General features: G+C 59.1%; 40 protein-coding genes and 2 pseudogenes. 25 read left to right on the top strand and 17 right to left on the bottom strand.

Annotated features, from left to right (window positions below):
* The 3 genes and pseudogenes from ACIPZE_RS15210 to yaaA all read right to left on the bottom strand — a co-directional run.
* Positions 1–1015: pseudogene (locus ACIPZE_RS15210) on the bottom strand (glycosyltransferase family 2 protein); the annotation flags it as partial.
* 241 nt (positions 1016–1256) lie between these two features.
* On the bottom strand, positions 1257–2573 hold the full coding sequence (locus tag ACIPZE_RS15215) for a nucleotide sugar dehydrogenase (RefSeq protein ID WP_283437604.1): 1317 nt from the start codon (positions 2571–2573) through the stop codon (positions 1257–1259).
* 809 nt (positions 2574–3382) lie between these two features.
* Positions 3383–4162, bottom strand: coding sequence for a peroxide stress protein YaaA (gene yaaA / locus ACIPZE_RS15220; RefSeq protein ID WP_283437603.1), 780 nt, complete (start codon positions 4160–4162; stop codon positions 3383–3385).
* A gap of 397 nt (positions 4163–4559) precedes the next feature.
* Here yaaA and ACIPZE_RS15225 point away from each other — a divergent pair, with 397 nt between their 5' ends.
* From ACIPZE_RS15225 to ACIPZE_RS15250, 6 genes are all read left to right on the top strand, one after another.
* On the top strand, positions 4560–5684 hold the full coding sequence (locus ACIPZE_RS15225) for a polysaccharide deacetylase family protein (RefSeq protein WP_283437602.1): 1125 nt from the start codon (positions 4560–4562) through the stop codon (positions 5682–5684).
* A gap of 337 nt (positions 5685–6021) precedes the next feature.
* The gene (locus tag ACIPZE_RS15230; RefSeq protein ID WP_283437601.1) at positions 6022–7416 is read left to right on the top strand and encodes a PhoH family protein; all 1395 of its coding nucleotides are present in this window, start codon (positions 6022–6024) and stop codon (positions 7414–7416) included.
* A 229-nt stretch (positions 7417–7645) separates the two neighbouring features.
* Positions 7646–8119, top strand: a complete 474-nt coding sequence (gene moaC / locus ACIPZE_RS15235) for a cyclic pyranopterin monophosphate synthase MoaC (RefSeq protein WP_093437022.1) — start codon at positions 7646–7648, stop codon at positions 8117–8119.
* Positions 8116–8358 carry a MoaD/ThiS family protein gene (locus tag ACIPZE_RS15240; protein WP_016985014.1) on the top strand — a complete coding sequence of 81 codons (243 nt, stop codon included), beginning with the start codon at positions 8116–8118 and terminating at the stop codon, positions 8356–8358. Before moaC ends, ACIPZE_RS15240 begins: the two co-directional genes overlap by 4 nt.
* A gap of 3 nt (positions 8359–8361) precedes the next feature.
* The gene (gene moaE / locus ACIPZE_RS15245) at positions 8362–8814 is read left to right on the top strand and encodes a molybdopterin synthase catalytic subunit MoaE (protein WP_038357637.1); all 453 of its coding nucleotides are present in this window, start codon (positions 8362–8364) and stop codon (positions 8812–8814) included.
* A 244-nt stretch (positions 8815–9058) separates the two neighbouring features.
* Complete coding sequence (locus ACIPZE_RS15250) at positions 9059–9835, top strand: ABC transporter substrate-binding protein (protein WP_283437600.1); 777 nt, start codon at positions 9059–9061, stop codon at positions 9833–9835.
* 84 nt (positions 9836–9919) lie between these two features.
* Here ACIPZE_RS15250 and ACIPZE_RS15255 read toward each other — a convergent pair whose 3' ends face one another.
* The 5 genes from ACIPZE_RS15255 to ACIPZE_RS15275 form a co-directional block, all read right to left on the bottom strand.
* Entirely contained in the window at positions 9920–10546 is a 627-nt protein-coding gene (locus tag ACIPZE_RS15255) for a transcriptional regulator (RefSeq protein WP_283437599.1), read from the bottom strand.
* 93 nt (positions 10547–10639) lie between these two features.
* Positions 10640–11767, bottom strand: coding sequence for an FAD-binding oxidoreductase (locus tag ACIPZE_RS15260; protein WP_283437598.1), 1128 nt, complete (start codon positions 11765–11767; stop codon positions 10640–10642).
* 170 nt (positions 11768–11937) lie between these two features.
* On the bottom strand, positions 11938–12882 hold the full coding sequence (locus ACIPZE_RS15265; protein ID WP_283437597.1) for an ornithine cyclodeaminase family protein: 945 nt from the start codon (positions 12880–12882) through the stop codon (positions 11938–11940).
* Positions 12883–13018: 136 nt separating this feature from the next.
* Positions 13019–14497, bottom strand: coding sequence for an ATP-dependent RNA helicase RhlB (gene rhlB, locus ACIPZE_RS15270; RefSeq protein ID WP_400773642.1), 1479 nt, complete (start codon positions 14495–14497; stop codon positions 13019–13021).
* A gap of 96 nt (positions 14498–14593) precedes the next feature.
* The gene (locus ACIPZE_RS15275; protein WP_122595050.1) at positions 14594–15250 is read right to left on the bottom strand and encodes an alpha/beta hydrolase; all 657 of its coding nucleotides are present in this window, start codon (positions 15248–15250) and stop codon (positions 14594–14596) included.
* 467 nt (positions 15251–15717) lie between these two features.
* Between ACIPZE_RS15275 and ACIPZE_RS15280 the strand changes: the two genes are divergently transcribed.
* The 4 genes from ACIPZE_RS15280 (at position 15718) to ACIPZE_RS15295 (ending at position 19877) form a co-directional block, all read left to right on the top strand.
* The gene (locus ACIPZE_RS15280; RefSeq protein ID WP_129389481.1) at positions 15718–16749 is read left to right on the top strand and encodes an amino acid ABC transporter substrate-binding protein; all 1032 of its coding nucleotides are present in this window, start codon (positions 15718–15720) and stop codon (positions 16747–16749) included.
* Between the two features lie 65 nt (positions 16750–16814).
* Positions 16815–17996 carry an amino acid ABC transporter permease gene (locus ACIPZE_RS15285; RefSeq protein WP_129389484.1) on the top strand — a complete coding sequence of 394 codons (1182 nt, stop codon included), beginning with the start codon at positions 16815–16817 and terminating at the stop codon, positions 17994–17996.
* A 10-nt stretch (positions 17997–18006) separates the two neighbouring features.
* Complete coding sequence (locus ACIPZE_RS15290) at positions 18007–19101, top strand: amino acid ABC transporter permease (RefSeq protein WP_400773645.1); 1095 nt, start codon at positions 18007–18009, stop codon at positions 19099–19101.
* Between the two features lie 11 nt (positions 19102–19112).
* On the top strand, positions 19113–19877 hold the full coding sequence (locus ACIPZE_RS15295) for an amino acid ABC transporter ATP-binding protein (RefSeq protein WP_008080191.1): 765 nt from the start codon (positions 19113–19115) through the stop codon (positions 19875–19877).
* Positions 19878–19930: 53 nt separating this feature from the next.
* On the opposite strand, the gene ACIPZE_RS15300 is transcribed toward ACIPZE_RS15295, so the two are convergent.
* Positions 19931–20422 (bottom strand): type II TA system antitoxin MqsA family protein, encoded by a 492-nt coding sequence (locus ACIPZE_RS15300; protein WP_283437595.1) that lies wholly within the window; start codon positions 20420–20422, stop codon positions 19931–19933.
* Complete coding sequence (locus tag ACIPZE_RS15305) at positions 20419–20730, bottom strand: type II toxin-antitoxin system MqsR family toxin (RefSeq protein WP_283437594.1); 312 nt, start codon at positions 20728–20730, stop codon at positions 20419–20421. Before ACIPZE_RS15305 ends, ACIPZE_RS15300 begins: the two co-directional genes overlap by 4 nt.
* 166 nt (positions 20731–20896) lie before the next feature.
* On the opposite strand from ACIPZE_RS15305, the gene ACIPZE_RS15310 reads away from it, so the two are divergent.
* The 5 genes from ACIPZE_RS15310 (at position 20897) to ACIPZE_RS15330 (ending at position 24873) form a co-directional block, all read left to right on the top strand.
* Positions 20897–21556, top strand: a complete 660-nt coding sequence (locus ACIPZE_RS15310) for a FadR/GntR family transcriptional regulator (protein WP_400773647.1) — start codon at positions 20897–20899, stop codon at positions 21554–21556.
* Positions 21546–22850 (top strand): CynX/NimT family MFS transporter, encoded by a 1305-nt coding sequence (locus ACIPZE_RS15315; protein ID WP_283437592.1) that lies wholly within the window; start codon positions 21546–21548, stop codon positions 22848–22850. The genes ACIPZE_RS15310 and ACIPZE_RS15315 overlap by 11 nt, the downstream gene beginning before the upstream one ends.
* Positions 22851–23040: 190 nt before the next feature.
* The gene (locus tag ACIPZE_RS15320; RefSeq protein ID WP_400773650.1) at positions 23041–23511 is read left to right on the top strand and encodes a nuclear transport factor 2 family protein; all 471 of its coding nucleotides are present in this window, start codon (positions 23041–23043) and stop codon (positions 23509–23511) included.
* Positions 23512–23550: 39 nt separating this feature from the next.
* Positions 23551–23853 (top strand): GIY-YIG nuclease family protein, encoded by a 303-nt coding sequence (locus ACIPZE_RS15325; RefSeq protein WP_283437590.1) that lies wholly within the window; start codon positions 23551–23553, stop codon positions 23851–23853.
* Positions 23854–23937: 84 nt separating this feature from the next.
* Positions 23938–24873 carry a glutathione S-transferase family protein gene (locus ACIPZE_RS15330; protein ID WP_283437589.1) on the top strand — a complete coding sequence of 312 codons (936 nt, stop codon included), beginning with the start codon at positions 23938–23940 and terminating at the stop codon, positions 24871–24873.
* 83 nt (positions 24874–24956) lie between these two features.
* On the opposite strand, the gene ACIPZE_RS15335 is transcribed toward ACIPZE_RS15330, so the two are convergent.
* Together ACIPZE_RS15335 and yejK are read right to left on the bottom strand one after the other, a co-directional pair.
* The gene (locus tag ACIPZE_RS15335) at positions 24957–25307 is read right to left on the bottom strand and encodes a glutaredoxin family protein (protein ID WP_129389513.1); all 351 of its coding nucleotides are present in this window, start codon (positions 25305–25307) and stop codon (positions 24957–24959) included.
* Positions 25307–26311, bottom strand: coding sequence for a nucleoid-associated protein YejK (gene yejK, locus ACIPZE_RS15340; protein WP_007909053.1), 1005 nt, complete (start codon positions 26309–26311; stop codon positions 25307–25309). Before yejK ends, ACIPZE_RS15335 begins: the two co-directional genes overlap by 1 nt.
* A 518-nt stretch (positions 26312–26829) precedes the next feature.
* Here yejK and ACIPZE_RS15345 point away from each other — a divergent pair.
* On the top strand, positions 26830–27111 hold the full coding sequence (locus tag ACIPZE_RS15345; RefSeq protein WP_400773654.1) for an HU family DNA-binding protein: 282 nt from the start codon (positions 26830–26832) through the stop codon (positions 27109–27111).
* A gap of 91 nt (positions 27112–27202) precedes the next feature.
* Here ACIPZE_RS15345 and rlmF read toward each other — a convergent pair whose 3' ends face one another.
* From rlmF to ACIPZE_RS15365, 4 genes and pseudogenes are all read right to left on the bottom strand, one after another.
* On the bottom strand, positions 27203–28222 hold the full coding sequence (rlmF, locus tag ACIPZE_RS15350) for a 23S rRNA (adenine(1618)-N(6))-methyltransferase RlmF (protein ID WP_283437587.1): 1020 nt from the start codon (positions 28220–28222) through the stop codon (positions 27203–27205).
* 239 nt (positions 28223–28461) lie between these two features.
* Positions 28462–30930, bottom strand: a pseudogene (locus ACIPZE_RS15355) (valine--tRNA ligase); the annotation flags it as partial.
* Between the two features lie 356 nt (positions 30931–31286).
* On the bottom strand, positions 31287–31715 hold the full coding sequence (locus ACIPZE_RS15360) for a DNA polymerase III subunit chi (RefSeq protein ID WP_064393280.1): 429 nt from the start codon (positions 31713–31715) through the stop codon (positions 31287–31289).
* A 60-nt stretch (positions 31716–31775) separates the two neighbouring features.
* Positions 31776–33266, bottom strand: coding sequence for a leucyl aminopeptidase (locus ACIPZE_RS15365; protein WP_129389531.1), 1491 nt, complete (start codon positions 33264–33266; stop codon positions 31776–31778).
* Positions 33267–33574: 308 nt separating this feature from the next.
* Between ACIPZE_RS15365 and lptF the strand changes: the two genes are divergently transcribed.
* The 8 genes from lptF (at position 33575) to pdxJ (ending at position 41944) form a co-directional block, all read left to right on the top strand.
* Positions 33575–34693 (top strand): LPS export ABC transporter permease LptF, encoded by a 1119-nt coding sequence (gene lptF / locus ACIPZE_RS15370; RefSeq protein ID WP_129389535.1) that lies wholly within the window; start codon positions 33575–33577, stop codon positions 34691–34693.
* Entirely contained in the window at positions 34686–35747 is a 1062-nt protein-coding gene (gene lptG, locus ACIPZE_RS15375) for an LPS export ABC transporter permease LptG (protein ID WP_129389537.1), read from the top strand. Before lptF ends, lptG begins: the two co-directional genes overlap by 8 nt.
* A 172-nt stretch (positions 35748–35919) precedes the next feature.
* Positions 35920–37719, top strand: a complete 1800-nt coding sequence (gene lepA, locus ACIPZE_RS15380; RefSeq protein WP_129389540.1) for a translation elongation factor 4 — start codon at positions 35920–35922, stop codon at positions 37717–37719.
* A 5-nt stretch (positions 37720–37724) separates the two neighbouring features.
* Entirely contained in the window at positions 37725–38579 is an 855-nt protein-coding gene (gene lepB / locus ACIPZE_RS15385; RefSeq protein ID WP_129389542.1) for a signal peptidase I, read from the top strand.
* 182 nt (positions 38580–38761) lie between these two features.
* A complete protein-coding gene (rnc, locus tag ACIPZE_RS15390) occupies positions 38762–39451 on the top strand; it encodes a ribonuclease III (RefSeq protein ID WP_400773661.1) in 690 nt (229 codons plus the stop codon).
* On the top strand, positions 39444–40346 hold the full coding sequence (gene era, locus ACIPZE_RS15395) for a GTPase Era (RefSeq protein ID WP_016771562.1): 903 nt from the start codon (positions 39444–39446) through the stop codon (positions 40344–40346). The genes rnc and era overlap by 8 nt, the downstream gene beginning before the upstream one ends.
* Before the next feature lie 114 nt (positions 40347–40460).
* On the top strand, positions 40461–41150 hold the full coding sequence (gene recO / locus ACIPZE_RS15400; RefSeq protein ID WP_129389549.1) for a DNA repair protein RecO: 690 nt from the start codon (positions 40461–40463) through the stop codon (positions 41148–41150).
* Positions 41151–41197: 47 nt separating this feature from the next.
* Entirely contained in the window at positions 41198–41944 is a 747-nt protein-coding gene (pdxJ, locus tag ACIPZE_RS15405) for a pyridoxine 5'-phosphate synthase (RefSeq protein WP_047292711.1), read from the top strand.
* A gap of 84 nt (positions 41945–42028) precedes the next feature.
* On the opposite strand, the gene mltF is transcribed toward pdxJ, so the two are convergent.
* Positions 42029–43489, bottom strand: a complete 1461-nt coding sequence (mltF, locus tag ACIPZE_RS15410) for a membrane-bound lytic murein transglycosylase MltF (protein WP_400773665.1) — start codon at positions 43487–43489, stop codon at positions 42029–42031.
* Positions 43490–43774: 285 nt separating this feature from the next.
* Here mltF and ACIPZE_RS15415 point away from each other — a divergent pair.
* On the top strand, positions 43775–43901 hold a 127-nt coding region (locus ACIPZE_RS15415; RefSeq protein ID WP_400773668.1), incomplete at its 3' end, for a hypothetical protein.

The following is a 43901-nucleotide window of genomic DNA, read 5'->3' on the forward strand; positions in this document are numbered from 1 at the left end:
AGCGGAACATCAATTTGCGGCTGGCCTTGATGAAGCTCTTTTCCGGCGGGTGTTCAACGGTGTTGATCGCCGCGTCAGGCACGTAGAAGGTGTCGTAGCCGAGGCGCATCAGGCTGAACCAGCTCGACTTGTCGTCGCCGGTCAAGAACTTGAAACGGCCCAGACGCCAGTGCTGCAGCGAGTCGCTTTCAACGTCGGCGATGAATTCCGGGTTGGTCACCACTGACGCTTTGAACACCGACATACGACCGGTCATGGTCAGTACGCGTTTGGACAGGGCCATCGAGCACATGTTGATGTGGCGCTGGGCGAAACGCAGCTTGTGCCATTCGCTCATGATGTAGCCGCCGCGCACTTCGCAGAACTCGTTGGTGGTCAGGCCGCCGACGTTGCCGAACAGCTGGAACCACGGCACGGTTTTACGCACGGTGCCTTCGCCGAGCACGGTGTCGCCATCGATCACGGCGACGACGGCGCGGTCGTCCGGCAGGTGACGAGAGATCGCGCGGAAACCGTAGGCCAGGCCATCACGTTTGCCGGTGCCGGGAATCCGCACGAAGTCGAGCTTCACACGCTCTGGCGGATTCATCCGCGCCCACAGCGCCTTGACCAACAGCTCATCGGACATTTCCACGATGGAGCAGACCACGGTGGTCGGCAGTTCGCAGTCAATGGCTTCGCGGATCACCGAGCTGTAGACCTGCGCGGTGGTGAGCGCGTCGATACGGAAACTGGTGACCATCAGAAACACATGCGACGGGTCTGCAGCCTTACCCAGCTTGCGCACTTTGCGGCGCAGGTGCGGGTAAACGATGTAGAGAAAAATCATGCCGCGCACAAAGTGCGTTGCACCCATCGAGTAGCGCCAGATACCCACGGCGCCAATCAGGAAAATGAAGTCCTTCGACTCGGAGTCGAATGTGGACGTGGGCAGCATCAAGGCCAGGCCCATCAACAAACTTAGGTAAAACAGCCAACCGGCGGCCTGAAGTAGGCCGTGTTTTAGCCTGTGCATAATCTGCATCCGTCTCTATCTCGGGGCGGGCCCGATGGGGTTAAGGCAGGCTTACAAAAAACTGCGTTGCCCCGCGCAATTCGGGTGATCCCTGTAGGAGCTGCCGAAGACTGCGATCTTTTGATCTTTGCCGGTTCACTCGGAACTCAAGTGTTTCCGGTAAAGATCGCAGCCTTCGGCAGCTCCTACATTTGGGGTCTGTTGCACGGCGTCGCGAGGGCGGCGCCGTGCAACGTCTGCTTTACCAGCAGATGCCTTCGGTACGCGTACCGGTGTCGGTGGCTTTGGCCATGAAGCCGACCAGGTCGATGACCTGTTTGCCGTGCGGCGCTTGTTGGGCCAGCGCGCGGAATTTCTCGTCGCGGTTACCGAGGATGATCACGTCGGAGTTGTCGATCACCGAATCGAAGTCCGCGTTGAGCAGGGACGACACGTGCGGGATTTTTGACTCGATGTAGTCCTTGTTCGCGCCGTGGACACGGGCGTACTCGACGTTGCTGTCGTAGATGCTCAGGTCGTAACCCTTGCCGATCAGCATCTCGGCCAGTTCGACCAGCGGGCTTTCGCGCAGGTCGTCGGTGCCGGCCTTGAAGCTCAAGCCGAGCAGGGCGACTTTGCGTTTGTCGTGGCTTTCAACGATGTCGAAGGCGTTTTGCACTTGCGATTCGTTGCTGCGCATCAGCGAGTTGAGCAGCGGCGCTTCGACGTCTAGCGAACCTGCGCGGTAGGTCAGGGCGCGCACGTCTTTCGGCAGGCACGAACCGCCGAAGGCGAAGCCCGGGCGCATGTAGTACTGGGACAGGTTGAGGGTCTTGTCCTGGCAGACCACGTCCATCACTTCACGGCCATCGACGCCGACCGCTTTGGCGATATTGCCGATCTCGTTGGCGAAGGTCACTTTGGTCGCGTGCCAGACGTTGCAGGTGTACTTGATCATCTCGGCAACGGCGATGTCCTTGCGGATGATCGGTGCGTCGAGTTCTTCGTACAGCGATTGCAGAACGTCGCCCGAAGCCTTGTCGAATTCGCCGATGACGGTCATCGGTGGCAGGTCGTAGTCGGCGATGGCGGTGGATTCACGCAGGAACTCGGGGTTGACCGCGACGCCGAAGTCGACACCGGCCTTCTTGCCCGAGCAATCTTCGAGAATCGGGATCACCACGTTGGCGACGGTGCCCGGCAACACGGTGCTGCGCACAACAATGGTGTGGCGGGTGGTTTTTTCACGCAGAACAAAACCGATCTCGCGGCACACCGCTTCGATGTAGTTCAGTTCGAGGTCGCCGTTCTTCTTGCTCGGCGTACCGACGCAGATCATCGACAGGTCAGTGTCACGAATCGCTTCGGCGAAGTTGGTCGTGCCACGCAGACGACCGGTTTGAATACCCTGTTGCAGAAGTTCGCCCAGGCCCGGTTCAACAATGGGGGATTTGCCAGCGTTGATCATGTCGATCTTGTCTTTGGCAACATCGACGCCAACCACGTCATGGCCCCGTGCAGACAGGCAACCGGCACATACTGCGCCAACGTAACCCAAACCAAATATGCTGATGCGCATCGCAATTACCTCTGTATATATCAGGCCTTAGAAGGCCGGAGTTAATGGTGTTCAGCGTTCACTAGTGCACTCGAAAGTGCGGCTTACAGGCGCCACAATGCCGTGTGCAGGCATACAAAGTTCCGAGTGTCTAAATAAGTGCACTCAAGATGTGCGCAACCAGGCCTTATAGTTATGACTTGCCCTGTTATGCAGCAGATCTTCTGTCGGGAAGACTCTCGTGCATTGGTCTTGCGCGCTCGATGTCAGGCGAGAGGCCCGTGGATCAAGCGGTCTGGTGCTCAGGCGAGCACGGTTATAGGGGCGCGGCCATGGCCTTGTAGGGGATATTAATGGTGCCTATCTCCTGTCCTTCGTTGTGTTTTGAGACTAGTTAGTCATCTAGGCAAGTTGCTGTGACAACTTGGTTACATGGCTATCTGCTCTGCGTAAGTTATCTCGTACAAACTCGGCGAGAATCGTTACCGGTGGTATGAGCTACGCATTTGGACATAGTTCCTGTCCACTCATCGTGCAATCTGAAATTTCTTGAAATATTGTTGAAGATGGCACTGGTCTCAATTTGATAGCACTTTCCATTTCGCCCTTTATAGATAGGGAGATAATCGCAGTAGATAGTTTTGTGCCACTACCGTGAAAAAATTTAGGTGCCACTACTGAAAAAAATGATCAGTGTCGAGTGAAACTAAAATTAGAAAGGACAGGGAATATTTTCTGGCGCCATAAAAATGGCGAAATAAGGCGAGGGTTTTTTGACATCGTGCGAGCTGCACGACTCTATATAGAAAGAGTCGTGCATTGAGCATGCTTTATTCGGGGGCGTGGTCGCGCAAAAACACCAGATTGTCGGGTTTCGACTGCTCGGCGCTGTAGCGATAACCCTGCACGTCGAACTGCTTGAGCAGGGCTGGATCGTTGATTTTTTCCTGGATCACGAAACGGCTCATCAAGCCGCGAGCCTTTTTCGCGTAGAAGCTGATGATCTTGTACTGGCCGTTCTTCTGATCCTTGAACTCGGTGTTGATGATGCGCGCGTTCAATGCGGTGCGCTTGACCGCCGAGAAGTATTCGTTGGACGCCAGGTTGAGCAGCACATCGTCACCCTGATCGGCCAGCGCTTCGTTCAGCCATTCGCTGATACGCGTGCCCCAGAAGGCATAAAGGTCTTTGCCACGGGCGTTGGCCAGCTTGGTGCCCATCTCCAGGCGATACGGCTGCATCAGGTCAAGCGGGCGCAGCAGGCCGTAGAGGCCGGAGAGCATGCGCAGGTGTTTTTGCGCGTAGTCGAAGTTGGCTTCGCTGAACGATTGCGCGTCGAGACCGGTGTAGACGTCGCCCTTGAACGCTAGTAGCGCCTGCTTGGCGTTTTCTACGGTGAACGCTGGCGTCCAGCTGCCGAAACGCGCGGCGTTGAGCCCGCCGATCTTGTCGGACACGTGCATCAGCTCGCTGATCTGCGCCGGCGTCAGGTCGCGCAATTGCTGGATCAGTTCCTGCGAGTGATCGAGGTATTGCGGCTGGGTGAAGCGCTGGGTTGCCGGCGGTGTTTCGTAATCGAGGGTCTTGGCGGGGGAAATCACCATCAGCATGAAGTCGTCTCCTTTAATCGTGGGGGCGATTCTAGGGGGTTGTCGGTGTTGACTCCAGCTATGAGCGTGATAGGTGATCGGTGGTGTCATGGAACAAGATCGCAGCCTCGCTGGAGCTCGACAGCTCCTACAGGTTGCGGTTGACATGAAATCGCAATGAATTCAATGGAGGCACAGGTAGGAGCTGCCGAAGGCTGCGATCTTTTGATCTTTCTTTGATCGTTCCCACGCTCTGCGTGGGAATGCCGCCCGTGACGCTCTGCGTCACCGTAGAATTGGACGCGGAGCGTCCGGGGAGGCGTTACCACGCAGAGCGTGGGAACGATCATCCGTGGCTAAGGGGAATCGTGTGGGATCAGCTATAGTGCCGCGCGGGTTTTGTTATGGAGACACCCCTTTGCGCATTGTTCTTTTATTCACCGCGTGGCTGTTGAGCTGCGGTGCCGTCGCGGCGCCGGGCGATATTGCGACGCTGGATCGCAGCACCTGGCCGGAAAAGCTGACCAGCCCGACCCTGTTCGACGTCGCGTCGCGGGCGGAAATCCTCATGTTCGCCCGGGGCCTGCTTGGCACCGAGTCGATGGACGAAGCGGCATTGGCCCAGCGTCTGGGCCTGCGCACGGTCAATATCGATGCGATCGACAACCTGCGCCAACGCCTCTGGCAGCGCCTGTTGGCCAACTACAACTACGCCCAGCAAAGCTGCGACCAGGACGCCTCCTTCTGCTTCCTCGTTGAAGACTTGCCGACCCTGCGTGAGCAGGCTGCCAAGTTCGTGGTCAGCGATGACAGCTATTACACCAAGTGGGCCGAGCCTAGCCGGATCTTCCATTTGCAGTATCTCGACGAATTGATGCGCAAGGCTGCGCTGTCGCCGCAGACCAGTAACGAATTCGATCGTTTCGGCGACTACGAGCGTAACGGCGACGAGATGCACGACCGGCTGTTTCTGCTGACGTTCGACAGCGCCGCCAACCTGCAACCGGACAACACCGGCTGGTTAAGCGAGTATCTGCGCAAGTCGAATTTGAGCGGCACGTTCTTTGTGCTGGGCAAGGATATTCAGGCGCGGTTGGCCGAGCGTTCGGTGAGCAGCCTGCAAGCAGCGTTCTCGCAAATGTGCGTCGGCGTGCAGGGTTGGGAGTTCCGGTCCCACAGCCATTGGCAGGACTGGCAGGATTCGGTGCGGCGCAGCGCTGATCTGGTCAGGAACAAGTTGCCGGAAAACTACGTGCCGCTGTTCCGTCCGCCGGATGGCCAGCGCCGCAGTGACGCGCAAGACTTCTTCAACAGTCAGGGCCTGCAAGTGGCGCTGTGGGACATCGATGCCCAGGACGGCGCCGGCAAGCTCAAGGGCGCAGCGAGCGCGCAACGGGTGCTGACCTTGATGTTGTTGTGGCGCCACGGGGTGATCAATTTCAACGTCAAGCAAGACGCGGTTAAGACCTCGATGCCGTGGCTGCTCACGCAAACGGCGCAAAGCGGTATCGGTTGGGAGGACTGTCAGGACGCGTTTCGCTGAGAAACGGCAGAAGCCCGGAAACATTGGGCTTGGGGCGAATTTTTTGAATAATTCGATGCAGGCGGACTTCCGACTTTAGCGGGGTCTGGGCAGTCCGCCAAGGGCTTTTCGTCACTCTGCAAAATAAACTTAAAAAAACCGTCAAAGTACTTTTTTATGTCATCGGTTTTGGAGTATTACGAAGACAGACCGCCGAAACCTGCAACACAGGTGGCGTCTTCCAAGACCCGTTTGTTTGCAGTCACTTGAATCTCCGCAGGTGAGATTTCGGCAGTCACTTCGAGGCGCAGCACCGCCCAGGTATTGCGTCTACTGGCTCTGACAAAGGTGACCGAGTATGGATGATCACGGACGTAGCCCTTCCTCCAACCAGCCAATCCTTTATGTACTCGATACCAACGTATTGATTCACGATCCAAACGCCCTGCTGAATTTCGAAGAACACCACGTCGCGATCCCGATGACCGTGCTTGAAGAGCTGGACAAGCTCAAGAGCGGGCATCACAGCGTGGCCGCCGAATGCCGTCAGGCCATCCGGCTGATCGACAAGACCTTGGGCGACGCTTCCCCGGAAGATGTCGAACTGGGTGTGCCGATCCAGCGCGGCAAGGGCGGTCCAAAGGGCTTGCTGTCAATTCTGATGAGCAAGCAGGCCGAATCGAACCTGATTCTGCCCGAGCACCTGAACGACAACAAAATCATCAACCAGTTGATTGATCTGCACGCCCGCGACCCGAAAAAACCGGTAGTGCTGGTGACCAAAGACATCAACATGCGCCTCAAGGCCCGCGCCTGCGGGATCGACGCCGAGGACTACAGCACCGACCAACTGGTCGACGACGTTTCGCTGCTGCCCAACGGCTACCACAACATGACCGGCTCCTTCTGGGACCGCGTGAGCAAGGTCGAAACCCGTCAGGACCATGGCCGCACCTGGCACCAGGTGCAACTGATCGACAACCTGCCGGCGGTGCACATCAACGAGTTCATCATTGATGAGCAGGGCTTCGTCGGCTGGATCAAGGAGATCGAAGAAGACCGTCTGCTGATTCTCGATCTGCATCAGGAACCGTTGCTGCACCAGGAAGCGTGGGGGCTCAAACCGCGCGATATCTATCAGAGTCTGGCGCTGTATGCGCTGCTGGATCCGGACATCCACCTGGTCAATCTGTCGGGTGCTGCAGGTTCCGGTAAAACCATCCTGGCGCTGGCTGCTGCCATCGAGCAAACCATGGTCAGCAAACGTTATCGGCGCATCATTGCCACGCGTAGCGTGCAGGGCCTGGATCAGGAGATCGGTTTCCTGCCCGGCACCGAAGCGGAAAAAATGGAGCCTTGGCTGGGCGCCATCACCGACAACCTCGAAGCCCTGCACATGGATGATGAAAACACCCATGGCAGCGTCGACTACATCCTCAGCAAAGTGCCGTTGCAGTTCAAATCGCTCAACTACATTCGCGGTCGCAGCTTCCAGCAGAGCCTGATCCTCATCGACGAATGCCAGAACCTCACGCCGCACCAGATGAAAACCATCATCACCCGTGCCGGCGCCGGTTCGAAAGTGGTGTGCCTGGGCAACCTCGCACAGATCGACACCCCTTACCTGTCCGCGACCAGCTCCGGGCTGACCTACCTGACTGAACGCTTCAAGGATTTCCCCAACGGTGTGCACATCACCCTGCAAGGGGTGCCTCGCTCGATCCTGGCCGAATACGCCGAAACCCATCTGTAACCGCATCGTCAACAAAACCGGGCGGCCCAAAAGCCGCCCGGTTTTTTCTGCCTGAACACAAAACCAAATGTAGGAGCTGCCGAAGGCTGCGATCTTTTGACTGTGCTGTATAAAGCCAGATCAAAAGATCGCAGCCTTCGGCAGCTCCTACACGGGTTGCGTGATAATCCGACTCGCAGAAATTTGACCCGCAGGTTTACAATCCCCGCTCCTGATCAGGAGTAATCCCGTGCTGACTCATCTCGATTCCCAAGGTCGCGCCAACATGGTCGACGTCACCGAAAAAGCCGTGACGTTCCGTGAAGCGACGGCCCAAGCGCTGGTGCGCATGCTCCCCGAAACCCTGCAGATGATCGTCAGCGGCGGCCACCCCAAGGGTGACGTGTTCGCCGTGGCGCGCATTGCCGGCATTCAGGCGGCGAAGAAAACCAGCGATCTGATTCCCCTGTGCCACCCGCTGATGCTCACTGGCGTCAAAGTCGAGCTCAGCGCTGATGGCGACGACACCGTGCGCATCGTTGCCCGCTGCAAACTGTCCGGGCAGACCGGCGTCGAAATGGAAGCGCTGACCGCTGCCAGCGTCGCCGCCCTGACCATCTACGACATGTGCAAAGCCGTCGATCGTGGCATGACCATCGAAAGCGTGCGCCTGCTGGAGAAGGTCGGTGGCAAGAGCGGGCATTTTCAAGCGGAGCAGCCATGAACCTGACCGTGAAGTTTTTTGCCCGTTACCGGGAAGCGCTGGGCGTCGATTCGGTGAAGGTTGAAGGCGATTTCGCCACCGTCGACGATGTGCGTGCATTGCTCGCGCAACGTGACGGCGCCGAGGTGCTGAGCGAGCAGAACCTGATGTGTGCGCGCAACGAAGACCTCTGCCAGCTCGACGAGCCAGTGGTCGATGGCGACGAAGTGGCGTTCTTTCCTACCGTGACCGGAGGCTGAGCCATGGCGATTCGTGTGCAGGCTACGCCGTTCGATCCGGGCGCTGAAGTCAACGCGATGCACGCGGCCAATGTCGGCGTCGGTGCGGTGGTGAGTTTTGTCGGTTATGTGCGCGACTTCAACGATGGCCTGGATGTGGCGGGGATGTTCCTCGAACACTATCCGGGCATGACCGAAAAAGCCCTCGGCAAGATCGCCATCGAAGCCGAGCAGCGCTGGCCGCTGTTGAAGCTGGAAGTGCTGCACCGCATCGGCGCGCTCGAGCCGGGCGAGCCGATCGTGTTCGTCGGTGCCGCCAGCGCCCATCGTCAGGCCGCTTTCGATGCCTGCGCATTCGTCATGGATTACCTGAAAACCCGTGCGCCGTTCTGGAAGAAGGAAAACACCAGCGACGGACCGCGTTGGGTTGAGGGGCGGGACAGTGATCATGCAGCTGCCGATCGCTGGAAGAAGTAAGTCCTGCGTCGCCCTCTAGTCAGCTATCGCGAGCAGGCTCACTCCTACAATTGGAATTCGTTCCCCCTGTAGGAGTGAGCCTGCTCGCGATGACGTCATCTGCAACACCAAAAACCTCTCTCTTTGCCCGATTGACGGGCTGTACATATAAGTCCAATATGGATTTATAAGTACAAAAAAGCATCTCCCCTCCGTTTCAGCTCTTTCTTGCCAAACCAACAACAACTTCCGCGAGAGAACGAACATGAAGAAACTCCCCCTCATCACCGGTCTGGCCCTCAGCCTGTTGACCTGCGCCAGCGTGTTCGCCGCCGAGCAAACCCTGCGCATCGGTATCGAAGCCGCTTATCCACCGTTCGCCTCGAAAACCGACCAAGGTGAAATCGTCGGTTTCGACTACGACATCGGCAATGCCCTGTGCGCGCAGATGAAGGTCAAGTGCGTGTGGGTCGAAGGTGAGTTCGACGGGCTGATTCCTTCGCTGAAAGTGAAGAAGATCGACATGGCGCTTTCATCGATGACCATCAACGAAGACCGCAAGAAGTCGGTGGATTTCACCCACAAGTACTACTTCACTTCGTCGCGCCTGGTGATGAAGGATGGCGCCACCGTTGATGATCAATACGCCAGCCTCAAGGGCAAGAACGTCGGCGTGCAGCGCGCGACCACCACCGATCGTTACGCCACCGAGGTGTTTGAACCGAAGGGCATCAACGTCAAGCGCTACAGCAACAACGAAGAGATCTACATGGATCTGGCGGCGGGGCGGCTCGATGCGATTTTCGCCGATACCATTCCGCTGAATGACTTTCTGTCGATGCCACGCGGCAAGGGCTATGCGTTTGTCGGGCCTGAGTTGAAGGATCCGAAGTACGTGGGCGAGGGCGCGGGGATTGCGGTGCGCAAGGGCAATAGCGAATTGGTCAGTCAGTTGAACGGCGCCATTGATGGCATTCGCGCGAGTGGCGAGTACCAGAAGATTTCCGAGAAGTATTTCAAGTCCGATATCTACGGCGACTGATTGAAAAGATCGCAGCCTGCGGCAGCTCCTACAGGGGAATGCGTTTTCCTGTAGGAGCTGCCGCAGGCTGCGATCTGTTGATCTTCAGCCTTTCAATTCCTTCAGGTGTTTGTACACCGTCGCCCGCCCCATGTTCAGCACATTGGCCACATAGTTCGAGGCGCTCTTGCCCTTGAACGCGCCCTCGGCGTGCAGCGCCAGCACCAGTTCACGTTTGTGATCGCGGGTCAGCACACTCAGGCTCAGTTGCCGCTCGCGCAGCCAGGCGTGCAGGAAGGTGTTGATACGTTCCTGCCAGTCATCGCGAAACAGTGAATCCGGTTGCGGGATCAGTTTGCTCGGCGAGAGGAACAGGTCCAGCGCGGCCTTGGCATTCTCGAACAGCGAAATATTCAGATTGATGCACAGCACCGCCAGCGGCAGACCTTCGCCGTTGCGCAGCACGGTGCTCAGGCTGCGAATCTTCTGACCGTCCCAATTGAGCTTTTCGTACGGGCCGATATTACGGTCGCTGACATCCTCGCTGAGCATGTCTTCCAGCGATGAGTCGTCACCGATCTCGCGCTTGGACAGGTTGTTGGCGATGTAGTCGACCTTCTGCGTGCGCAGGTCGTGCAGCACCACTTCGGCGTGCGGAAAGAACAGCGTGGCGATGGCATCGGCGATGGCGCGGAAGTTATCCAGCGCCGGGTCGAGTTCAGGGGCGGTCATGACAGTGGAACTCCAGGCAGCGTCAACGCCTCCGTGATCAGGAGGCGTTGCGAGTGTGCCGCAATCCGTTGGGCGCGTCATCCGGATGGACGATCAGGCGAGGCGTGCAGGGGAGAGCATGGCGCTGTCCAGTCCGAACTGCTGCAAGTGCTCGGGCAGTGGTTGACCGCGCACCAGCGCCGCGCTGGCCTGGCCCATCGCCGGCGAGGTCTGAATGCCGTAGCCACCTTGCGCGGCGACCCAGAACAGCCCCGGCACCTGCGGATCGAAACCGCTGAGTAAATCACCGTCGGCAACGAAGCTGCGCAGACCGGCCCAGGTGCGGGTCGGCCGGCGGATGGTCAGCGTAGTCGCTTCTTCGATCTGATAGATGCCCATGGCGATGTCGAGTTCTTCCGGCTGCACATCGTGGGGTTCGACCGGATCGGCGTTGGCTGGCGAGCCGAGGAACATGCCGGCGTCGGGCTTCATATAGAAGGACTCGTCGAGGCTGACCAGCATCGGCCAGTGATGAATGTCGACGCCCTCGGGGCCGGCGAAGATGAACGCGGCGCGACGTTTCGGTTGCAGGCCCAGCGATCTGGCGCCGGCCAGTGCGCCGATCTTGTCGGCCCAGGCGCCGGCAGCGTTGATGATCACGGGGGCGCTGAAGGTCTGGCCGTGGGTTTGTATGTGCCAGAGGCCATCGGCATCACGGCTGAGGCCAAGCACTTCGCAGTCGGTATGCACTTCGCCGCTGTTGCGGCGGATCCCGCGCAGGTAGCCTTGATGCAACGCGTCGGTGTCGATGTCGCTGGCGCTCGGGTCGTAGATCGCACCGTGGACTTTTTCCCGACGCAGGATCGGTAACCGCGCGCAGGCTTCGTCGGCGCTGAGCAGTTGCATTTCCGGCACGGTGGCTTTGGCGCTGAGGTATTGGTTGTTGAGTTCGGCGGGGTCACCGGTGAAATCCACGGTCATTTCACCGCGCGGGGTCAGCAATGGGTGTTCGCAGAAACCGGCCGGTGGATGATCGAAAAACTCCCGACTGGCTTGGGTCAGGGCGCGTACTTGCGGTGTGCCGTACGCTGCGGTGAACAACGCGGCGGAGCGTCCGGTGGAGTGATAGGCGGGGTGCGATTCGCGTTCGAGCACGATGACTTTGCCGTGCGGCGACAGCCAGAACCCGGTGGAAGCGCCGGCAATTCCGCCGCCGATGATGATGAAATCTGCCTGGCTCATGAAAAACTCCAAAGCTATCGTGGCTCTCTGGGGATCTGCCATTGGCAACTCCCCAATCGGAATGCGATCCCTGTAGGCGCTGCCGAAGGCTGTGATCTTTTGATCTTTGTTTTTAAGATCAAGATCAAAAGATCGCAGCCTTCGGCAGCTCCTACAGGGGATTTGTGGTGTTAGTGGGTCAAGTGATAAACGGCATTGGCGAGGGCGATGTCTTCCAGGCCCAGGCCGATTGAACGGAAGAACACGTGACGGTCGTAACCCGGGCGCTGGACTTTTTCGCTGAGCAGATCGGCGAGGTCGCCGACAATCGAATCCTTGCTCCAGCCATGCTGTTCTGTCGCGATCAACATTTCACCCGCCGAACCCGGCGTGGTCAGACGATAGTCGCAGAACACCTGCATGTCGTTAAGGCTCTGCGGCGGTACTTCGTGGGCACGGGGGGCGTTGGTGCTGATCGAGGTGATCAGGGCCGGTTTGTTCAATGCGGCGGGATCGATCACCGGCCCGGCGGACGAGGTGCAGAGCATGATCACGTCGGCCTCGGCGAGGGCGGCTTCGCGGCTGTCGGCGATGTTCAGATCGGCAGCGATGGTTTTCAACCGTGCCTGTGTATCAGCGTCTTCGAACAGGGACGGCGAATACACGCTGATGCTCTGCCAGTCACGCAGCGATTTCACGTAATGAAGATGCGCCTGAGCAACCTTGCCGCTGCCGATGATCGCCAGTCGGCTAGCGTTCGACGGAGCCAAGGCGTCGACCGCCACGGCGGTGGTCGCCGCCGTGCGCGCGATGGTCAGTTCTCCGGCATCACAAAGCAGCAATGGCTGGCCGGTTTTCATCGACATCAACAATGTCCACGCCGTCACCAACGGGCCTTGCTCGCGAACGATATACGGCGAGGTCTTCACACCGTAAACGCCGTCTTCAGCCAGCACACCCAGATAATTGATGAAGTCGCCGTCACCCTGTGGAAATTCCACCAGTTGTTGCGCGGGTTGCACGGCTTTCCCGTTGGCGAGGTCGCGAAACAGCTTGCGCAGGATCTGCGGCACGTCGATGCGCGCCAGAAGCTCTCGGGCCTGAAGTGGGTCGATCACGTAGGGTGTACTGGACATGTCAGGCTCCGGAGTCTAGATCTAAACTAATTTGTCCATTATGGACTTTTAGTTATCTCTCGCAAGCGCCTGATGAAAGGCCGGACGAAAAAAAAGCGCAGTCCGTTGCCGGCTGCGCTTTTCTTTTAAGCGTCGCTTATTGCGGACGCTTGCGCTCGACTGCGCGCAACAGATGCGTTGGCGGCGTTTCACAGCTGATCTTGCGACCGAGCTTTTCTTCGATGGACGGCAACTGGTAGGAGTCGTCTTCACCGGCGAAGCTGATCGACACGCCGTCAGCACCAGCACGACCGGTACGGCCGATGCGGTGCACGTAGTCGTCCGGCACTTCCGGCAAGGTGAAGTTGATCACGTGGCTGATGCCGTCGATGTGAATGCCGCGACCGGCAACATCGGTAGCGACCAGTACGCGAATCTTGCCTTCGCGGAAACCTTCGAGGGTCTTGATGCGTTTGTGTTGCGGCACGTCGCCGGACAACTGCGCAGCATTCACGCCATCGCGCACCAGACGCTCTTCGATGCGACGGACTTCGTCCTTGCGGTTGGCGAAGACCATCACCCGCTCCCAGCCATTATCATTGACCAGGTTGTAGAGCAATTTGTACTTGTCGGCAGCGGCCACGGCGTAGATGTGCTGCTCGACGTTTTCGTTGGCGACGTTGGTGATTTCGATTTCGACGATGGACGGATCGGTCGTCCACTGCTTGGCCAGATTCATCACGTCTTCGGTGAAGGTCGCGGAGAACAGCAGGGTCTGCCGCTCGGACTTCGGCGGGGTCTGGCGAATGATCTGGCGTACTTGCGGGATGAAACCCATGTCGAGCATGCGGTCGGCTTCGTCCAGTACCATCACTTCGACCATGTCCAGGTGCACGTCGCCGCGCTGGTTGAAGTCGAGCAGGCGGCCCGGGGTGGCGACGAGAATGTCGCAGTGGCGCGCTTCGAGGTGCTTGAGCTGTTTGTCGAAGTCCATGCCGCCGACAAACGTCATGACGTTGAGGCCGGTGTACTTGGTCAGGTCGGCAGCGTCCTTGGCGATCTGCACCACCAGCTCACGAGTCGGCGCGATGATCAGCGCACGGGGTTCGCCCATGTAGCGCTCTTTCGGCGGCGGCGTTTGCAGCAGCTGGGTGATGATAGAGATCAGGAACGCGGCGGTTTTACCGGTACCGGTCTGCGCGCGGCCAATGGCGTCTTTGCCGGCGAGGGTGAAACCCAGCACCTGCGCCTGGATCGGCGTGCAATACGGGAAGCCCAGGTCCTGGATGGCGTGCATCAGTTCTGGAGACAGCTTGAAATCGTGGAAGCGGGTTTTGCCTTCCTGTGGTTCGACGACGAAATCTTCGAGTTTCCACGCAATGACCGGAGCCTTGGGCTTCGGTTCGCGACGCGGTCTGGCCGGTTTCGGCTCTTCGCTGCGCGCAGGCTCGGCGGCGATTGGCGCGGCCGGAGCGGGTTGCGGGTCTTGCTTCGGTGCTGCTACGGCAGCGGGGCGGTCGGCCTGGGGTGCATCGTGGCGATGACCGGGGGCGTGCGACGGCGCACTGGGAACTGGCGCGAGCTGCTCAGCCTCGCTTTTACCGAACATCTTCTTGAGTGCTTCGAGCACGGTCATCTCATCAATTGGTTAAGGAATGTACGCCGGCCAGTGTAATGCAAGAAACGGGCGCGGCGTAGTGGGATGATCAAAGGGCGGGAATTGACCGGCAAATCAGCGCAGGCGTTCGCTCAGCCACACGCCGATATCGCGAATTTCTTCGGGTAACACTTCGTGCTCCATTGGGTATTCCTGCCATGTCACGGTGACACCATGCTTCACCAGATGCTCGTAGGCACTGCGGCCCATCGAGTTCTGCACGACGCCATCGAACTGGCCGTGCAGGCATATCGCAGGAATGCGCTGCTGGCTGGCTGAAAGCTCCAGCTCATCACTGAACGTTGGCGCGTACGTCGACAGCGCCAATACGCCACCCAACGGTCCCTGCCATTTCACAAAAGCGGTGTGCAACACCACGGCGCCTCCCTGGGAAAATCCGGCGAGGAAAATCCGCGAGGCGTCTATTCCGCTGGCGCGCTCGTTTTCAATCAGTTCAATGATGCGATCGGCGGACGCTTCCAGCTCATCACGGTCGATCGCTCGCGCCGGGCTCATGGCTTTGATGTCGTACCAGCTCGGCATGGCATATCCGCCATTTATCGTCACCGGCCGGGTCGGCGCCTGCGGCAGCACGAAGCGCGTGCTCAGCAGGCTTTCCTGCAAGGCCTCGGCTACCGGCAGGAAGTCATAGCGGTCGGCGCCGAGGCCGTGCAGCCAGATCACGCAGGCGTCTGCGGGCTTAACAGGCTGAAGAATCAAGGGCTCGGTCATGGCTGCTCCAATTGTGTGCGGACGCTCTCATTGAGTGCGTGGTTTGCGTGCGCGTCCGGTTGATCCGTTAAGAAGATGTCGCAAGGTTACAAGTTTTGCTATTGACCTGTCGCCGAATCGTTTCCGCAACCGGTGTGGTACGGGCTTTGCTATGAGGGAAATGTACGAAAGATCCTACGTACGGCGGTAACACTATCAGTGTACGGCTGGCGACGGGATTGCAAAGAATCCGGTGATGGATGTTCGCCAATGGCCGTTACGGGCGCAGCGAACGTGAAAGGGCTACAGCCCGTTCGGCCGATTGGTGAGAAGTGAGTGGTCCATGATGTGGATTTTCTCCTACTAGACTCATAGCGAAGGTCTTACGTCGGTTGACCCAATAAAAAGCCAACTAGGGTCAACACCGCCTCAAAAGGGTGCGACTGGACTCAAGCTCCGACACAACAAGAGCAAAACTGGAGGTTTGAATGAAGATGTTGAAATCCACTCTGGCAATCGTGACTGCAGCAACAGTACTCGGTGTCAGCGGGTTCGCTCAGGCGGGTGCAACCCTGGATGCAGTGCAGAAGAAAGGTTTCGTGCAGTGTGGCGTGAGCGACGGTCTGCCGGGCTTCTCGGTACCGGACGCTACCGGCAAGATCCTCGGGATCGACGCTGACGTCTGCCGCGCTGTGGCCGCCGCTGTTTTCGGCGACGCGACCAAGGTCAAGTTCAGTCAGTTGAACGCCAAGGAGCGCTTCACCGCGCTGCAATCCGGCGAGATCGACATCCTGTCGCGCAACACCACCATGACCAGTTCCCGCGATGCGGGCATGGGCCTGAAGTTCCCGGGCTTCATTACCTACTACGACGGCATCGGCTTCCTGGTTAACAACAAGCTGGGCGTGAAGAGTGCCAAAGAGCTGGACGGTGCAACCATCTGCATCCAGGCCGGTACCACCACCGAGCTGAACGTTTCCGACTACTTCCGTGGCAACGGTCTGAAATACACCCCGATCACTTTCGACACCTCCGATGAAAGCGCCAAGTCGCTGGAATCTGGTCGTTGCGACGTGCTGACCTCCGACAAGTCCCAACTGTTCGCCCAGCGCAGCAAGCTGGCCTCGCCGAAGGACTACGTGGTTCTGCCGGAAACCATTTCCAAGGAACCACTGGGCCCGGTCGTACGTAACGGCGATGACGAGTGGCTGGCCATCATTCGCTGGGTTGGCTACGCCATGCTCAACGCTGAAGAAGCCGGCATCACCTCGAAAAACGTTGAAGCCGAAGCCAAGTCCACCAAGAACCCGGACGTTGCGCGTCTGCTGGGCGGCGACGGTGAATATGGCAAGGACCTGAAACTGCCGAAGGACTGGGTCGTACAGATCGTCAAGCAAGTCGGCAACTACGGTGAAATCTTCGAGAAAAACCTCGGCAAGAGCACTCCGCTGGAAATCGACCGTGGCCTGAACGCCCTGTGGAACAACGGCGGCATTCAGTACGCACCACCAGTGCGCTAATGGTTCTATCGCCCGGCGGGCCAACCGCCGGGTGATGTTCTGTTCCATTTCTTGCGGGGCACTTCATGCAAAATTCAATCGGCGCACCAAAGCAGAGGCTCAGCCTCAGCGATCCACGAGTGCGTGCGTGGCTATTCCAGATCATCACCGTTGTCGCGGTGGTCTCGATGGGCTGGTACCTGTTCGACAACACCCAAACCAACCTGCAGCACCGGGGCATCACTTCCGGCTTCAGTTTTCTCGAGCGCAGTGCCGGCTTCGGCATCGCTCAACACCTGATCGACTACACCGAAGCGGACAGTTATGCCCGCGTCTTTGTCATCGGTCTGCTCAACACCTTGCTGGTGACGGTCATCGGCGTGATCCTGGCGACAATCCTCGGCTTCATCATCGGTGTTGCCCGGCTGTCGCAGAACTGGATCATCAGCAAGCTGGCGACGGTGTATGTGGAAGTCTTCCGCAACATTCCGCCGCTGCTGCAAATCCTGTTCTGGTACTTCGCGGTGTTCCTGACCATGCCGGGGCCGCGCAACAGTCACAACTTCGGCGACACCTTCTTCGTCAGCAGCCGTGGCCTGAACATGCCGGCCGCGCTGATGGCCGATGGTTTCTGGGCGTTCGCGATCAGTGTTGTGGTGGCGATCATCGGCATCGTGCTGATGAACCGCTGGGCAACCAAGCGCTTTGAAGAAACCGGTGTGCCGTTCCACAAGTTCTGGGTGGGGCTGGCAATTCTGCTGGTGATTCCAAGCTTGTGCGCACTGATCTTCGGCGCTCCGCTGCACTGGGAAATGCCCAAGTTGCAGGGCTTCAACTTCGTCGGCGGCTGGGTGCTGATCCCGGAACTGCTTGCCTTGACCCTGGCCCTGACCGTGTACACCGCAGCGTTTATCGCCGAGATCGTACGTTCGGGGATCAAGTCGGTCAGCCATGGCCAGACCGAAGCGGCGCGTTCGCTCGGCCTGCGCAACGGCCCGACCCTGCGCAAGGTGATCATTCCGCAAGCCCTGCGCGTGATCATTCCACCGCTGACCAGCCAATACCTCAACCTGGCAAAGAACTCCTCGCTGGCGGCCGGTATCGGTTATCCGGAAATGGTTTCGCTGTTCGCCGGCACCGTGCTCAACCAGACCGGTCAGGCCATCGAAGTCATAGCCATCACCATGAGCGTGTACCTGGCGATCAGTATCAGCATTTCCCTGCTGATGAACTGGTACAACAAGCGCATTGCGCTGATCGAGCGGTAAGGAAAAGCGCATGAGTACTCATACTTTCAAACCCGACATGCCCCCACCGAACAGCAGTATCGGCGTGGTGGCGTGGATGCGCGCGAACATGTTCTCCAGCTGGCTCAACACCTTGCTGACACTGTTTGCGTTCTATCTGATTTATCTCGTTGTGCCACCGATCCTCAGTTGGGCCATTCTCGACGCCAACTGGGTCGGCACCACCCGCGCCGACTGCACCAAGGACGGCGCCTGCTGGGTGTTCATTCAGCAGCGTTTCGGCCAGTTCATGTACGGCTACTACCCGCCGGAACTGCGCTGGCGCGTCGACCTGACCGTGTGGCTGGCGGTCCTCGGTGCGGCGCCATTGTTTATCTCGCGCGTACCGCATAAAGCGATCTACGGGCTGAGCTTTCTGGTGCTGTACCCGATCATCGCCTTCACCCTGTTGCACGGTGGTTTCGGCCTGACCCAAGTGGCGACCAGCCAGTGGGGCGGCCTGATGCTGACCCTGGTAATCGCCACTGTCGGCATCGCCGGTGCGTTGCCGTTGGGGATTGTCCTGGCGCTGGGGCGTCGTTCAAACATGCCGGCGATTCGTGTGGTCTGCGTGACCTTCATCGAGTTCTGGCGCGGCGTGCCGTTGATCACTGTGCTGTTCATGTCTTCGGTGATGCTGCCGCTGTTCCTGCCTGAAGGCATGAACTTCGACAAGCTGCTGCGGGCGTTGATCGGGGTGATCCTGTTCCAGTCGGCCTATGTCGCCGAAGTGGTGCGCGGCGGTCTGCAAGCGATCCCCAAAGGTCAATACGAAGCGGCTGCAGCGATGGGCCTCGGTTACTGGCGTTCGATGGGCCTGGTGATTCTGCCGCAAGCCCTGAAGCTGGTGATCCCCGGCATCGTCAACACCTTCATTGCGCTGTTCAAGGACACCAGCCTTGTGATCATCATCGGCCTCTTTGACCTGCTCACCAGCGACAAGCCAGCCGCTGCCGATCCGAACTGGCTGGGCATGGCCACCGAAGGCTACGTGTTCGCCGCCCTGGTGTTCTGGATTTTCTGTTTTGGTATGTCGCGCTATTCCATGCATCTGGAACGCAAGCTCGACACTGGCCACAAGCGTTAGGAGTTCTGTAAATGAGTGAAGCAATCAAAAAGCCTGTGGGTCCTGAAGGCATTATTCAGATGCAGGGCGTCAACAAGTGGTACGGCCAGTTCCACGTGCTGAAAGACATCAACCTCAACGTCAAACAAGGCGAGCGTATCGTCCTGTGCGGGCCGTCGGGTTCCGGCAAATCGACAACGATTCGTTGCCTCAATCGCCTGGAAGAACACCAGCAGGGCCGCATCGTTGTCGATGGCGTGGAACTGACCAACGACCTCAAGCAGATCGAAGCGATCCGCCGTGAAGTCGGCATGGTCTTCCAGCACTTCAACCTGTTCCCGCACCTGACCATTTTGCAGAACTGCACTCTGGCGCCGATGTGGGTACGCAAGATGCCCAAGCGCAAGGCCGAGGAAATCGCCATGCATTATCTGGAGCGCGTACGCATTCCGGAGCAGGCGCATAAATTCCCGGGGCAACTGTCCGGTGGTCAGCAGCAGCGTGTGGCGATTGCCCGCGCCCTGTGCATGAAACCGAAAATCATGCTGTTCGATGAACCGACTTCAGCGCTCGATCCGGAGATGGTGAAAGAGGTTCTGGACACCATGATCGGCTTGGCTGAAGACGGCATGACCATGCTCTGCGTGACTCACGAAATGGGCTTCGCCCGTACCGTGGCGAACCGCGTGATCTTCATGGACAAGGGCGAAATCGTTGAGCAGGCAGCGCCGAATGACTTCTTCGATAATCCGCAGAATGAGCGGACGAAGTTGTTCTTGAGTCAGATTTTGCATTGATGATTTTTTGCGTAAATCAAACCCGGCCTTGTGCCGGGTTTGTTTTTTATGGGTCAGGAAACGGTGAGGGTTTCGTGTTCCTTGTGCACGGTGTAATTGAACGCACCTCTCAAGTCAGCCCCTTCGGCCAACACTTTCGCATCGGCAAGCAAGTGCGGGTAACGATCCAGCAGCCGCATCAAAAGCATCAACGCCTTTGGGGGCAGCAATTCGCCTCGTTCGTACCTGGAAAATGCGTTGTGGCCTCCACCTGACAGCAGTTGCACCGTCTCTTTTTGCGTCAGGTGCAATTTGCGCCGGATGCGCTTCATTTCGGAACCGATCATTTGCCGGGCAGCGATAACCAGCTCATCGCCTGCTTGCGTGTAACGATCAGCGCTATCGGTGCCGTCATCCCACTCGACTTCCCCGCACTGCCGGCATTCCCAGCCAGCAAGATCATCTACGCGGCGCTCCATGCCTTTGACACTCAGGGTCTCACCGCGACCCTCGAAATGCCTCATTCCCTCACGGGCACCACAGCTGAAACATTGCCGGGTTTTCATGGGTTTTTCTCCTTGAAGGAGATTACCGGTGCGCCGCCGGCAGGGCGGTATGTCACCTTGATGTAAATCTCCAGGCCTTTTGAGTTGATGTGATACACGTCCTGCCAGACTCGATGATCGTCATAGGTGGTCATCGATTTGTACAACATCCTGTTCTGCAACTCGAAAACGATCTCCTGCATTTCTGCGAAGCTAAAACCGAGATCGAGACCGGTTTTTTCCGCGCTCTTGGTGAAAGCTTGTCTGCCAAGTCGTCTGACTTCCGCCTTGATCACCGCCAAGTCGTAATGGGGCGTGTTCTTTTCCATAAGAAACCAAAACCCTGTCCCTGAAATTACCCTTAAAGGGTAATTTTGACCAATCGAAAATGCCGCTCCATGTGTCGCCTTTTGACCCTAGGTGGTTGCCGTCCTACATGGGTCTGACTAACATGTCGGAAAATTCATCCTATGATTGGATGAAAGGGCGAATCCTATGTCAGACATTTCTCCACTCATTAAGCGATCCTTGGTCGATCAGGCCCTGGATCAGCTTCGCCAGCGCATCAACAGCGGCGCCTGGCAGGTTGGCGAGCGGTTGCCGACCGAACCCGAGCTGTGCGCCGAGCTGGGCATCAGCCGCAACACCGTGCGTGAAGCCATGCGCGTGCTGGCGTTTTCCGGATTGATCGAAATTCGCCAGGGCGATGGCAGTTACTTGCGCGCGGTGGTCGATCCGCTCGACACGCTGAAAGCGCTGTCGCGTTGCTCGCTCGATCAAGCGCGGGAAACCCGGCATATCCTCGAAGTCGAGGCGATCGGCCTCGCCGCATTACGCCGTACCGACGCAGACCTCGCGGCATTGCGTGAAGCGCTCGGCACCAGCGGCAGCCACTATCACGGCGATCTCGATACCTTCATCGCCTGCGATCTGGTGTTCCATCGCCGCTTGGTCGATGCCGCACACAACCTGACGCTCAGCGAGCTGTATGGCTATTTTTCCAGCGTCGTCGGTGCGCAATTGCGCCAGACCCTGAACATCGTCCCGCGCCGACAGGAAGTGTTCGACCTGCACATCGAGTTGCTCGAAGCGGTCGAACAACGCGACCCGGAACGGGCCAAAGCTTTGTCGAGGCAATTGATCAATGAACCTTGAAACCGAGAAATCCATGTCCCGCAACGAGATATCCACAGCGCCGAAACGCACGGCAGAACTAGAAGAACTGCTGATCGACGCCGAGGCCGATGACGAGCAAGTCCAGCAAAGCCACCCGCTGGTGCGCCGGCCATGGCTGTTGTTGCTGGGGTTGATTCTGGTGGCACTGAACCTGCGTCCGGCGCTGTCGAGCATGGCGCCGTTGCTCAGCGACGTCTCGAAAAGCCTCGGTTTGTCGGCGGCTCAGGCCGGTTTGCTGACCACGCTGCCAGTGCTTTGCCTGGGGCTGTTCGCCCCGCTGGCGCCAATCCTCGCGCGGCGTTTCGGTGCCGAGCGCGTGGTACTGGGCATTCTGCTGACACTGGCTGGCGGGATCATTCTGCGCAGTAACTTCGGTGAAATCGGCCTGTTTGCCGGCAGCGTGCTGGGCGGCGCCAGTATCGGCATCGTCGGTGTATTGCTGCCGGGCATCGTCAAGCGCGACTTCGCCAAACACGCCGGCACCATGACAGGTGTCTACACCATGGCACTGTGCCTGGGCGCGGCAATGGCCGCGGGATCAAGCGTGCCGTTGAGCGAGCATTTTGGCGGAAGCTGGGCAGTCGGCCTGGGCTTCTGGGTCCTCCCGGCGCTGATTGCGGCGCTGTTCTGGTTGCCGCAGGTCGGGCAGAAACATGGCGCACATAACGTTGCCTATCGCGTGCGCGGTCTGCTGCGTGATCCGCTGGCCTGGCAGGTGACCTTGTACATGGGCCTGCAATCGTCGCTGGCGTACATCGTGTTCGGCTGGTTGCCGTCGATCCTCATCGGTCGCGGCCTGACGCCAACTCAAGCGGGTCTGGTGCTGTCCGGTTCGGTGATCATCCAGCTCGCCAGTTCGCTCGCGGCACCGTGGCTGGCGACTCGCGGCAAAGATCAGCGTCTGGCCATCGTCGTGGTGATGGCGCTGACCCTCGGCGGACTGTTCGGTTGCCTGTATGCGCCAATCGACGGGCTGTGGGGCTGGGCGATTCTGCTGGGTCTGGGGCAGGGCGGTACGTTCAGCCTGGCGTTGACCCTGATCGTGTTGCGTTCGCGGGATTCGCACGTTGCGGCGAACCTGTCGAGCATGTCTCAGGGATTCGGCTACACGCTGGCGTCGATGGGGCCGTTCGCAGTCGGCGTGGTGCATGACTGGACCGGCGGCTGGAATGCGGTGGGCTGGATCTTTGGCGTCATCGGCACAGGTGCGATCATCGCCGGCCTCGGCGCCGGTCGTGCACTGTACGTGCAAGTGCAAAGCGAAAAAATCTGATCCTTGCAGGAGCTGCGGCACGCTGCGACCTTTTGATCTTGATCCTTGGTAAATCAACATCAAAAGATCGCAGCGTTCCGCAGCTCCAGGGTTTTTTGTGTTGTTGGTATTCGGTGGGCGAATGCCGATAGTGTTTCTGCGGTTTGCAGATTATCGTGCTGGCAATCTGTACCTCTTTTGGAGATAGCCCATGAGTGAAGCCCACGCCGCGTTGATCACCCGCTTCTACGAAGCCTTCAAGCGTCTGGATGCCGAGGCGATGGCTGCCTGCTACACCGAGGACGTGGTGTTCAGCGATCCGGCCTTCGGCGAACTGCGCGGGCGCGATGCCGGCGACATGTGGCGCATGCTCACCACCCGGGCCAAAGACTTCTCGCTGACCTTCGACAACGTTCGCGCCGATGAGCGCAGCGGCGGTGCGCATTGGGTTGCGACCTATCTGTTCAGCCAGACTGGCAATGTCGTGGTCAACGATATCCAGGCCCGTTTCGTCTTCCGCGACGGCAAGATCTGCGAGCACCACGACCACTTCGATCTATGGCGCTGGTCGCGTCAGGCCCTGGGTTTCAAAGGCCTGTTGCTCGGTTGGACGCCGCTGGTGCGCAATGCCGTGCGGGCGCAGGCATTGAAGGGACTGAAGGCATTTCAGGCCAGTCGCTGATAAGATCGCGGCCTGTTTCCTACACGTCCTGATTCCGAAGTGACCAGCCTGAGCGAAAAATCCGTCGATGTTGCCGAGCCGGCGAGCAAATCCTGGTTCGTCTACCTCGTTCGTGCGGCCAATGGCTCTTTGTATTGCGGGATCAGTGACGATCCGGTGCGCCGTTTTGCCAAGCACCAGAGCGGTAAAGGCGCGCGGTTCTTCCTCTCCAGCCCGGCCATGGCGCTGGTCTATACCGAGCTGTGCCGCGACAAGAGCGATGCCTTGCGACAGGAACGGCTGATCAAAAAACTGCGCAAGAGCGCCAAGGAATGCCTGGTTGCGTCTTATCAATCTGACTGATGGGTTCCCATCAGGCAGATCTGTAGGCTGCTAAGCAAATGCACGCTAAGCTGCCGGCACACTAACTGAGCGGCGGAGCCGAGCATGTCCGAGTTGATTCTGCATCATTACCCGACCTCCCCATTTGCCGAGAAGGCCCGCCTGCTGCTGGGTTTCAAAGGCTTGTCCTGGCGCTCGGTGCACATTTCGCCAGTGATGCCCAAACCGGATCTGACTGCGCTGACCGGTGGCTACCGCAAAACGCCGGTGCTGCAGATCGGCGCTGATATCTATTGCGACACTTCTTTGATCGCGCGTCGTCTGGAACAAGAAAAAGCGCTGCCGGCGTTCTTCCCCGAAGGCCAGGAATTCACCACCGCCAGTTTTGCCACTTGGGCTGACTCGGTGGTGTTCCAGCATGCGGTGAGCCTGGTGTTCCAGCCGGAGTCGGTCGCCGTGCGTTTCGCCAAGCTGCCGCCGGAAGCGATCAAGGCATTTATCGCCGACCGTGCCGGGCTGTTCTCGGGTGGCAGCGCCACGCGTTTGTCCGCCGAACAGGCCAAGCACCAATGGCCGACGATCATGGCGCGTCTGGAGCAGCAATTGCAGCGCGAGCAGGGTGACTTCCTGTTCGGTGAGCCGTCGATTGCCGACTTCGCGCTGGCGCATCCAATGTGGTTCCTCAAGGCCACGCACGTGACTGCGCCGCTGGTGGACGAGTATCCGGCGGTTTCGGCGTGGTTGAGTCGAGTACTGGGTTTCGGTCATGGCGCGGCGAGTGCGATGACTTCGGAAGAGGCGCTGGAAGTGGCGCGTAACGCGACACCTTCGGCATTGCCGGATGAGCAGTTCATAGACCCGAACGGCTTCAAGGCAGGTCAGCAAGTGGCAATCGCCGCGACGGATTACGGGGTTGATCCGGTGGTCGGTGAGTTGCTGTTTGCCGGTAGTGAAGAGTTGATCGTTCGTCGCGAGGACGAGCGTGGCGGCGTGGTGCATGTGCACTTCCCACGCTTCGGTTTCCGCATCGAGGCTCGCTAAAAGCAAAAGATCGCAGCCTGCGGCAGCTCCTACACATGTCTCATGTAGGAGCTGCCGCAGGCTGCGATCTTTTGATCTTGCTGTTATTTCAGGGCGGCGAGAATCTCGTCCGGGTCAAATCCGCGAATCAACGTGCCGTTGACGTCGATCAACGGAATCCCGCGTCCCCCCAATGCCTCATACGCCTTGCGCGCTTGGGCATCCTTCTCGATATCGAATTCCTTGAATGGAATCCCCTTGCTGTCGAGAAAGCGCTTGGTCTGCTTGCAGTAGCCGCACCAATCGGTGGCGTAGAGCACGACGTTGGCCTGTGCGCGCGTCTGCTCGGCAACCATCTGCGACGGATTGAACACCCGCTCGATCTTGCCCCAGTTCTGATAGACCACGACCACCAGCAGAACCAGAGCAACCTTTTTCAGCACATTGCCGAGCATCAGTTGCGCCGCTTCAGCTGATCGGTCAGCGACGTCGGCAGGCCTTTGATCACCAACGTGCCAGCCTCTTCGTCGTACTCGATCTTCGAGCCCAGCAGGTGCGCTTCAAAGCTGATCGACAGGCCTTCGGCGCGGCCGGTGAAACGGCGGAATTGGTTCAGGGTGCGTTTGTCCGCCGGAATCTCTGGCGACAGGCCGTAGTCCTTGTTGCGGATGTGGTCGTAGAAGGCTTTCGGGCGCTCTTCGTCGATCAGCTCGGAGAGTTCTTCCAGGCCCATCGGTTCGCCGAGTTTGGCCTGGCTGCTGGCGTAATCGACCAGGGTCTTGGTCTTCTCGCGCGCGGACTCTTCCGGCAGGTCTTCGCTCTCGACGAAATCACTGAACGCCTTGAGCAGTGTGCGCGTCTCGCCCGGGCCGTCGACGCCTTCCTGGCAGCCGATGAAGTCGCGGAAGTACTCCGAAACCTTTTTGCCGTTCTTGCCCTTGATGAACGAGATGTACTGCTTGGACTGCTTGTTGTTCTGCCACTCGGAGACGTTGATCCGCGCCGCCAGGTGCAATTGGCCGAGATCGAGGTGACGCGACGGGGTCACGTCGAGCTCGTCGGTCACCGCCACGCCTTCGCTGTGGTGCAGCAGGGCGATAGCGAGGTAATCGGTCATGCCTTGCTGATAGTGGGCGAACAGCACGTGGCCGCCGACCGACAGGTTCGACTCCTCCATCAGCTTTTGCAGGTGCTCGACCGCGACTTTGCTGAACGCGGTGAAGTCCTTGCCGCCCTCCATGTATTCCTTCAGCCAGCCGCTGAACGGGAACGCACCGGATTCCGGATGAAACAGACCCCAGGCCTTGCCCTGTTTGGCGTTATAGCTCTCGTTGAGATCGGCGAGCATGTTCTCGATGGCTGCGGACTCAGCCAGTTCCGTGTCACGGGCGTGCAGAACAGCGGGCGTGCCGTCGGGTTTTTTGTCGATCAGGTGGACGATGCAATGACGGATCGGCATGGGCTTCTCGGCTGGTGGAAGGGAGGAGGGCAGGCTCCCCCGAAAAAGCGCTAAGTGTACCCGATTCTCAGTATGGGCCTCCTGTAGGAGCTGCCGAAGGCTGCGATCTTTTGATCTGGAATTTTAAAAAACAAGATCAAAAGATCGCAGCCTTCGGCAGCTCCTGCATAAACGGGAAACTGCGTTGGCGGCAGCGTAAACGGGGGGTTGCAGGGCAAAACCGGGGCGTGTGAGCGGGCTTATGCAGTTTTTTACCGATTTAGAGCAATAAAGCTGACCAAATGGGTAGCTAGAGGCGGATATTTCCTTGTCTCTGTGCTAGTTTTGCCCGGTCTTACGCGAAGTCACTGCGTTAAGCGTGCAATCAGCATTTGTCAGGTCGAACCAAACCCTGATTTCGGTATCTATAACCCGACTCGTCGTGGTTATCGCCGAGGGTGCCAGATCCAGAAGATCGGGCTCGATGGCTGACACTGCACTCTGCAATCCATATGAATTTGATAGGGAAGGAACACTACATGGCTCTTACTAAAGACCAACTGATCGCCGACATCGCTGAAGCTATCGACGCGCCGAAAACCACCGCGCGTAACGCTCTGGACCCACGGGGCCACAGCGGTGCCGAGCAGCTGGACCACGGCGGCGCAAGCACCTTGCCAGGTATCGGCAAGCTGAAAGTGACCGAGCGTCCTGCCCGCACTGGCCGTAACCCTTCGACTGGCGCTGCCATCGAAATCCCTGCGAAGAAAGTGATCAAGCTGGTTGTGGCCAAAGGCCTGACCGACGCTGTGAACAAGTAAGACGCAGCAATAAAAAACCGTGCACCGGAGTGATCCGGGCACGGTTTTTTTGTGCCTGCGATTCGCAGCTCCTACACGGGGCCGAGCAGGGTTAGCGGGTCCAGCGCTCGCGGCGCCAGATCTGCTGTTCGGACTTGGTCTGGAAGGTCCAGGCGACGAAACGGCTCTGCTTCTGCCCCTGGGACATCTCCACCACCTGGCTTTCCAGCACGCCGGCCTTTTTCAGTGCGGTTTCGATGGCTGGCAGGTTCGAGGCTTTCGACACCAGCGTGCTGAACCACAGCACCTTGTGCTGGAAGTTTGCGCTCTCGGCGATCAATTGCGTCACGAAGCGCGCTTCGCCGCCTTCACACCACAGCTCCGCCGACTGGCCGCCGAAGTTCAGCACTGGCAGTTTGCGTTTCGGGTCGGCACGGCCTAGCGCGCGCCATTTGCGCTCGCTGCCCTTGGTCGCTTCGTCCATCGAGGCGTGGAACGGCGGGTTGCACATGGTCAGGTCAAAGCGCTCGCCCGGCTCCAGCAAGCCGATCAGGATGTGCTTGCGGTTTTCCTGCTGGCGCAGCTGGATAACCTTGTTCAGGTCGTTGGACTGAACGATGGCGCGGGCGGCAGCGACGGCCGTCGGGTCGATCTCCGAACCGAGGAAGTGCCAGCGGTATTCGCTGTTGCCGATCAGCGGGTACACGCAGTTGGCGCCCATGCCGATATCGAGCACGTTGACGATCGCGCCGCGCGGCACTTTGCCGTCGTTCATGCTCGCCAGCAGGTCAGCGAGGAAATGCACGTAATCGGCACGGCCCGGAACAGGCGGGCAGAGGTAGTCTGCCGGGATGTCCCAATGCTGGATGCCATAAAACGACTTGAGCAGCGCCCGGTTGAACACACGCACCGCATCGGGGCTGGCGAAGTCGATGCTTTCCTTGCCGTACGGGTTGATGATCACGAACTTCGCCAGTTCCGGCGTGGTCTTGATCAGCGCCGGGAAGTCGTAACGACCCTGATGGCGATTGCGCGGGTGCAGGCTGGCCTTTTCGCGCGGTTCGACGGTCTTGGCCGGGGTCGCGGAGTCGGGCTTCTTGCGCGCAGGTTTGGGTGTGCGGGGGGCGTTCATGGGCGTGGTCGATTCGGGTATGGCTGAAAGTGGCGGGTATTGTCCCACATTGACGAGCTATGCGCCGATCCCATGTAGGAGCTGCGGGAGGCTCGGGCCGCGATCGGACGATCTTTTGATCTGGCATTTAAAAAAACATCAAAAGATCGCAGCCTTCGGCAGCTCCTACAGGGGGGAGTGTGTGGCGGGAATGAAAAAGGGAGGCCACTTGGGCCTCCCTTTTTCACTGCGATTTGCCGTTACAGGCTGGCAATCCGCGCGTGCTGCTCGGCCAGTTTGCCCAAGGCCTGTTCAGCCTCGGCCAGCTTGGCGCGTTCCTTCTCGATGACTTCGGCCGGAGCCTTGTCAACGAAACCGGCGTTGGACAGCTTGCCACCAACACGCTGGACTTCGCCCTGCAGACGCAGGATTTCCTTGTCCAGGCGCGCCAGCTCGGCGTCCTTGTCGATCAGACCGGCCATCGGCACCAGCACTTCCATCTCGCCAACCAGAGCGGTGGCGGACAACGGTGCTTCTTCGCCAGCCGCCAGAACAGTGATCGATTCCAGACGCGCGAGCTTCTTCAGCAGCGCTTCGTTCTCGGTCAGACGGCGCTGGTCTTCAGCGCTGACGTTCTTCAGGTAGATCGGCAGTGGCTTGCCCGGGCCGATGTTCATTTCGCCACGGATGTTACGCGTGCCGAGCATCAGTTCCTTGAGCCATTCGATGTCGTTCTCGGCGGCCGGATCGATGCGCTCTTCATTGGCCACCGGCCAAGGTTGCAGCATGATCGTCTTGCCCTGAATGCCGGCCAGCGGCGCGATGCGCTGCCAGATTTCTTCAGTGATGAACGGCATGAACGGATGGGCCAGACGCAATGCCACTTCCAGTACGCGAACCAGTGTGCGACGGGTGCCGCGCTGACGTTCAACCGGCGCGTTCTCGTCCCACAGCACTGGCTTGGACAGTTCCAGGTACCAGTCGCAATACTGGTTCCAGATGAACTCGTACAGCGCTTGCGCGGCGAGGTCGAAGCGGAACTGGTCGAGTTGACGGGTCACTTCGGCTTCGGTGCGCTGCAACTGCGAGATGATCCAGCGATCCGCCAGCGACAGCTCGTAGGCTTCGCCGTTCTGACCGCAGTCTTCGCCCTTGTCCAGAACGTAGCGTGCGGCGTTCCAGATCTTGTTGCAGAAGTTGCGATAGCCTTCAACGCGACCCATGTCGAACTTGATGTCGCGACCGGTCGAGGCCAGCGAGCAGAAGGTGAAGCGCAGGGCGTCGGTGCCGTAGCTGGCGATGCCGTCGGCGAACTCGTCGCGGGTCTGCTTCTCGATCTTCTTCGCCAGTTTCGGCTGCATCAGGCCGGAAGTGCGTTTCTGCACCAGGTCTTCCAGCTCGATACCGTCGATGATGTCCAGCGGGTCGAGGACGTTGCCCTTGGACTTGGACATCTTCTGGCCCTGGCCATCGCGTACCAGACCGTGGACATAAACGGTCTTGAACGGAACCTGCGGCGTGCCGTCCTCGTTCTTCATCAAGTGCATGGTCATCATGATCATCCGGGCAACCCAGAAGAAAATGATGTCGAAACCCGTCACCAGCACGTCGGTGGAGTGGAATTTCTTCAGGAACTCGGTCTGCTCAGGCCAGCCCAGGGTGGAGAACGTCCACAGACCCGAACTGAACCAGGTGTCGAGAACGTCGTTGTCCTGTTGCAGCGCCACGTCCGGACCGAGGTTGTGCTTGGCACGCACCTCGGCTTCGTCGCGACCGACGTAGACTTTGCCCGACTCGTCGTACCAGGCCGGAATCCGGTGGCCCCACCACAGCTGACGGCTGATGCACCAGTCCTGGATGTCGCGCATCCACGAGAAGTACATGTTTTCGTACTGCTTTGGCACGAACTGGATGCGACCGTCTTCAACGGCAGCAATCGCAGGCTCGGCCAATGGTTTGGTCGACACGTACCACTGGTCGGTCAGCCACGGCTCGATGATGGTGCCGGAGCGATCGCCCTTCGGCACTTTCAGGGCGTGGTCGTTGACGCTGACCAGCAGGCCGGCGGCGTCGAACGCGGCAACGATCTGCTTGCGCGCTTCAAAACGCTCAAGACCGGCGTATTCAGCCGGGATCTTGCCGTCGATGCTGTCGTTCAGCGTACCGTCGAGGTTGAACACCTGCGCTGCCGGCAGCACGTTGGCGTTCTTGTCGAAGATGTTCAGCAGCGGCAGGTTGTGGCGCTTGCCGACTTCGTAGTCGTTGAAATCGTGGGCCGGGGTGATTTTCACGCAGCCGGTGCCGAATTCAGGATCGCAATAATCGTCGGCGATGATCGGAATGCGGCGGCCAACCAGCGGCAGCTCGACAAATTTGCCGATCAAGGATTTGTAGCGCTCATCGTTCGGGTTCACCGCAACGGCGGAATCGCCGAGCATGGTTTCCGGACGGGTGGTCGCGACGATCAGGAAGTCGTTGCCTTCAGCGGTTTTCGCGCCGTCGGCCAGCGGGTACTTCAGGTTCCACAGAAAACCCTTGTCGTCGTGGTTTTCCACTTCGAGGTCGGAAATTGCCGTGTGCAGTTTGGTGTCCCAGTTGACCAGACGCTTGCCGCGATAGATCAGACCGTCTTCGTGCAGGCGCACAAACGCTTCTTTAACCGCTTCCGAGAGGCCATCGTCCATGGTGAAGCGCTCGCGGCTCCAGTCGACGGACGAACCGAGGCGGCGTTTGATCTCGGTTTCGATGTGCGGGGCGAAGTCGTCGATCACGTCTTGCATGATCAATTGCGCGGCGGCGCGCAGCTCGCTGTCGAGGTGAAGCAAGGCGTTCGGGCCTTTAGCCACGGGTGCGGCAGGTTGCGCGGCAGCTTTTGGCGCTGGTGCAGGTGATGGTTCAACGGCCGGCGGCTCGCTGCCGACAGGATCGAACAACATCGGAATCTGTTCCTGTTCGCCGTCATCGACCGTGTCGGTCAACAGCGGTGGTTGCAGGTTGTCGTCGCCGAGCAACTGGCGGATCGATTCGAGATCGTCCAGCAGGTGTGTCGGCTTTTGCTGCGGTTTCGGAGTGTCCATTGGAATGCTCAGAGTCGCTGTAAACGGTGATCTTGCAGAGGATAGCCCTGTTCGCGGTAGAAGCGAAAACTGTCCCGCGCAGCGGCTCGAATCGTCGGGTCTTCGACCACCACTTCCGCCACGCGGGCGAATTTGTTGGCGAAGGCCGGTACTTTCAAATCGAGGTTGACCAGCAAATCCTGGTGTTGGCCGCAGTCATCGCCCACGCCCAGTACGATCAAACCATCAGGTTCGCTGTCAGCCGGACCATGCGGTACGAAGGTTTCACCCTTGAACGCCCACAGGCGCGCATCGAGATCGTCACGCTGGGCCGCGTCGCTGCAATGCAGGTAGATACGGTGCCCCATGCGCCAGGCTTTCTCGGTGAGCTTGCAGGCAAAATCCAGGCGAGCCGATGGATCGGCGCTGGGCAGGATATAGAAGTCGACTTTGGTCATTGCGGTTCCTGAGTTGCCAGCGGCGCCACCGGAGAGTGGCGCCGCCGCAAGTCATCGGTTTCAGGCTTTGGCGCGATCCAGCAGGTATTGGGTCAGCAGAGGCACCGGACGGCCGGTGGCGCCTTTGTCCTTGCCGCCGCTGGTCCATGCGGTGCCCGCGATGTCCAGGTGCGCCCAGTTGAGGTTCTTGGTGAAGCGTGACAGGAAGCAGGCCGCGGTGATGGTGCCGGCTTTCGGCCCGCCAATGTTGGCGATGTCGGCGAACGGGCTGTCCAGCTGTTCTTGATACTCATCGAACAGCGGCAGTTGCCAGGCGCGGTCGTCCGCTGCCTTGCCGGCGCTGAGCAGTTGGCCGATCAGTTCGTCGTTGTTGCCCAGCAGGCCCGAGGTGTGCGCGCCCAGAGCAACGACGCAAGCGCCGGTCAGGGTGGCGATGTCGATCACCGCTTGTGGCTTGAAACGCTCGGAGTAGGTCAGCGCGTCGCACAGCACCAGACGGCCTTCGGCGTCGGTGTTGAGGATTTCCACGGTCTGGCCACTCATGGTGGTGACGATATCGCCCGGACGCGCAGCGTTGCCGCTCGGCATGTTTTCCGCGCAAGCGAGGATGCACACCAGGTTGATCGGCAGCTTCAGTTCAAGCACGGCACGCAGGGTGCCGAAGACGGAGGCGGCGCCGCCCATGTCGTACTTCATTTCGTCCATGCCGGCGCCCGGTTTCAGGCTGATGCCGCCAGTGTCGAAGGTGATGCCTTTACCAACCAGTGCGTATGGCTTCTCGGATTTCTTGCCGCCGTTGTATTGCATGACGATCAGGCGCGGTGGTTGGGCGCTGCCCTGGCCGACGGCGTAGAACGAGCCCATGCCGAGGGATTTGATCTTCTTCTCGTCGAGGACTTCGACTTTCAGATCCTTGAACTCTTTGCCCAGATCCTTGGCTTGTTCGCCGAGGAAGGTCGGGTGGCAGATGTTCGGCGGCAGGTTGCCCAGGTTACGGGTGAACGCCATGCCGTTGGCGATCGCGGTGGCGTGATTCACCGCGCGTTGCACTTCGGCTTGCGCCGCCTTGATGGTCAGCAGGGTGATTTTCTTCAGCGCGCGCGGTTCGGCTTTCTGGCTCTTGAACTGGTCGAAGGTGTATTCGCCGTCCACCAGGGTTTCCGCCAGCAGGCGGGTTTTGCCGTAGCTGTCGCGGTTTTTAACAATAATTTCATCCAGCGCCAGCACGGCGTCGCTGCCGTTCAGGCCTTTCAGGGTATTGAGGATGCCGGCAACGATTTTGCGGAACGGACGGTCGCCCAGTTCTTCATCCTTGCCCACGCCGATCAGCAGCACGCGCTCGGCTTTGAGGTTGGGCAGGCTGTGCAGCAGCAGGCTTTGACCGACCTTGCCCGCCAGATCGCCACGCTTGAGTACGGCGCTGATGGCGCCACCGCTCAGCTCATCGACCAGTTTGGCCGCGACCCCGAGCTTGCGGCCTTCGCCGACGGCAACCACCAGGGTGGCGGTTTTCAACGTTTCTGGGCTAACGCTTTTTACAACCAGTTCCATGTCCGGATCCCTGAATGAATGGTCAACACGCAGGCGTTCGACGGTGTCCGCAGTCGCCTGCTTATAGATAGAAGAGGCGCAGGCCAAAGCCTGCGACAAGGGCCGCAGTTTGAACCTCGCTCCCCGCGCCTGACAACCCTCGGTTGTACGATCTTCAACGTATTGCATGCACGGATGAGTGTGCGCAGTGACAGGCGACCTCAATCACAGGATAATGCCGCATCTTTTTCCGACGGCTCTGCGTTGCGGGCCGGTCGATGTGTTTGCTTGTTTGGCCGCCTTAGCCTGACAACCCTGGAGTGTCTGGTTTGATCGTCTTCCGTTATCTGTCCCGCGAAGTCCTGCTGACCCTCAGCGCAGTGAGTGCTGTGCTGCTGGTCATCATCATGAGCGGTCGCTTCATCAAATACCTTGCTCAGGCCGCTGCCGGCCAGCTCGATCCGGGCTCGCTGTTCCTGATCATGGGCTATCGCCTGCCGGGTTTCCTGCAACTGATTCTGCCGCTGGGCCTGTTCCTCGGGATCCTGCTGGCTTACGGTCGCCTGTACCTGGAAAGCGAAATGACCGTGCTTTCGGCGACCGGCATGAGCCAGCAGAAGCTGTTTCGCATGACGCTGTTTCCGGCAACGCTGGTGGCGCTGGTGGTGGCGTGGCTGAGCCTCGGCCTGGCCCCGCAAGGCGCCAATCAGTTTCAGTTGCTGCTGAACAAGCAGGATGCCCTGACCGAATTCGACACCCTCGAGCCGGGCCGCTTCCAGGCACTGCGCGACGGCACCCGGGTGACGTACACCGAAACCCTGAGTGACGATCGCGTCAATCTGGGCAGCGTATTCATCTCGCAGAAAAACCTCGGCGCCAATCAGAAGGATCGCGGGATTTCCGTACTGGTGGCCGAGAAGGGGCGTCAGGAAGTGCGTCCCGACGGCAATCGCTACCTTATCCTCGATAACGGCTATCGCTATGACGGCAGCCCGGGTCAGGCCGATTACCGCGCCATTCACTACGAAACCTATGGCGTGCTGCTGCCCAAGCCGGATGTCAGCGAAGAAGTCACCGACCGTGACGCCATGCCGACGTCGGCGCTGCTGAGCAGCGACGACATCCGCTCCAGAACCGAACTGCAATGGCGTCTGTCCCTGCCGCTGCTGGTGTTTATCGTGACCCTGATGGCGGTGCCGCTGTCGCGCGTGAACCCGCGTCAAGGGCGTTTCCTCAAGCTGCTGCCGGCGATTCTTCTTTATATGGCTTACCTGACCATCCTGATTGCCGCCCGCGGCGCCCTTGAAAAAGGCAAGATCCCGCCGGCCCTCGGCTTGTGGTGGGTGCATGCGATCTTCCTGATCATCGGCATCGGCCTGCTTTATTGGGAACCTCTGCGCCTGAAGATGGCCAGTCGTCGCGCAGCGCTGGAGGTGGCTCGTGGTTAAACTCGACCGCTACATCGGCAGCAGCGTGTTCATGGCGATCATCGCCGTGCTGGCGATCATCCTGGGCCTGGCGACGCTGTTTGCCTTTATCGATGAAATGGGCGATGTCAGCGATACCTACACGCTGCTCGATGTGCTCAGCTTCGTTCTGCTGACCGCGCCACGTCGACTCTATGAAATGCTGCCGATGGCGGCATTGATCGGCTGCCTGATCGGCCTCGGCAGTCTGGCCAGCAGCAGTGAGCTGACGGTCATGCGTGCCGCTGGCGTATCGATTGGCCGCATCGTCTGGGCCGTCATGAAGCCGATGCTGGTACTGATGCTGGCCGGCGTGCTGATCGGCGAATACGTCGCCCCGGCCACCGAAAGCATGGCTCAGGCCAATCGTTCGCTGGCGCAAGGCAGCGGTGATGCGCAAAGTGCCAAGCACGGTATGTGGCACCGTCAGGGTGAGGAGTTCATCCACATCAACGCCGTGCAACCGAACGGCCTGCTGTATGGCGTGACCCGCTACCACTTCGACAAGGAACGGCATCTGCTGAGTTCGAGCTTCTCGAAGAAAGCCGAGTTCGACGGCGATCACTGGCAGCTGACCGACGTGACCACCACGATGTTCCACGAGCGCAGCACCGAAGTGGTGAACACGCCGACCGAGCGTTGGGACGTGTCGCTCAGTCCGCAATTGCTCAGCACTGTGGTCATGGCGCCGGAATCGTTGTCGATCAGCGGCCTGTGGGGTTATATCCACTACCTGGCTGAGCAAGGCCTGAGCAACGGCCGCTACTGGCTGGCATTTTGGGTCAAGGTGTTGCAACCGCTGGTGACGGCCGCGCTGGTGTTGATGGCGATCTCTTTCATCTTCGGCCCGCTGCGCTCGGTAACGCTGGGGCAGCGCGTATTCACTGGCGTACTGGTGGGCTTCACCTTCCGTATTGTCCAGGACTTGCTCGGCCCTTCCAGCCTGGTGTTCGGTTTCTCGCCGCTGTTTGCGGTGCTGGTCCCGGCCGGTGTCTGTGCGCTGGCAGGTGTCTGGCTGCTGCGAAGAGCCGGTTGATGCGCGCATTTTTACCTGCGCTGTAATCTCGAAAACGCCTCGGTCGACAGATCGGGGCGTTTTTGCATGCAATCCGGGTGACAGGTGAACGTGACGCTTGCGCCGTGTATCAGGTACAATTCCCGGCTATTTTTCGGCGGGCTATGCCTGCAGCCTTTTTGAGTGTTGATCCGTGAGTGATTTGAGTCATATCCGCAATTTCTCCATCATCGCCCACATTGACCATGGCAAGTCGACGCTGGCCGATCGCTTCATCCAGATGTGCGGCGGCCTGGCCGAACGTGAAATGGAAGCCCAGGTACTGGATTCCATGGATCTGGAGCGTGAACGCGGGATCACCATCAAGGCCCATAGCGTCACCCTTTATTACACGGCCAAAGATGGCATCAAGTACCAACTGAACTTCATTGACACCCCGGGCCACGTCGACTTCACCTATGAAGTCAGCCGTTCCCTGGCAGCGTGTGAAGGTGCGTTGCTGGTGGTCGATGCCGGTCAGGGTGTTGAAGCCCAGTCCGTGGCCAACTGCTACACCGCCATCGAGCAGGGCCTAGAGGTCATGCCGGTGCTGAACAAGATCGACCTGCCGCAGGCCGATCCCGATCGCGTCAAGGACGAGATCGAGAAGATCATCGGCATCGACGCCACCGACGCCGTCACCTGCAGCGCCAAGACCGGCCTCGGTGTCGACGAAGTGCTCGAGCGTCTGGTGCAGACCATTCCTGCGCCGACCGGCAACATCGAAGATCCGCTGCAAGCGTTGATCATCGACTCCTGGTTCGACAACTACCTGGGCGTTGTCTCCCTGGTGCGCGTGCGTCATGGCCGCGTTAAGAAGGGCGACAAGATCCTCGTCAAATCGACCGGCAAGATCCACCTGGTCGACAGCGTTGGCGTATTCAACCCGAAACACACCGCCACCGTTGACCTCAAGGCCGGCGAAGTGGGCTTCATCATCGCCAGCATCAAGGACATTCACGGTGCACCGGTCGGTGACACCCTGACCCTGAGCTCGACCCCGGACGTTGAAGTGCTGCCCGGCTTCAAACGCATCCAGCCACAGGTATACGCCGGTCTGTTCCCGGTCAGCTCCGACGACTTCGAGGATTTCCGCGAAGCGCTGCAGAAGCTGACCCTCAACGACTCGTCGCTGCAATACACCCCGGAAAGCTCCGACGCACTGGGCTTCGGCTTCCGTTGCGGGTTCCTCGGCATGCTGCACATGGAAATCATCCAGGAGCGCCTCGAACGCGAGTACGACCTGGACCTGATCACCACGGCGCCGACGGTAATCTTCGAGCTGGTGCTGAAAACCGGTGAAACGATTTACGTCGATAACCCGTCGAAGCTTCCGGATATCTCGTCTGTCGAAGACATGCGCGAGCCGATCGTGCGGGCCAACATCCTCGTGCCGCAAGAGCATCTGGGCAACGTCATCACCCTGTGCATCGAGAAGCGTGGCGTCCAGGTCGACATGCTGTTCCTCGGCAATCAGGTACAGGTCACTTACGACTTGCCGATGAACGAAGTGGTTCTCGACTTCTTCGACCGTCTCAAATCCACCAGCCGTGGCTATGCTTCGCTGGACTACCACTTCGATCGCTACCAATCGGCTAATCTGGTGAAACTGGACGTGCTGATCAACGGCGACAAGGTCGATGCGCTCGCATTGATCGTGCACCGTGACAACTCGCACTACAAAGGTCGCCAGTTGACCGAGAAGATGAAAGAACTGATTCCTCGTCAGATGTTCGACGTGGCTATCCAGGCTGCCATTGGTGGTCAGATCGTTGCACGGACAACCGTCAAGGCACTCAGAAAGAACGTATTGGCCAAATGCTACGGTGGTGACGTCAGCCGTAAGAAGAAACTGCTCGAGAAGCAAAAGGCCGGTAAAAAACGCATGAAGCAAGTCGGTAACGTGGAAATTCCACAAGAAGCCTTCCTTGCAGTGCTCAGGTTGGATAGTTAGGTCCTATGTCACTAAATTTCCCGCTGTTGCTGGTCATCGCCGTGTTCGTCTGCGGCCTGTTGGCGTTGCTTGATCTGTTGATCCTGGCACCGCGTCGGCGTGCCGCCATTGCCTCTTATCAGGGCAGTGTCGGTCAGCCTGATGTCGTGGTTGTCGAGAAACTCAACAAAGAGCCGCTGCTGGTTGAATACGGCAAGTCGTTCTTTCCGGTGTTGTTCATCGTGCTGGTGCTGCGTTCGTTCCTGGTGGAACCGTTCCAGATCCCGTCCGGCTCGATGAAGCCTACGCTGGATGTTGGCGACTTCATTCTGGTGAACAAGTTTTCCTACGGTATCCGCTTGCCGGTTATCGACAAGAAAATCATCGAAGTCGGTGATCCGCAGCGCGGCGATGTCATGGTGTTCCGCTACCCGAGCGACCCGAACGTCAACTACATCAAGCGTGTAGTCGGCCTGCCGGGCGACACGATTCGCTACACCGCCGACAAGCACCTGTTTGTGAATGGCGAGTCGATCGCCGAGCAGCTGGTCGGCTCCGAGCCGGGCACGCTGGGCAGCGCTGAACTGTACAAAGAAAAACTCGGCGCCGCAGAGCACCTGATCCGCAAGGAAATGAGCCGCTACCGCGCCACACCGGACCGTTCGTGGACAGTGCCTGCCGGGCACTACTTCATGATGGGCGACAACCGCGACAATTCGAACGACAGTCGCTACTGGGATGATCCGAACATTCCCAAGGATCTGCTGGGCATGGTTCCCGACCAGAATATCGTCGGCAAGGCCTTCGCGGTCTGGATGAGCTGGCCGGAACCGAAACTCAGTCACCTGCCGAATTTCTCGCGGGTTGGCCTGATCAAGTAATCACACACGGCGCTGTTGACCACAGCGCCGAATGCATTTCTGGAGCCAGCACAATCGGCTCCGGGGCATGAAGCCACGATATTCAGGATGTAATTTTTGAACACAGCGTTAATTGTCCCAGGCCTGCGCCGTATCCCGGCGATGGCGGTGGAATCCAGCCACGAACTCAGCGTGGGTAAACCGTGAGCGTTTCTCTAAGCCGTCTCGAGCGTCAGCTCGGATACACCTTCAAGGATCAGGAGCTGATGCTGCTGGCCCTTACGCACCGCAGTTTTGCCGGGCGCAACAACGAACGCCTGGAATTCCTCGGTGATGCCATCCTCAACTTCGTCGCTGGCGAGGCGCTCTTCGATCGCTTCCCGCTGGCCCGCGAAGGCCAGTTGTCGCGTTTGCGCGCACGTCTGGTGAAAGGTGAGACGCTGGCCGTCCTGGCACGCGGTTTCGACCTGGGCGATTACCTGCGATTGGGTTCCGGTGAACTGAAGAGCGGCGGTTTCCGTCGCGAATCGATTCTGGCCGATGCCCTCGAAGCGTTGATCGGCGCCATCTTTCTCGATGCTGGCATGGACATGGCACGCGAACGCGTCCTGGCCTGGCTGGCTGGCGAGTTCGAAGGCCTGACGCTGGTCGATACCAACAAGGATCCGAAAACCCGTCTGCAGGAACACCTGCAATCGCGCGGTTGCGATCTGCCACGCTACGAAGTGGTGGATATCCAGGGCGAGCCGCACTGCCGAATTTTCTTCGTCGAGTGCGAAGTTGTCTTACTGAATGAAAAAAGCCGAGGTCAGGGTGTGAGCCGTCGTATTGCCGAACAGGTAGCGGCCGCCGCAGCACTGATTGCCCTGGGCGTGGAGAATGGCAATGACTGATACAAACGCAACTCGCTGTGGCTATGTTGCCATCGTCGGCCGTCCCAACGTCGGCAAGTCGACGTTGTTGAACCACATCCTCGGCCAGAAGCTCGCGATCACTTCGCGCAAGCCGCAGACCACTCGCCACAATATGCTCGGGATCAAAACCGAGGGTGACGTGCAAGCGATCTACGTCGACACCCCGGGCATGCACAAGGGTGGCGAAAAGGCCCTGAACCGTTACATGAACAAAACCGCTTCGGCCGCGTTGAAAGACGTCGACGTGGTGATCTTCGTCGTTGACCGCACCAAGTGGACCGATGAAGACCAGATGGTGCTGGAACGCGTGCAGTACGTGACCGGCCCGCTGATCGTCGCGCTGAACAAGACCGATCGCATCGAAGACAAAGCCGAGCTGATGCCGCACCTGAGCTGGCTGCAGGAACAACTGCCGAACGCGCAGATCATTCCGATTTCCGCACAGCACGGGCACAACCTCGAAGCGCTGGAAAAGGTCATCGCCGATCACCTGCCTGAGAACGATCACTTCTTCCCGGAAGACCAGATCACTGACCGCAGCAGCCGCTTCCTCGCCGCCGAACTGGTACGCGAGAAAATCATGCGCCAGATGGGCGCCGAGCTGCCGTACCAGATCACCGTCGAAATCGAAGAGTTCAAGCAGCAGGGCAAGACCCTGCATATCCACGCCTTGATCCTCGTTGAACGTGACGGCCAGAAGAAGATCATCATTGGCGACAAGGGCGAGCGTATCAAGCGCATCGGCACCGAAGCGCGCAAGGACATGGAGCTGCTGTTCGACTCCAAGATCATGCTCAACCTGTGGGTGAAGGTGAAGGGCGGCTGGTCCGACGACGAGCGCGCACTGCGTTCGCTGGGTTACGGCGACCTGTAAGCGATTCGAAGATCAAAAGATCGCAGCCTTCGGCAGCTCCTACATGACGTAAGCCTGTAGGAGCTGCCGAAGGCTGCGATCTTTTTTGCAATCCCTGATCGGGAAACAACGTTCATGTCGCAAAACCCGCCTCCCGCCCAACCCGCCTACGTCCTGCACAGTCGCGCCTACCGTGAAACCAGTGCGCTGGTGGATTTCCTCACGCCGCAAGGTCGGCTGCGGGCGGTGTTGCGCAGTGCGCGAGGCAAGGCCGGGACGTTGGCGCGGCCATTCGTGTCGCTGGAAGTCGAGTTTCGCGGCAAGGGCGAATTGAAGAATGTCGGGCGCATGGAAAGTGCCGGCACTTCGGCGTGGCTCAACGGTGAGGCGCTGTTCAGCGGTCTCTATCTCAATGAACTGCTGATCCGCTTGCTGCCTGCAGAAGATCCGCACCCGGGCGTATTCGATCACTACGCCGCGACCTTGCTGGCATTGGCTGAAGGCCGTCCGCTGGAGCCATTGCTGCGCTCTTTCGAGTGGCGACTATTGGACGATCTCGGTTACGGCTTTTCACTGAATACCGATGTTCACGGCGAGCCCATCGCTCCGGATGGACTCTACCGTTTGCAAGTGGATGCGGGCCTGGAACGGGTTTTCCTGCTGCAGCCCGGCCTGTTCAACGGTGTTGAGTTGCTGGCCATGGCCGAAGCCGACTGGACCGCCCCCGGCGCGCTGTCCGCCGCCAAGCGCTTGATGCGTCAGGCATTGGCCGTTCATCTGGGCGGTCGTCCTCTCGTCAGTCGCGAATTGTTTCGCAAGCCCTGATCACCCCGTATGCTGTGCGCCGAATCTCTCAATTCAGGAGCGCATCCGTGACCACCAGCAATCGCATTCTTCTTGGCGTGAACATCGACCACGTCGCCACCCTGCGTCAGGCCCGTGGCACGCGCTACCCGGATCCGGTCAAGGCTGCACTGGACGCGGAAGAGGCGGGCGCCGATGGCATCACCGTGCACCTGCGCGAAGACCGCCGACACATTCAGGAGCGCGATGTACTGCTGCTCAAGGATGTGCTGCAAACCCGCATGAATTTCGAAATGGGCGTCACCGAAGAAATGATGGCGTTCGCCGAGCGGATTCGCCCGGCGCATATCTGTCTGGTCCCGGAAACCCGTCAGGAGCTGACCACTGAAGGCGGCCTTGATGTAGCGGGGCAGGAAGAACGGATCAAGGCTGCGGTTGAGCGTCTGTCGAAGATCGGCAGCGAAGTGTCGCTGTTCATCGATGCCGACGAGCGCCAGATCGCCGCGTCGAAGCGCGTCGGTGCGCCGGCCATCGAGTTGCACACCGGTCGTTACGCCGATGCCGAAACCCCGACTGAAGTGGCTGAAGAATTGAAGCGTGTGGCGGATGGCGTGGCGTTTGGTCTGGCCCAAGGCTTGATCGTTAACGCGGGTCACGGTTTGCATTACCACAACGTTGAAGCGGTGGCGGCGATCAAAGGCATCAATGAACTGAACATCGGCCATGCGCTGGTGGCGCATGCCTTGTTCGTCGGCTTCAAGTCTGCCGTGTCCGAGATGAAAGCGCTGATTCTGGCTGCTGCTCTCAAGGGCTAAGATCAAAAGATCGCAGCCTTCGGCAGCTCCTACAGGTGTACGCATAACCCTGTAGGAGCTGCCGAAGGCTGCGATCTTTTACTTTTAAAGGGGGGCAGGTTCTTGCGCCGGTTTTGACTTGTCGATGCCCGGCACATGCAGATTGCCCTCAGCTACCTGATCACCCTCAAGCTGCGGCTGGGTCACCCAAGTCAAAATGTCGTAATAACGTCGAATGTTCGCCACAAAATGCACCGGCTCGCCGCCCCGGGCATAGCCATAGCGCGTTTTGCTGTACCACTGCTTCTGCGACAGACGCGGCAGGATCTTCTTCACATCCAGCCACTTGTCCGGGTTCAAGCCTTCCTTGGCTGTCAGTTTGCGCGCGTCATCCAGATGACCGCTGCCAACGTTGTAGGCCGCCAGGGCAAACCATGTACGGTCTGGTTCCTTGATTGAATCGTCGAGCTGATCCTTCATGTACGCCAGGTACTTGGCGCCGCCCATGATGCTCTGCTTCGGGTCGAGGCGGTTGGACACGCCCATCGCCTGTGCGGTGTTCTGCGTGAGCATCATCAGCCCGCGCACACCGGTTTTCGAGGTGACGGTCGGCTGCCACAGCGATTCCTGATAACCGATCGCCGCCAGCAGGCGCCAGTCGACTTTCTCTTTCTTCGCGTAATTCTTGAAGTGTTGTTCGTATTTCGGCAGGCGCTGCTGCAAGTGCTGGGCGAAGGTGGTGGCGCCCATGTAGCCGAGGACGTCGACGTGGCCGTAGTAACGGTCTTTCAGGCGCTGCAGGGTGCCGTTCTTCTGCACTTTGTCCAGATACGCGTTGATCTCGTTGAGCAGGCTGTTGTCTTCGCCCGGGCCTACGGCCCAGCTTTGGCTGCGCGCATCGCCGAGGTCGAAAGCCACGCGGATGTTGGTGAAGTACACCTGGTTCATCGCCACTTCGTTGGAATCGACCAGGGTCAGGTCGATCTGACCTTCATCGACCATGCGCAACAGGTCGACCACTTCAACCGCATCGGACTCTTCGTATTCGATGCCGGGGTATTTCTTTTTCAGCTCGGCCAGTTGCTCAGCGTGGGTGCTGCCCTTGAGCACCATGATCTTCTTGCCGACCAGATCACCAGGATCGGTCGGCCGCGACTGGCCATTGCGGTAAATGATCTGCGGGGTGACTTCGAGATAGGAGTGCGAGAAGCGCACCTGCTTCTTGCGTTGTTCGCTGCTGACCAGACCAGCGGCGGCCAGCACCGGGCCGTTCGGTTTGCCGATCTGGTCGAAAAGGTCATCGAGGTTGTCGGCAGTCTCGATCTTCAGTTCAACACCCAAATCGTCGGCGAAGCGCTTCACCAGCTCGTATTCGAAGCCGGTTTCACCGCTGCGATCCTGAAAGTAGGTGGCGGGGCTGTTACGGGTAATCACCCGCAGCACACCATCCTCCTTTATGCGCTCCAGCGTGTTGGGTTTATCAACACAGCCACTGAGCATCAGGAAGAGTCCGGTTGCGATCAGCCATTTGGCGTACCGCGGACGCAAAGCCGTTGGGAAAAACATGTGCGCAGTATACGCAAACGGCTGCGGGCGCCATATCTCGACAGCGCAGGGTCAGTCTGCTAGCGATCACAAAACTGCACGAAACCCCGTAGGAGCGGGCCTTTAAGGCTTTTTGTTACAGTAAAAATAAGCAGCCTGTGAATAGCCGATTTACCTGACTTTGGAGTCGGAAACACAGATTGATACCCGAGTGCAACCGTGCGTAGCGTTTCGGGTGATGTTGGGGGCGGTTTAGGCTAGAATGCACGGCCTCAAAGCACACCCCTTCCCGAGGCTGTCCCGAAGATGTTGATCCTGCGCGGCGCTCCTGCCCTTTCTGCCTTTCGCCACTGCCAGCTCCGTGAGCCACTGAGCCAGCAGGTTCGTGCGGGCGGTGGCCTGTATGCTGACGGCGCTCTCTGGGCCGAGGTCC

Source organism: Pseudomonas sp. NPDC089741, from assembly GCF_044748825.1.
In the GTDB taxonomy this organism is placed as follows: Bacteria; Pseudomonadota; Gammaproteobacteria; order Pseudomonadales; family Pseudomonadaceae; genus Aquipseudomonas; species Aquipseudomonas helmanticensis.

Bases quoted from the DNA above. Each gene is read 5' to 3' on its own strand.
- ACIPZE_RS15365 (WP_129389531.1), bottom strand. From the start codon at position 33,266: ATGGAACTGGTTGTAAAAAGCGTTAGCCCAGAAACGTTGAAAACCGCC.
- recO (WP_129389549.1), top strand. From the start codon at position 40,461: ATGTCGCAAAACCCGCCTCCCGCCCAACCCGCCTACGTCCTGCACAGT.
- ACIPZE_RS15280 (WP_129389481.1), top strand. From the start codon at position 15,718: ATGAAGATGTTGAAATCCACTCTGGCAATCGTGACTGCAGCAACAGTA.
- ACIPZE_RS15290 (WP_400773645.1), top strand. From the start codon at position 18,007: ATGAGTACTCATACTTTCAAACCCGACATGCCCCCACCGAACAGCAGT.
- ACIPZE_RS15275 (WP_122595050.1), bottom strand. From the start codon at position 15,250: ATGACCGAGCCCTTGATTCTTCAGCCTGTTAAGCCCGCAGACGCCTGC.
- ACIPZE_RS15320 (WP_400773650.1), top strand. From the start codon at position 23,041: ATGAGTGAAGCCCACGCCGCGTTGATCACCCGCTTCTACGAAGCCTTC.
- ACIPZE_RS15230 (WP_283437601.1), top strand. From the start codon at position 6,022: ATGGATGATCACGGACGTAGCCCTTCCTCCAACCAGCCAATCCTTTAT.
- ACIPZE_RS15300 (WP_283437595.1), bottom strand. From the start codon at position 20,422: ATGAAAACCCGGCAATGTTTCAGCTGTGGTGCCCGTGAGGGAATGAGG.
- mltF (WP_400773665.1), bottom strand. From the start codon at position 43,489: ATGTTTTTCCCAACGGCTTTGCGTCCGCGGTACGCCAAATGGCTGATC.
- ACIPZE_RS15295 (WP_008080191.1), top strand. From the start codon at position 19,113: ATGAGTGAAGCAATCAAAAAGCCTGTGGGTCCTGAAGGCATTATTCAG.
- ACIPZE_RS15250 (WP_283437600.1), top strand. From the start codon at position 9,059: ATGAAGAAACTCCCCCTCATCACCGGTCTGGCCCTCAGCCTGTTGACC.
- rhlB (WP_400773642.1), bottom strand. From the start codon at position 14,497: ATGACCGTGCTCGAAGCACTCAAGAAGATGTTCGGTAAAAGCGAGGCT.
- lepB (WP_129389542.1), top strand. From the start codon at position 37,725: ATGTCACTAAATTTCCCGCTGTTGCTGGTCATCGCCGTGTTCGTCTGC.
- ACIPZE_RS15360 (WP_064393280.1), bottom strand. From the start codon at position 31,715: ATGACCAAAGTCGACTTCTATATCCTGCCCAGCGCCGATCCATCGGCT.
- rlmF (WP_283437587.1), bottom strand. From the start codon at position 28,222: ATGAACGCCCCCCGCACACCCAAACCTGCGCGCAAGAAGCCCGACTCC.
- ACIPZE_RS15265 (WP_283437597.1), bottom strand. From the start codon at position 12,882: ATGTCCAGTACACCCTACGTGATCGACCCACTTCAGGCCCGAGAGCTT.
- ACIPZE_RS15310 (WP_400773647.1), top strand. From the start codon at position 20,897: ATGTCAGACATTTCTCCACTCATTAAGCGATCCTTGGTCGATCAGGCC.
- ACIPZE_RS15260 (WP_283437598.1), bottom strand. From the start codon at position 11,767: ATGAGCCAGGCAGATTTCATCATCATCGGCGGCGGAATTGCCGGCGCT.
- ACIPZE_RS15240 (WP_016985014.1), top strand. From the start codon at position 8,116: ATGAACCTGACCGTGAAGTTTTTTGCCCGTTACCGGGAAGCGCTGGGC.
- ACIPZE_RS15215 (WP_283437604.1), bottom strand. From the start codon at position 2,573: ATGCGCATCAGCATATTTGGTTTGGGTTACGTTGGCGCAGTATGTGCC.
- moaE (WP_038357637.1), top strand. From the start codon at position 8,362: ATGGCGATTCGTGTGCAGGCTACGCCGTTCGATCCGGGCGCTGAAGTC.
- ACIPZE_RS15345 (WP_400773654.1), top strand. From the start codon at position 26,830: ATGGCTCTTACTAAAGACCAACTGATCGCCGACATCGCTGAAGCTATC.
- ACIPZE_RS15335 (WP_129389513.1), bottom strand. From the start codon at position 25,307: ATGCTCGGCAATGTGCTGAAAAAGGTTGCTCTGGTTCTGCTGGTGGTC.
- ACIPZE_RS15285 (WP_129389484.1), top strand. From the start codon at position 16,815: ATGCAAAATTCAATCGGCGCACCAAAGCAGAGGCTCAGCCTCAGCGAT.
- ACIPZE_RS15330 (WP_283437589.1), top strand. From the start codon at position 23,938: ATGTCCGAGTTGATTCTGCATCATTACCCGACCTCCCCATTTGCCGAG.
- ACIPZE_RS15255 (WP_283437599.1), bottom strand. From the start codon at position 10,546: ATGACCGCCCCTGAACTCGACCCGGCGCTGGATAACTTCCGCGCCATC.
- yaaA (WP_283437603.1), bottom strand. From the start codon at position 4,162: ATGCTGATGGTGATTTCCCCCGCCAAGACCCTCGATTACGAAACACCG.
- era (WP_016771562.1), top strand. From the start codon at position 39,444: ATGACTGATACAAACGCAACTCGCTGTGGCTATGTTGCCATCGTCGGC.
- yejK (WP_007909053.1), bottom strand. From the start codon at position 26,311: ATGCCGATCCGTCATTGCATCGTCCACCTGATCGACAAAAAACCCGAC.
- ACIPZE_RS15305 (WP_283437594.1), bottom strand. From the start codon at position 20,730: ATGGAAAAGAACACGCCCCATTACGACTTGGCGGTGATCAAGGCGGAA.
- ACIPZE_RS15315 (WP_283437592.1), top strand. From the start codon at position 21,546: ATGAACCTTGAAACCGAGAAATCCATGTCCCGCAACGAGATATCCACA.